Below are 57,671 nucleotides of genomic sequence, written 5' to 3' on the forward strand. Positions count from 1 at the left end.
ATTAGAATTGGTTATGTCGTGCCTGTTTTTCGCTGTACCGAAAAACAATAAAGGCTTTATCCATTATAAACCCCTTAAAATGTGTAAGGCAGCGGTTCGGTTTTTAAGGATTTTCGAGTGAGGGCTCAAGAAGACCGCGCCGAAAATCCTGTTAAGAAAACCGAAGTGATGACTTTCCGATGAAAAGCGGACTTAATTCACAATTATGGCAAAGGAATGAAGTGTTCCTTCCCAGAGAAGCGGGAAGGGTTAACGGAATGGAAAGCTAAAATTGGGGATTGTGTCCAAGACTTGTGTAGTGAAGCTTTTTTCACGGAATATAGCTTTTTGTGGAATGACGGGGAATGTGCTGAGTGGGATTAGATGGAATCGTTTGTTATATATTTAGCCATCCAGTTTGAGGTACCGGATGAACCAATATTAATGCTATGCCATCGCATAGACTTCATCAAACAGCATTTTGTCCAACCGTTCTTGTTGTCCAAAACCTTTCTTTAATGTTTCGTGTATTGTTGAATTAAATGCATTATAACCCAACCACAAATTAGGCACTTCATCAAGCAACAGAGTTTCATAGTTTAACACTCCGATGACTTCACGGGATAACTTGGAAGGGTCATCATTCTTATTGCTACTTTCATATCTGAACAGCTTTGTTTTTTCCAGAATAGCTTTTACGAATTCCTTAGTGTCTATGATTTTAAAATCCTTCATCTTTTTGAACTTATTAGAAATCCTGTAAAATTCATTTTCCAGAAACTTATTGAATAAGTCGTTCAGCCTTGGCATTACCACCTCGCTGTAGTTGTAGTTTCTATCGTGCTTGATGGAAAATTCGACTTGCACTTCTGAAACGTGCAAACCGTTAGAGCATACCTCTCTGTAATAGCCAAAGTGGCCAGAAGTTTTTTCACTTCCGTCATACAAGTTTTTGAACCGAAGCATCGGCAACATCAAATCATTTTCATTCTTGACTGTAAACCGATTTATTGATGATAATGAATTCGGCTATGAAGGACCTATCATTTTTATTAACGGTGCGCGTGTAATAGTCCAATTGTGCTTCGACCAGCATTGCTTCAGCTTTCTTAAAGAACAACTGATTAGGAACGTGGCAGTAACTGTTAGACACTACATTCACAATTTTTCCATTTGAGATGATGGCATTTTCAAACCCCCTAAGGGATTCCACCGGGGTCAGACTTTTTAAGGATTTCATTTCTGATGGAACAAAAATGTTATCCTGTTGTAAATTTTGTAAACACATAACTTTTAAATTTAGACCTGTCTGCAGACAGGTAGGTTAAACATTATTTAATAGTACTTGGTAGTAAAGTGGATACTTTTCTCTATAGTACGGTAAATGACTTTCAGCACTATCATTCTTGTAATTTTCACGACTTGATTCATAATGTTCTTTTGCTTCTCGTAATGAAATAATAGGTTTTTCAGATATTAGTTTCATAATCCTAATTTTAGTTATACAATATTTGAGCAGCACCCAAACGGAAGCTAAAATCACAGCTCAAAAGGAAACGGAATAAATTAGTATTGACTTAGGTGGTGGCTTTATGCCGTAGTCTTTTGATGGGTGTATTTTACGAGTTTAAATTGCTGATTTATTGTATGAATATTATTTACTTTTTGGCGGACTTAATTCACAATTTTGGCGCGGGAATGGAGCCCTTCAACATCGTTCAGGATAAATGTTCCTTCCCAGCATAGCAGGAAGGGTTAGCGGAATGGAAAGCTGAAATTGGGGGATTGTGTCCAAGACCTTTGTAGTGAAGCTCTTTTCACGGAATGAAGTGGTTGCCTGCTTTTTCAGCAGGCGAGCGTGGAATGTAGGGGAATGTGCTGAGTGGATTATTAATACTTTGGTTTCCATTTCCAATTGCATTTTGGGGCAAATAACTCTGGGTTGAAAAAAATGTCACTAATTAGGTCAAGAAATTTGTTGCTTTTTAAAAGCCCACCACAATGTTCAGGTTCTGTTGCAATAGTAAACCCTTTTATCCGCTCAAAAATCCAACTTATTAGCGGATGGTCTTTATCCAACATCGTTCTTATTTCTTCTTCTTGAAGATACGTGAATTCGAACGAGCCATCACTCAGGCCGTTATTTACTGAAAAGAAATCCAAATCAATATCAAAAAATACGGACGACTTTGACGCCTTCAGAAGCGCATCTTGAAGACCTTCATAAGTTTTGAATTTTTTGATGGTGTGTTTGTTGCCATAGGTATCTGTCAATTCTTCATCTTGCCAAGTATTTCGACCCATTTCTTGTCTACAATGCACATAAATATCGCCAATCAAGTTAAGATATGCCGCACATAATATATGGCCATCATTATTGCCCGCAAGTTTTGCCCAAGAAAATAAAGACACTTCTGCATCACTCGTTAAATCTAATTTATCTAACCATTCTCTTTCTGTTTCACACGGATAGCATAGATCCTGATGCCAATCCAATGAAACCAAACAAGGTGGATTCTTAGGTTTATTGTCTTGCATCCATTTGTTCCAATAGAAAAATGCGTAACGATGTTCTTGAAAAACTGCAAGTTCAATAACTTCTGTGTCATTTGCGGGATGAGACAGAATTTGTCTCAAAACGCCTGGTGGTTCTATATGATGAGGGTTTCTGAACTCAATCATTGGTTTCCTTTTTTGGCACCAACTTCTCTATAGCAGACAGCTCATTTACGATGCCCTGTTCCTTTAATGAAGTTTCAATATTAATTTGAACTACATTAGCATTGGCTTTCCAAACAACTTCAGTAATAAAAGCTATAGTTAACTGTACTTTTAAATCGGTCGCAAAATCAATGTTTGAATTTTTCCATTTTTCTCTTTGATTCGCATTGGCATCTTGTGTTAGATCGATTAATGAACCGTAGATTTTTCTATCATCATCTAATATGCCCAATTGATGTTCTTGCTGTTCACTAACCTCAAGTTCTTTATGTTTTAAGATAGGCAAATCGGCTTTTGGCAAAACAAACAGTACATTTTTGAGCCCTGTAGATGGTACTCTGGTAATATATTCCTCAATCTTCTGGAAGTCATCAATTCCATAAACATTAAGATTCATTGCTACCATAATATCTGTGTCCGTATCAAAACCCAATTTTTCTATCCCTTTTACTAAATCTTCTTTACGAAGAAGATACCTCTTTTTCCGAGCTGATAAAAATGCGTTGGGAATATAATAATTGATGTTCTGGTAAACTATCTGCTGGGATAATATCGTGTCTGCATTTAGATGTGGAATATCTCCAGTTGTAAATGCAGATTTTTGAAATAAATTCATTGTACCGTTTACACCGAAGGAAATAGTAGGCTCTCCTTCAAAATCCTTCTCTGAATTTTGAATACTATCAAACTTTTCTAATGCTCCAACTATTGCACCTTTAGATTTTTCATAAAATTCCCATTCTTTTTCGTAGTCAATATCCGCATTTAATCTTGCATCCTCAATAGCCTCTTCAATTGATGATTCGAGAACATCAATAAATTTTGATGACTTCTTTTTTAGCTTCTTTATCTCCTTCTTTTTCATATCATATAGTATTTAAGAGATTTTTATCTTTCAACACCTTTTTTAAACAAAACCTGAAATAGTTTATGGACTCTTGCCAACGTAGTAATTCTAACACTTCGGCTTGAGGTAATGTAGGTTGTCCTGTAAAATTGTCGTAGGTATTGTGTTCTGGCAGTTTAAACTGTCTTAGAAAAAGCAACGTCAAATACTGACAGATGTAGAATGTAACACGCCTTCTGTTTCCTAAATTATCCAATCCTGGAAAAGGGTATGATAAATCAATAGGGTAATAACCTCTGCCAAACTCATCTTTAAAACTACTGAACCACGTAAAAATCTCAGTCATATTATTTGGCAGCAGAACATATTTAGGTGGCTGGTTTTGTGTGTATGTAAATAATTTTTTAAGGGCTTCATAGTTTTTCTGGTATATCAATAGGCCCCCTAATGCCAAGTGAAACTCAAAAAAACGTTTTCTCTCGATGTCCCTTTTATCTATTAACGACTGGTTCTCATATTTCTGAGTCTCAAAATCGTAATTTGTTCCATAGACTCGTTGCAATCCAAAATTAAAATATTGATGTGCCGTACCCCAGTAATTACCCACAAACTTGGCATTGTTTGATATGAGTACAACATTTCGCCAGAGTTCTTTATAGGTCTCGTTTGAGATGGGTGTTTCAAAAATACCTTGTCCCATTAGCCATACGCCACTTACAACAAAATATTCGAGACTTTGCAAGTCTTCATTTCTACCTTTGGCAACTTCTCTAATGATTTCCCTGATACCATAGTGGAACTCGTGATTAAACTCAACTTTAAAGTTTTCAAATCCATCTGGTTTTTCTTCCTCTCTTGGTCTAATGAAGTTAGCACGGTAATTATTGAATTCTTCCGTGTAGAAATTAACCAATGTTTCTTCTAAACCTTTATCCTGTGTCCTAATGGCAAATATTGCAAGTTCATTGATAATCTTAAAATGGTATTTATCATCTTGATCTTTTTTTAGCTTTCGGTATTCGGAAATTATATAGGTAAGCAAACGTGTGGACTTGCCATTGTACAGCGAAACCTTATCTAACCAAATAATAAAAATAACAACCAATGATAATGTTAAGAATAGCGTTAGAAGTTTTGCTGAGTTTTGCATTATCCAATTATCTTTCCAAAAAAGAGGTTCACGGTCTAATATTAAGAATATAAAAGAGCCGATTGTAAAGAACAAAACCCATTCAAATACTGTTATTCTTCTTGACCTTCCCGGAAAAACACCAAAAAGTTTTGTCTGCGGAAATTCATTTTCAAAAGCATTGGCCAAATAGTTTGATGAAAACTTGTGGCCTATATTGGATATTTTATCCACGATAATAGGATATGCTATACCCAAAATTGCGATGTCGATAGCGACACAGATTTCTATAATATATTTTAATTCCATTCACATTAATTTACAATAGTTCTACCGCCTTGTACCAATAATAAAATATAGATTTATCGGGTTGGCGTTTTAATCTGTTCAAAAAGGCCCAATCCGGATTTTTAATAACCAATTCCTTTGTATCCTGATTCTCATAATATTCTATTTCAACATCCTCTTTTTGTAGAATAATAGCATTCAAATAGGCTACTTTGGCCGAAGCTGCCAATGCTTCTTCAATCCTAAAGTTCCCTGTCATTAAAAATGCGCTACCAAAGCTTCGTATGCCAGAGCTTAAATCTGCAAATTTCTTTTTCTTTTCAGCAGTTGGGTTACGTTCTCGTCTTGCCATAATAGCACAGGTATTTATGGAATCCCATAGCACATCCTTTTCATTGAGTTTCCTTTTACTAAAATCCTTGTCTGAACTTCGATAGGATAGTTCTGCTTTCGCGAAAGCTGAAAAACTTTTCTTTACCATTGCTACATCAGTAATATTTTCAAAAAGTTTTCCCAAGTCGAACAATTGCTTGCAGATTTCCATAGCAAATAACTGGTCGCCTTTGTAGTATGGTATCCCTATGGTATCTGGTGCAAAAGCTGTTAGCTTATCGCCACAAATAGCGTTTACCGAAGGCGTAGTAATCGTTGTAGCAGTTCCATCGATTGACAGCCAAGGTGTTTCAATGGGCGATTCTATAAGTTCTGGATAGTGCGGACTGTCAAAAAGGATATCCAATAGAATGGTTCCAGGAACGTTTGGATTATATACCGACTCGAACTCAAAGGTGTAATGTGCCTTTGGAACACCTTCCTTATAACTTCTATGCTCATTAAGCACATGCTTTTTGAAATGTGAATTGGCTACAACTACATTCAAAATTTCTTCTAATTTATCACGCTCAACGCTGGAAATAATATCGATATCAATAGAAAATCGGTTCCCTTCTTTTAGCAAAAGCACAAGTGATGTTCCCCCTTTGAAAACAAAATCGAGTCCTGAAACTTTTAAATGTTCGAGTAATGATAGTGCGTGAACCATTTTTTCCAATATAGTTACATCGATACCCTTATGTTCCTTTTTTGCACGGAAGCCATTCAGCCATTCCTTTTCAAAACTTTTGTTGTTAATCATATTGAATATCTTCTAAAAAATTTGAAATGTGGTTGCTTATAAATTGCTTTATTTCCTGTTCCTTTTTGCGCCTTTTGGCATAGCTGAACAACTTTGTAAAATTGATGCTATATCTATCAATTATTTTTTCGTAGATGTTTACCATTTCAGAACCTTGGTAAAAATGTAGCAGATTTTCATCTGCAAACAGGTCCACCATAATCTTTTCAAGAGTTGCAATGGGCACTACCGCTTTTTTATTCTTTATTTTTTGAATGGGTGCCCTTGTCACCAAACGTTTAATGATAACTGGCACGTTACTTTCTGAAATATAGAATTGAATTTCCTTTTCATCTGGATTTAGGAAAAAATCCATTCTTAGATTATCATTTAGATAGTAATAGAGTGAGTCTACAAACTCTTTTTCTACTTCGACGACAATCATTTGATTTGACGCCTGGTGCTGAGAAAACTCATTGAGCCATTGGGTTTCCCAAATGGCATATTTTATATCTTCAAAACGCTCATTGGTTTTACGGGCTATTTTGAACACACTATCTGATAGAAGAGGTTTATATTTAGGTTTATAGGAAATAACATAAAGTCCACGACCAATGGTTTTAATTATGTCCTTTTTCTTCAGGTCATAAATTCGCCAACTAAATGTACTCTCTTTTAGATCTGGTTCGAAATCCAGATAGAAGTTATATAGCGCATCCCTATCAAAAGAACTACGGTCTTTGAAAGCTTCTATCAATTTATTTTCAATAATCTTTGGCATAGTTAAAAATCAAAACTTTGCCAAAAATACAAAAAAGTGGTGAATATTTGAAAACAAATTTTTGCCACTATATAGATTAAGTGGTAATAATTGGAAATTAAACCTATCTAAATTCAGACAAACTTAGAATATGATAATAGCAAATACATATGTTACTGTTTTGGGTTCAATATGGAAAGGAATTGCAACGATTTCAATTTTATCTCTTCAATCACAACACCATTCTTTTCAGTCTCAAGTAATGCCCAATATTTGGATTCGTTCCAAATAAATTCTCTTGTTAGACCGGAACCACGTTGGTTTATAAATCCCCAGAACCAAAGGTCGTCCCAAACTTCCATTTCTTCAGAGGAATAATTATCCTGTAGAAGTTTATTAATTTTATGGAAATTCCACTTAATAGAGGGGTCAATACTATGGAAAATTGCTTCAATTACAGCATCTACAGGCAAGAAGATTTTTTCTTCTTTGTCAATGGTTTTCGGTGCATCGTCCCATATTGGATTTTGAAATCCATACGCACCATTATGTAAATGATAAATGGTTTTGGCAAACAATGCAGACGTTTTATTACCCCAACCTTTTTGTCTCAACATACCATAGTAAAGCGATTCATAATTATGAACATCGTTTTCTTTATCTGTTAGAAAATCGATGAATGTCTTAAAACTATGAAGCTGGGTTTTATTGGAATATACTTTTTGAAAAAAAGGTGCGAGAATATCAATTTTAGGTTGGCTTTGGGTATTCGCTACGTGATGAAGAGCTGAATATAATTTATCTTCAAGAGAATCGAACGGTGCTAAAAACAGATTATAAGAATTGGATTGCACCTTCTTATTATAAGCCCTATTTTCTTTCAAGAAATGAAATAAAGAGGATAGTTTGGAATTTGTTACTGTGTTCAAAATAAATTATTTTTCAAGAGTTACTGTTCCATTAGCATTAACCCAATAATGCCGTATGCCTATCTTATTCAACTCAGGAATAATACTGGCTGTTGCTTTTCTTATTTGTTCATCCTCGGGATGAGCAATGGCAATTTTTGCATTTGGAAAAGCAACTTTGGTTTCTAAGCATTTGATAATTGCTTTACCTAAATGGGTTTTAATCTGTCCAGAGTTGAAATAATCTCGTCGTTTTGTTGGCGAATCCTTGTGTGCTTTTGCGCCTTTTACTTCAATAAGTAATTTTTCACTTTTTCTGTTCGCAACAATATCATACCCTCTCGTTTGGCCAAGACAGAAACTTTCTATTTCATAGCCTTGTTGAACCAAATGAGGCATCAGTAATTCAATGGTTCTATTTTCCGTTAGTTTTTCCATTTAAGCTAAAATTTCACACAATATAACTGAATTAAAAAACAAATAGACTTTTTGAATGTGCTGATGGGTTTAAGGTGAACTTACTACACAATTTTGGCTCTGAAATGAAGTGTTTCTTCCCAGCGCAGCGGGAAGGGTTAACCGAATGGAAAGCTGGAATTGGGATTGTGTCCAAGACTTTTGTATTGAAGCTTTTTCCCGTAATGTAGCCATTCGCGAAATGAAGGGGAATGTGCTGAGTAGTTTACGAATACTAAATGTTTTTGTTTAAATGGTGTCCCATAAATAATTATACCATTTTTAATCCCACTTCATCTTATGTAATCTAACCGCATTAAAAATAGCCAGCAACGCAACACCTACATCTGCAAAAACAGCTTCCCACATTGTTGCTAATCCACCAGCACCAAGAATTAGAACTATTACTTTTACACCGAAGGCCAAACCAATATTTTGCCATACAATTTTTCGAGTTGAACGACCAATTTGAATCGCTCTTGCAATCTTACTCGGTTGATCTGTCTGTATAATAACATCGGCAGTTTCGATTGCGACATCGCTTCCTAAACCACCCATTGCAATACCTACACCACTTGCTGCCAAAACGGGTGCATCATTGATGCCATCACCAATAAATGCTACTCTTGTATCAGGTTGTTGCTTGAGCTCTTCAACTTCGTTCAGTTTGTCTTCAGGTAACAATCCGCCTTTTGCCCAATCGATGTTCAATTCTTTTGCAACTTGTTGTGTAATAGAGTCCTTGTCGCCTGATAGCATTATGATCTTGGAAATTCCTGAATCTCGAATTTGTTTAATGGCTTGGTGAGCATCATCCTTTAGTTCATCTGCAATGGTTACATAACCTGCAAATTTCCCATCAATGGATACCATAACGATTGATTCTACAATACCATCTGTTTCTGAAGGAACTTTTATCTTGTTTGAAATCATCAAGGCTTTGTTACCTACCAAAACTGTCTTTCCGTTGACTGTTCCTTTCAATCCCTTTCCGGCAACCTCTGAAACATTAGTCGCTTCATAATCCGAACCGTCTGCTTTATATTCGAGGATAGCCTTTGCGATAGGATGGGTGGACTGTTCTTCCATTGCTATCAGGTATTTCACAAACTCGGTTTCCTCAAATGTAAAGGGTTTGATTTCCTTTATTTTAAAAACCCCTTTGGTAACGGTACCTGTTTTGTCCATCACGACCGTATTCACTTTGGTAATTGCATCCAGAAAGGATGCGCCTTTGAACAGAATACCGTTGCGTGATGCTGCACCTAATCCGCCAAAATAGCCCAAAGGAATAGAAATAACCAATGCGCAAGGGCACGAAATCACGAGGAATATCAATGCGCGATATAGCCAATCCCTAAACACGTAATCATTTACAAAGAAGTAAGGTAAGAATGTTAAGCCAATTGCTAAGAATACAACGATTGGTGTATAAATGCGCGCAAATTTTCTAATGAATAATTCTGTTTTTGATTTTCTGGCGGTCGCATTCTGTACCATATCGAGAATACGTGCGATGGAACTGTCTTTGAATTCTTTGGTGGTTTGAACCTCAATTACACCATCGAGATTAATGCTTCCGGCAAAAACAGTATCGCCTTTAGCAATAGTATCAGGTTTGCTTTCGCCTGTCAAGGCAGCAGTATTAAAAGAACCTTTTTTTGAAAGTAGAATACCGTCAAGCGGAACCTTTTCGCCTACACGAACCTGAATCTTTTCGCCAATCTCAACAGACTCGGGACTAACTGAAATATAATCACCATCACGATAAACCAATGCCTCGTTGGGACGTACATCGAGTAAGGCTTTTATGTTACCTTTCGCACGGTTAACGGCCGCATTTTGGAACAGTTCGCCTACGGCATAGAACAACATTACGGCTACCCCTTCAGGGTATTCGCCAATGGCAAATGCCCCTAAGGTAGCGATGGACATCAATAAAAACTCGGTAAAAAAATCGCCATTTTTGATACTGTACCATCCTTCAATAATCACGGGAAATCCAACTGGAATATAGGCTACTGTGTACCACAATAAGCGAATCCATCCTTTGAAAAATGGAAAAGCATCAAAGTAGTCAATGGCAATTCCTGCTATCAACATCACAAAGCTGAAAATAGCTGGTAGATAAGTTCTAAAGTTTGAAACTTCTTTAGCGCTGCTATGATCGTGACTGTGTTCGCCCTGGTGTTCTTTGGGTTCTAAGTCACGTAAGTTTACTTTTTTCTTTTTCATAATTTTTGCAATTTCTTCTTATTTTTGATGCAACGGAAGTGCATTTATTATCCACTACACTTTTCGCAAATGCCTTTAACAATCAAATTCGCATCCTCAGCTATATATCCATCGGGCAAGTTGATATGCGGAATTTTTTGTTCAGTCAGACAAACGGTTTCTTCACAGTTGTTGCAATGAAAATGCAAGTGCAGATCTTGTTCAAGTTCGCAGTTGCAACCTGGTTCACATAATGCATATTTTGAAATGTGGGTGCCATCATCTATTTGGTGCACGATTCCTTTTTCCTCAAAAGTTTTTAGAGTACGATACAACGTAGTCCTGTCCGCTTTCGCGAAAGCGTTCTCGATGTCCGTCAACGCAACGGCCACTTCTTTTTCGGCCATATACTTATAAATCAATATGCGCATTGCCGTGGGACGAACCCCATTGTCATTTAATCTTTTTTCTATTTCTTTCATTTCTTATCGATGTTGTTTTTGATTTTTTGTGCTTTAGAATAGGCTTCCAAACCTTCTTTTGCTGCGTATGGCACTATCAATAAGGCCGCAACAGGGTCAGCCCACCACCAGCCCAGCCATTTCACGAGAAATAGGCCTATCAGAACTACCACAGTTTGATATAGACAGATAAAAGTGTCTTTAGCATCTGCCAATAGAGCAGGGCTATCCAATTTGTGCCCATACTTTCGCTTGTAGTAAATCAGAATAGGGTTCACCACTAATGAAACTATCAGTATCACGATACCTAACGTGGACCAAGTGGCAGTTTCTTGACTCATTAGTTTTGATATGGAATCATAGGATATGAATACACATATGAGAGCAAAGGATATTGCAATAACGTAAAGGGTTGTCATTTTTCTTTGCTCTACGCGCCTTTCGTCCAGACCCTTGATTTCACCGTGCAATCGCCAACCCAGCGTTCCCGCACTTATGACTTCGATAGTGCTGTCTAATCCCCAGCCTATCAAAGCCGAACTATTTGCCGTGAATCCCGCTATAAGCGATACGACCACTTCGATAATGTCATAGATGACATTCCAGATTTGAAGCGTTCTTGCTTGTTTTAGATTTTGTTTTCTCTTTTTATCCATCACATTAATGTCCTTCTTCCTCGTTTTCCCCTTTTTTCATTTCCGCCATTAAATAGTAGGCGTTATTAAAGGCATATTTGGTATTCGGTTCTTGTTCGGTCAGAAAATCAATGGCAATCCAATCGCCATCGTGTGTGCCTTTTATGATTTCCACGGGCATAAACTTCCAATCTTCGCCTTCCTTTTTTGCTGTAAATACAAAGGACTTTTCGCCATCGGCTGCAATGGCACTTTCAGGAATTGCCGTGGTCATCGAATTATCTGTTTGAATACGCCCTTGAATGTACATTCCCGGTATCAGGTTGCCTTCTTTATTTTCGATTTCTGCGTGTACGTGTATTGCTTTTGGATTCTGCTCAAAAGTTTTACCCACGGAATAAATTTCCGCTGTAAGTTCCTTTCCCGGAATAGATTGGACATTGAAGGTAACTTTTTGTCCTTCCTTTACTTTATAAACATCTTTTTCAAAAACCATCAAATCGGCGTGGACGTGATGGGTGTCCACGATTTCCATTAGGTCTGTCTGAGGTTCTACATACTGTCCCGTTTTGATGGCTACTTTTTGCACAAAGCCTTCAATGGGACTTCGCAAGGCCACACGTTGATAAATAGTGCCGTTTCTCAAGCCAGATGCACTAACATTTAATTGTTGTAATTGTGCTTCCAAACCGTTCGCCATACTTCTGGATGCCTGATATTCCGCTTCTGCTTTTTGAAAATTGGCACCGCTGCCCACACCTGCGTTATATAAGGTTTTTTGTCGTTCAAATTCTTTCTTTAAAAACTGGCTGTTACTATAAGTATTGAGATAATCTGTCTGCTTTTGGATAATATTGGGATGTGATAAATAAGCGACCGTTTGACCTTTGTTGACCTTATCGCCCTCGATAACCTCGATGGAAACCACATTTGCACCTAAAACCGAAGTTATAGTGGCTTCATTCTGTGGTGGCACTTCAAGTTGGCCGTTGGCTTGCACATAACCACCCATATTGCGCTGTGCGAGCGTGTCCACTTTCATTTGCAAGGCATTATATTGTTGTGCTGTAAGCATCACTTCTTCAGCTTCGCTTTCTGAATGTGCTTCTTCTGTTTCGGGATTATCCCCTTTGTTTTCGGCGGTTTCGGATTTGGAATCCCCACAGGCTGTTAGCCCCAAAAGCATTATTGTTAGTCCGATAACCATATAATTAGATACGTTTTTCATTTTTTTATTGCTTAAAATATTGTAGTTCGAATACTGATTTTAGATAATTGTCAAGCGCGTCCAGCGCATCCATTTCGGTGTTTATAGCATCCCGTATAATCTGCGTGAATGCTGCATAGTCCACCGCACCTTCCTTATAGGCAAGCAGCGCACCCTTGCGCTGTTCCTCGGCAAGTGGCAAGGCTTTGTCTCTATAAAATTGCCAAGATGCGTTCCATTTTTGATAGACTTGCACGGCTTGTCGATATTCGGATTGTAATTGGCGCTGGGTAAAGTCTGCATTGGTCTTTGCGATTTCACTATCAACTTTTGCGGCTTTGGCTTGACTACGCTGTGTTCCGGAAAAGATTGGGATGGAAATACCTGCTTGATAGGTGTAAAAGCCGCTATTACCATTTACCTGTTGTAGCCCGCCCTGAAGGTTGAACTTGGGTAACAAGTCAGCACGAGCTGCATCATATTTTGCCTCGGCTTCGACGATGCGCCTATGCGAAAGTCTAAGCTCAGGATGTTTTCCTAAATCCGAATCCAATCCCAAAATAACTACCTCAGTTTCGTCAAGATTTCTGGGAACTGAATAGTACGTATCTGACACCAACCATAGATTTAACTTTTGAAGGGCAATGGCATAGTCGCTTTTGGCCTGTTGCAGTTTATTACTGATTTGCAACGCTTGATTTTTAGCCGATAAATATTCCAATCTGGAAATGGCTTCTACTTCGAAGTTGAGTTGAATAGCCGTTTCAAATTTTGAATAAATGGAATCCAGCTCGCGGTACAGTTCAAATTTCTGTCTTTGTTGGTAAGCCTGCGACCACGCCTTTTTCACTTCCTGTTCTACTTGCAGTCCAGAAAGGTCGAGAGCGGTTTCAGCCAAAGCAATACGTTGTTTTTGCAGACGCTTTTTTGCACCAATACCCAATAGGTCTATATTTTGTTGCCCTACACCAACTAAAGTATAAATGCCCTGACCATCCGCAATTTCTTCGCCACCCGTAAAAACTTGGGTGTTTCCAAAATCATAGGCATTTCCTTTGAGTGCATTCTGTCGTTGAATTTCTAACTGTTTCGTTTTCAATAAAGGATAGTTTTCCTTGGAAATTTCTACTGCTCTTTCCAATGAAATAATTGGTAAAGAATCTTGAGGTTGGATTTGTTGTGCTTTCCCTTCGACTGCGCTCTGGGCAGGCACGAAACCTTCCTGTGCATTCACTTCGGTAGGCAGGGCGGATGTAAACAGAAGACAAACAACAGCCGTTGTGGTAACAAATTTTGGATTGAATTTCTTCTTCCGTTCCGACCGTTTTTCGACCCATTGGTAAAAGATGGGAAGAATAAATAGCGTCAAAAGTGTTGAAGTTATCAATCCACCTATAACCACAGTTGCCAATGGTCGCTGCACTTCAGCACCTGCCGAAGCTGATATCGCCATTGGAAGAAATCCTAAAATATCGGTAAAGGCCGTTAGCATTATTGGGCGTATCCTACGTTTCGTGCCTTCCACGATACGGTCTTTCAAATTGGTCACGCCTTCTTCCTTCAATTCATTCAGTCCGCTAATCATTACCAATCCGTTTAATACTGCTACACCAAATAGCACAATAAAACCTACCCCTGCGGAAATACTGAAGGGCATATCCCTTAACCAGAGAGCGAACACGCCGCCTATGGTCGCCATTGGGATGGCCAAATAAATCATCAAGGTTTGCGGGAATGATTTTAATGCGAAATATATCAAAATGAAAATCAGCAATAAAGCAATGGGAACCACAGTCTGTAATCGCTCGCTTGCTCTTTCGAGATTTTCAAATGCACCACCATACCGGATAAAATAGCCTGGTGGTAAATCAAGGTTTGCATCCAGTTTATCCTTAATCTCGTTAACCAAGGATTCCACATCGCGTCCGCGAACATTTACACCCACATAGGTTCTTCGATTGGTATTGTCCCGACTAATCTGCATCGGACCAGGTGTATATTCAATAGTGGCCAATTCTTGAAGCGGAATCTGTGAGCCATTCGGTAAATTGATATACAGATTCCGAATGTCACTTATATCAGTACGGTTCTGCTCGTCAAGCCGAACGACCAAATCAAAACGCTTTTCGCCTTCAAAAATGACACCTGCATATCCGCCCGCAAAAGCGGACTGCACCATTGTATTCAGTTGGTCAATACTTACCCCATACTGAGCCAGTTTGTTGCGATTGTATTTAATGGTCATTTGTGGCAGTCCAGAAGTGGCTTCTGCCCTCATATCGCCTATACCTTCAGTACCTGCAATGATTTTTGTAATCTCATCGGCTTTTGAAGCAAGTACGTCAATATCCTCGCCGTAAATTTTAATGGCAACATCTTCACGGATACCCTCTAACAGTTCATTAAAGCGCATTTCGATGGGTTGGGTAAACTCATAATTAACACCAGGAATTATACTCACGGCATCCTTCATTTTATCAATAAGTTCATCCTTGTTATCGGCGGACACCCATTCGTCTTGAGGTTTTAGAATGACGAAGACATCCGCAAAATCCATCGGCATCGGGTCTGTTGGCACTTCGGCCACACCGATACGACTTACTATCTTATCCACCTCTGGAAATTCGGCTTTTACAATACGCTCTATTTTAGTTGTGGTCTCAATGGTCTCACTTAGTGAGCTTCCGGGTTTAAGTATAGCGTGAAATGCAATATCGCCTTCATCAAGTTGGGGAATGAACTCGCCACCCATTCTTGTAAACATAAAAACGGTAAGGGCAAATATGGCGACGGCAATCCCAACAATCCATTTCCCTTTGTTCAAGGTCTTGATTAATAGCGGCTCATACTTCCGCTGTACCCATAGCACAAAACGGTCGCCCCAAGATTTTTTTTCTGTCTTGGGTGGTTTTAGGAACAGGGCAGACATCATTGGTACATAGGTCAGGCAAAGAAACATAGCACCTGTCATAGCAAATATGAACGTGAGCGCCATTGGGTGAAACATTTTGCCCTCGATTCCTTCTAACGCCAGTATGGGCAAGAATACAATAAGGATTATCAACTGCCCGAAGAAGGCGGCGTTCATCATTTTTTTTGATGCGTTTGCGGCTATGTCATCGCGCTTTTCCTTGTTTAAAGACTTCTTTTTAAGGATGTAGCTTCCCATTAAGAATACGCTGGCTTCTACAATAATGACCGCGCCATCTACGATAATGCCGAAATCGATGGCACCCAAACTCATAAGGTTTGCCCATACGTCAAAAACATTCATAAGAATAAATGCGAACAATAGGGATAAGGGGATGGTAGAGGCCACAATAAGACCACCACGCCAGTTCCCTAAAAGGAAAACAAGAACAAAAATTACGATGAGTGCACCTTCAAGCAGATTGTTGCGCACCGTGCCTGTAGTTTCATTTATGAGTTTACTTCTGTCCAATAAGGGCTGAATAACGACACCTTCAGGTAGCGATTTTTGTATTTCGTCCATCCGGTCTTTCACGCGGACAATAACCTCGTTTGAGTTTGCCCCTTTGAGCATCATAACGAGACCACCAACAACCTCGCCTTCGCCATCCTGGGTTAATGCCCCATAGCGCACGGCAGAACCAAAGCCTACAACGGCAACGTCGCTTACAGTAATTGGTATGCCATTTTCATTTTTGATAACTATTTTTCTAATATCTTCAAGGCTTCGTATCAAACCTTCGCCACGAATGAAGTTGGCCTGATGGTTTTTCTCAATGTAAGCACCACCTGTGTTTTTGTTATTGGCTTCTAAAGCTTTAAAAACGTCAGTAATCGTCAACCCGATTGCCCTTAATTCATTGGGGTCAACAGCGACTTCATACTGCTTTATTTTGCCGCCGATGGCGTTAATTTCAACAACGCCGGGAACCATTGCCATTTGCCGTTGCACAATCCAATCTTGCATTGTTCGCAAATCAGACAATGAATATTTATCTTGAAATTCAGGTTTTACTTTTAGGGTATATTGATACACTTCCCCCAAGCCTGTTGAAATTGGTCCCATACTTGGCTGTCCAAAACCTTCGGGAATTTGTTCGCGTACTTCTGTCAGTTTTTCAGAAACAAGTTGACGCGGTAGATAGGTGCCCATATCATCATCAAAAACGACAGTTACCACGGAAAGCCCGAAACGGGAAACCGAGCGGATTTCCTTAACGTTGGGCAAATTGCTCATAGCCACCTCGACGGGATAGGTTACGAATTGCTCAATATCTTCCGTTCCTAAATTGGGCGATTGTGTTATGACCTGTACCTGATTATTGGTAATATCGGGTACGGCATCGATAGGAACTTGGGTCATACTGTATATGCCAGCACCAATTAGCGCTAATGTGAGCAGACCAATAATAAATTTGTTATTGATTGAGAAATCAATGATTCTGTTAATCATAGATAAGGATGTTAATTCAGTTAAAATTCTTGTTGAGCACATTGCATAAAATGCAATGAACAACTTTGACGAATCCAATAGATGGACACGTCAAAATCAGGATATAGTTATCCTATAAAAACTGAATTATACCCGAGGGGGCTGTAATAAGGAATGTGGAATGTCTTTGCCAAGATTATCGAAATGGGCAAAGAATTCGTGAGGAATAGCAGGCTGTAGCGGTTGAAATGCAACCAATCCAAAATTTATCGTGTGAACGTGGCAGCAATGACATTGGCAAAAGGGCGAGCATAACTCACAGTCTTGATCGTGGTCGCCATCAAAGTCAATTACCGCAACAACTTGGGAATCATCTTTGCTATCATTCATATCGCTACAAGGCACAGCATTGAGTGCCAAGAAATAAAAAGATAATATGATTGTTATGAGTTTCACGATGTAAAGATAAAAAGATTTTGATGCAACTGTGTTGCAAAATGATAAAGCTGAAAAAGTCCAGTTTGAGGTACTGGACAAACCTTTATTTATTTTATGCCATAGCATAGACTTCATCGAACAGCTTTTTATCCAACCGTTCTTGTTGGCCAAAGCTTTTCTTCAAAACATTATGAAGTATTGAATTAAATGCATTGTAACCTAACCATAGGTTCGGTTCTTCATTGAGCAACAAGGCTTCATAGTTTAAGATTTCGATGACCTCACGAGATTTTTTCGACGGGTCACTGTTCTTGTCGCTACATTCATACCTGAACAATTTCGTTCTGTCAAGAATCGCCTTAACAAATTCCTGTGTATCGATAATTTTAAATTCCTTCATCTTGTCGAATTTCTTGGTAATGGCATAGAATTCATTGTCCAGAAACTTATCGAATAGATTGTTCAGCCTCGGCATAATCAAGTGCGTATTGTTCTTACTATGTTTGATGGAAAACTCAATTTCTGCTTGTGAAACGTGCAGTCCGTTTGAACATACTTCTCTATAAAATCCGAAGTGTCCAGAGGTCTTTTCGCTACCGTCATAAGAGTTTTTGAACCGAAGCATCGGCAATATCAAGTCCTTATGGTTCTTGACTGTAAACTGGCTTTTGTCGTCGATAATAAAGTCAGTAATGAACGACCTATCATTTTTGTTGATGGTGCGTTTGTGGAAGTTAAGTTGTGCATCGGTCAGCATCTCTTCAGCTTTCTTGAAGAAGAGTTGATTCGGAATGTGGCCATAGCTGTTCGATACCACATTTACGATTTTGCCATTTGAGATTATGGCATTTTCAAGCCCTCTTCGGGATTCCATCTGGGTCAGAGTTTTTAAGGATTTCATTTCGGATGGCACGAAAATTTCATCCTGTTGCAAATTTTGTAAATACATAGCTTTTGAATTTTGATTAAACAATATTTGAGCAGTACCCAAACGGAAGATAAAATCTCAGCTCAAAAGGAAACGGAATAAATAAGCGTAGGATGTTGCGTTGGCTTTATGCCGTAGTCTTTTGATGGGTGTATTTTACGAGTTTACCTTTGCGCTAACTATTGATTGATAACCCTTTCCTTATGAACCCGTCTTTCAAAACACTATCATAAAAAAGAAGAAGGGCCAGCACGAATGCCGACCCTTCTTCAAACAACAAAAGCTAATCGTTGAGTTCCTGAATTTGTTTTTCAAGAACCGTGATACGCTCTTTCAAACGTGCTTCACGCTTGTCTCTCTTCTCGGCATATTCCTTTTCTATGCCGGCAATCTTGGATTTGTAATATCCTTGCATCGCATTATAGAATGAAATGTTTGTCAGATTATTGACGTGATTGCTTTCGCCAAAATGCACTTGCTTTGTGAGCATATAGCGTATCAACTTATGGAAGATTTCCTTTTTGAACTTCTTCTTAAAATTCTCGACCATTTCAACTTTGGTCATCTTTGAAGTGTCGCCCAAGAACTTTGAGAAATACTTTTGTTGGCTCATATAGTCCACATTATTTTCAAAGAGCGATATCGAGAATGCCACCATTTCGTCTGTTGAAAGTGTCTTTTTTGTATCAATGTACTTGGTCTCACGAATCATATCAACCACTACTTCAAATTGCTTGTTGTTCTCTATTTGTTTCTTCCGGATTTCCCTCTCGTTGATTTTCACGATTTGTTCTTCAGGCGTACAATCTGCCATTTTTCTGTTGGCCAATGGTGCCGAATATTCCGTAGAATCGTTCTTTGATTTTTCAATAATCTTTACAAAAATTTCCTTGTGCTGGAATGAATCGGGATGGAACAAGATGCCGATTTTAAATCCATCTTCTTTTGCTGAATTGAATTTTTCCAATGCTTCTTTATAATTCTGCATTGCTTCATCCAATTCTGCCTTTAATTCATCTTCAGAATAATCGTAATGTTGATATTCTATCTTAATACCCTCGATTGTTGGCTCTATCGGATTCTCTATAATTTCAACATCATCCAGTAGATAGACTTTCAATCCGTTCTTTTCCAATTGTGATATAATGAGCTGATTGCTTTCGTCATCTGCCCAATACTGTCGTATTTCAGGGATTAAAAGAATATTCTCTTTCTTTGACTTTTCAATCAGGTTCAAGAACGATTTACTTTTCTTAGTTTCAAAACAGGCTGATTTTGTACAGACCATTTTTCCTTCGCCGAACAGATTGCCTTGATTAGCTGCATTGAACGGACACTCAACACAAGACCCAGCTTTCGGGACCAATTTTTTGTCATTTACATCAAAAGATGCTTTTTCCAAATCGTAAGTCTGGTCTTTAATCATCCTGTTTATCTGATGTGCACTAAAATCCTCGCCCATCGTTTCCAACATCATCTGCTGTTCTTCCGGTTCAAAGAGCGCTACACCTACACCCAATGATATGGTCATTTCGCCATTGCGTACAAAGTGCTTGAAACCGTCAATCAATCCAGCCAGTTTAAGTCGCTGTCTGATGAAGTTATCCGTTCTACCCAGCCGCTTCGCAATTTCAGTAGGTGCATATTTCTCACTTAGGTAAGCAATCGCATCGGCTTCTTCGGTCGGTTCGACATCCTGTCTTTGCAGATTCTCGATAATCTGAACTTCCAGAACATCATTGTTCTCATAAGTCCTCACGATACAGGGTATCGTTTTCTTTCCTGCCAATTTACTGGCACGATACCGACGTTCGCCCATCACGATGACATATTGACCATTTAGTTGTCTTATCGTGATTGGTTGCAACACACCGTGCTTTTGGATACTCTCAGAAAGCTGCTTCAATGCATCTTCGTTAAACGTCTTTCTCGGTTGTTCAAGGTCAGGCTTGATTTTACCCAATGGTAAGTTCTGAATTTGAAGTAGGGATGATTTCTTTCCGTTTACTTCTTTCTTGGCAGTAGATTTCGCTCTACTGCGCTTCTTTGTGGTACTCGCTTTTGTTGTCATAATACTCAAATTTTTGATTAAACAATATTTGAGCAGAAACCAAACGGAAGATAAAATCTTGGCTCAAAAGGAAACGGAATAAATGAGTAGGGGAAGAAGCGTTGGCTTTATGCCGTAGTCTTTTGATGGAAGTATTTTACGAGTTTACCTTGCGTATATATTGTATGATAATAAACTTCCCTTACGAAGAAGTAGGGTGGTGATTAGATAAAATTTATTATTCTGATAGTAAATTCATAAGGTTTATAAACAAATAGAAGAACTTAACATCAATAAAAATGTTGCCTTCAAAATAGCAAAATGTTGTACCTATGTTGTACCAAGTCATAAAAAAAGCCGAGATTTTCATCTCAGCTTTTTTAGTACCGAAGGCGGGAATCGAACCCGCAAGCCTTGTGAGCAATGGATTTTGAATCCATCGTGTCTACCAATTCCACCACTTCGGCATACTATTTTTTCCTTCTCAAATCTGGATTTTGAATCCAGGATTAGCGGTTAATGAATTAATCTTTGGGCAGAGAGTACCTAAGGTCAGTTTAGAAGACAAGACATCTGACAAACCTAGGATTGAAAGATCGATTGTTCCTTGTCCTCATTGCCAGACACTTCATGATGGAAGAACATGGTCATCCAAAAATGGAACCGCATTTAAAAATTGGTTTGGGTTGTATTGTTGTAATTGTGGAGATACAATCCCTTGTTTAATTAATGTATGGAGCTATATAATTCTTGTTTTGACATATCCATTTTGGGGTTGGTTTAGAAAGAGTTTGAAAGTAAAATGGCTGGAGAGACAACCGGAACGCCACGAAAATATTGATATAAAAAATATCCCGAATCCCCTAAACAAAAAAAGTTGGATTACAATAGGATTAAATTGGGGAGCTTTTATGTTTTTAATAATGTCGGTAGGCTTTCCATATTTTGATGGACAGGATATTACATGGAAAACTTTATTGTCGGGAATCGTGATATGGACAATTGGCGGACTTGTATTTGGTTATACTATGAAGTTATTCATGAATAAGATAATCAATAAAAAAGGTAAAACTACAGCTGCAAATCATTCGTGAGTTAAAGTTTCAACCCACGATTCTTCAACGCCTTATATTACTGAAACTCCTTTAAGCTTATTAGATTTTTATCGGCGTGCCAAATGATGCTTTACCTCAAGTTTCGATTATTTTTGTAGCAGCATCCATCTTCAATTTTTAAATATGTCAAAAACTACCTACAGAAAATGCGCCAACTGTGGGGAGATTTCATTGAATCAGGATTACTGTCCTGCTTGTGGTCATATGATCAACATAAATTTAAAAAGGGAGTCGGAGCGTATAAAAACAGCCAGCGAACGAAAACAGAAATTAGAGACTACGAACAAAGAAAATCCTGTGAGCCTATTCTTTGAAAAAGTAAAGAACCACGACAATTTTATAATTAAATATGTAGCTCGCTTTTTTTATTCCATCTGGATTATTGTTGTGATTGTAGGTTCATTTTTAGCCTTGGTATTTAGTTATATAGCTGCCTAATATTATCAAACGATTTATGTTCCTAATTTATGTGAAGCGTTTTTATTTCCCTGTTTTCTTAGTTCTAGCATCAGTAGTCTATGGATTTCAATACTATTCATACCCTTTGCCTAACTTGATAAATAATTATCTGAACGATCTTTTGTGTATGCCGGTTGTTTTAAAAATTTGTCAATATACCGTTTGTCTAATTCGGAATGATAGGAATTTAAAAATCCCATTTGAAATAGCCTTTTCGCTGACCGTTTTATATGCAATTTATTTTGAATTACTTCTTCCCAAAATCAACCCACGTTACACTGCAGACTGGATTGATGTAGTACTGTACTTTACAGGTCTTCTGTTTTTTCTTTGGATCGAAAATATTAAATCAGATAAAATCACTAATTCTGATTTTGGATGTAAATCCAATCATAATGATCTAGGTAGAAATAAGGGGGAATAAGCGTAATCGTTTACCCAAGACTTCATCATCTTACTCAAATCAATCCTTCAAATAATATTTCAATCCTAAACTAAAGCTGTTGCTATAGAAGTTTTTCAGTGTGTAGAATTCTGCTCCTGCTTTGATCGTAAAGTAATCGCTCACGGGATAGGACAATGAGCCACCATATCTTTGGAAACTGTCAGAGAAGGTATCTAAAAACGCTGCTGCACTCAAGTCCGCCTGTACTTTAGTTTTGAGATTATTGTATTTATAAGAAATACCTCCACCACCGTAAAAACGTTCCTTTATAGTCCAGTATGGGAATCCACTGCGTTGATCTGTATTTCCTAACATTCCCGCAGTTTCTACAAAGGGTGTAAATGTAGAGCTGGTACTTGCTTTTAGATTGTAACCTAGTTTTGTGAGCAGTAATCCATCAATAGCGCCATCTGTATAGTAGTTTCCCTCTAATGTCGCCACAAGGTTAAAGTTATTTCTTAACTGCAGTTCTTCATACACTGATATCTGGCCACGGTAAATATTGAGCGCATAGGATGGTCCTGTAATCGCCGGTTTAAAACTGGCTTGAACACTACTGTATAAACTGTCGATCGATATGGAAGCACCAGCATCCAGTTCATAAAATAGGGTCTCATCATTCAAGGCATATTCCACTGTTCCGGCAACCGTATAATTGAATTTCTTAGGAAGCTCCTTAGTAGCAAACCCGTATCTGGCACCTATCAGCTGGAAATCAAGATTGGCTGGATCGCTTTCGTTTACCGCAATAGAGTAAGCAGCAGTTTGTGTAATGCCATAAAAATGTTTGTTGCCTTTTGAGTCTGTCGTTCCATAGAGAATTTGATTGTTCAAACCTGTAGGAGTGAGCCTGTCGGTAATCATGTTACTTTGTGATTCAATAGTATCCGCATTTTGCAAGCGTACTTCCTTCACTAGCAATTCTCTGGTTTTAGGGTCCAGATCTGAAGCATATTTATCTAGAATAATAACTTTTTCTTCTGGGGTAGCATAAATAACAGCCAGATTCAATCGTTTCAACACGTCTACTTTATCGATTGCATTTAATTGCTGAGTCAGTGCAAAAGCCTTTTCATAATTGGATTGCGCTAGATAGGTTTCAATCATGAGTTTTATAGCGGCCGTATCTTCTGGGTGTGTCGCATTGTAGGCTAGAAATTCTTGTTCTAATTTTTTATAATCACCTAATTCATAATACCACTGCAAAACATCAGTTTGAGGAATTTCAATAGAACATTTTGACCATTCTAATGCCTTCCTGTAAGCGCCTATGTTTGAAAATGCATAAGCAATATCAGCACTGGATGCTGTCAAATCAACATCTTCACAAGGAGTTTTATAAGCAAGTTCTCTCAATGCCCTTTGTGGATTATTAGCAAGTAAATAATTTACATAAGCTGGATAATCGCTACTTTTTAGAAATTCAAATTCGCCAGTTTGAATACGCCATTCCACGATATTAGATGCTGCTATAGTGCTGCATTTTGACCAATTTAGGGCTTTTTGATACAAATCTTTATCCGCATAGGACCAGGCAATACGATCAGCAATAGGAGTTAGATCTGCATCGGTACAAGCTGCTTGGCTGCTTAGATAATTATGTGCTTTGGTAACATCATTGTCCATCAAATAATTGAGCAACGTCCGTTTTACACTTGGATCGTTTTCAGTAAATAGTTGTAGAATCGCCTTATCTGGAGTCAATCCTTTAATGATTTCTTCAGCAAAATAATTTGCATAATCCTCCTGTAATTTCTCATCATCAGGATAAAGTTTCATTTGCCGCTCCATCCATGTTTTACGAATGTAGAGATAAGGATAATCACTATTTTGAGTCAGCTTTCGCGAAAGCGAAATCAATTGATCATCATTGGTTATTTGATACCTTTTTTCAAGAAACGACCATATTGCATATTCTTTATTTTGCCATCCCAAATAAGTTTTCAATGCGAGCCAGTCCTCTTCTTTATAGCTGTTGCTGGTAGAAATCTTATTTTTTAGAAGTTCCACTACCTTATCTAAATCGCCATTTGCGACATGATAGGCAATTTCTTCATTGATATTATCAAAAATCAATATCCCGCTTTTATAATCAGCAAATTCTTTTAGCAACTTTTCTTTAATACCGCCTAAGCTTTTTGAAACAGAATTTTTAGATAATTGAAAAGCCAACTTTGATTTAGGAGATTTCAACGTGTATAAAAACCCGTCAACGATGGAAGTTCTGGTGAATTTAATTTCTTGTTCTTCCAACTGTTTCTCAAAAGATGGGACGTTTTTGTTTTTAATATAAGTCATCCAGAACTCCTGATCAGACCAATTACTTTTCACCTGAATTTCTTCTCTCGAGGAATCAAAATCAACCCTAGATTTACGCCAGGCTTTAGTAATCTCAACGGCATCTTGAGTAGTTTTATAAGTGAGTGATGGATACTGGACACGGGTTTTAATCAAATATTTTTCAAATCTACCCAGCAAGCCTAAAGATCCATCTGCCGAATTTCTCCAGCCATATCCTTCTTTATTTCGGAATTCATAACTACCTCTACTTGCCGTATTCTCTCCTTGCGGAATTTGATAAACATCGTCAGGATGCAAAAAGTGATTCCAGATTCCAGTATAAAGGAACGTGGATTGATGGACAAATACAGCAACATCGTCTAAGGTAAATCCACTGGTCAACCTAGGGAAATCATAGAAATAATCATTATAGGGTTCAGGGTCAAACTCCCGGGCGCCGCCATCTTCAAATTCACCCATATAAAGACTGCTCATGATACGCAGTGAAGGCATGCCTATGGTCAAAGCATCGATTCCAGCATGGTCGATGTCATTTGAGGGCGGTACATAAGTAACTGGAAGCTCTCCAAAGTTTGAAGCCATCCATTTCTTTTCTGCACTGCGCAAGGCGATTTCCATGACCTCTTGATCGGGCCATTCTTTTATTAGTAGGGATTGATGGTTGTACCCATGAAAACCCAACTCATGTTTTTCCTTGAGTACAGATTCCATAAGAAGATCTGTTGCGCTTCTTTTGTTCCCGTTTCTATTTATTACGGTAGCGTCCCATTCTGGAAAAAGAAACGGAGGTTGTTTTTTACCACGGTAATCAAATGCTGGTACAGCTGTATATTTGAGTTGGTATTTAGTAGCTAGTTTGATCATATCAGGCCACCAGACATCTTGATAGAAAGCTGATTGTGATAGGTCCAATTCCGTCTTAATCGGTTCTAAAAAGCTGGGATAAAGAGGTGCTGGGAAATCATCTAGAAATACCGTTCCTACATTAACAATGGGGTAAGGAACGAATTCCAGCCCATTCAAAATGGAAGCGAAATACAAACCTCGATCTTGCTTCTCTGCACCTTGATAGGTATTGAAACTGATCACTTGTCCCTTGTGAATTTTATGCCTGATAATGACCGGAAATTTGGGATCGTTAACAGCCGTGGCCAGCACATCTATGGTAGGCAGAAAGTTCTCTGCCTGTAATCCAAAGTGCTGTATGTAATTGTCATAAGGTGTATTTTTTATTGCGGGAATCAACTCCTCCTTAAAAATATAACTGCGAGCGGTTGTATTTACTGAAAAACTAGAATTGCGTTTTACACCGCTTAAGAAGCCAAAGTTATCATCCTCAGACATATTCATAAAAACCAAAGTATTCCCACGAGCCACAAAAGTGATGATGCTATCCATCGCTATCTCACTAATTCCCTTCCCGTTTTTTAGAATCAGAACTTTAGTAGTTTCAGGGATTTCTGGGGCTCTATTAAATTCCCCCAATCGCAATTGCTGGTAAGGTATTTTAGTATAGTTGATGGTTTTCCTAATCTGATCATTGTAATTTTTGCTTTCGCTGTCGTTTGAATCTAGCAGGTAACTTACAAGAGGTCTTTTGCTGTCCCTGTCGTATTCAATTCTAGTGACATCTAGAACCTCTTTATCTGAAGCACAACTTAATGTGAAAAGTATGAACATCAAATACATCAACGCACTAGCCTTACTATGATATGAAGCTTTTATAGAACGGATCATATCAGTAAGTCTTTAACTTTAGTAGCATTGGGTTCGTTCACAATCTCGTAAACCGTAATTCGAGGCGTTTTATAATAAATGTTTATTTCTCGGCCTCGTTCTCTCAGAACGTTGATGATGTGGGAAGCTTTAATTTGGTCTTGGGTTTTAAGATCATTCTGTTTATTTGCAGAAGAAACACGATCATACATAAAAACAAAAGTGCTTTGTGGTAATACAACTTCTGGGTTTGACTTTAAGTAGAAGTGATCATCTTTGTAGGTTTGATATTGCTTATCCTTATCTAAGTATTCTTCATTAAAGGTATCGTAGTCCAAAAAGAAATGCTTCAACTTACTCAATTTAGCATTTTTGCTATTGTGAACTACCACATATGAAAACGGAGATAGATCAGAATTCATCTGGTCATAAACCTTTACAATGTCAGAATTCACCGGATTCTTTTTAGGGTAGTCTGTTAATGTATTTCCAGTAGTTAGTACTAAAACGAGTATGGTCGCTCCAGCTGCCACAACTAGTTTTGCATTAAAACTAAGCGGATCTGTCTTGGTAAAATATGCACCGGATATATAAATAGTGTAAACCCATCCAGCAATCAGCATGGGTACAAAAATGGAAAGCAGCTGGTTGAGCACGTCCTGATCTATAAAAAACAGCTCGAAGGATGGAAGTAAAAAGAATATGAACATCAATAGCGAGAGTATATTCAAGCCCTTATAACTTCGATTTTTTAAGTACGCAAAACTTGTTGCCAGTACGAGCAAACCAGAGGCAATCTGATATATTAAAATCAGATCTGACACAGGCACTATTAATTGAGGGGCATAAGTATAGGTGCTAATTTGATAAAGGTTCGTTTTTAGGTAATACACTAATGAATATTGCTGGACGACAGCAGCGATTCCTAAAATTACGAGAGCAATCGCAATCGCACTCAAATAAGAGAAGATAGACATCGTGACCCTTTCCTTGTTACATTTCCAGTTATGTAAAGATGTGATCAGGATAACTACCGGTAGAAAAAAGATACCTACAAATAGATTTGTGAACAGTACAGCTAGAGCGAGTACAAAGAGAGTGATAAAATGATGTTTCGATTTTGCAGGAAGTTCTGCAGGATCGACTAAATAAACTAGGAAGGGAAGTGCCAGAGACATCGCCAAAAAAACAGATTTAGGCTGCGTCATTAAATTAATATCTAACGGTAATAATATGTAAAGGAACATAAAACTCAAAGCAGCTACAATTCCTGATGCGATCGTATCGCGCATTAATTTGTTGACGCTCCAGAAAATGGAAACGGTCAATAATGCGGTCTCAATCAAACCGAATGATGTGATCGCCACAGCATCTGTAATTCCGGTAATATCACTGTAAAAATTAATGACCGCTACGTGGCCCATCATGACGCCGTCATTGAAAAACCAGTGTTGAAGGGTAATATCCTTCATGTTTTGCAGGTCTGCATACCACAAATCGCTAAGCAAATAGGTGTCAAACAGGAAAAAATAGTATCGAGATCCCATGGCTAGCAAGGCAAGAAACACAGCAATCAGCGATTGATACTGTAAGCCTTTATTTTGGAACCTATTTTCCACAGAAACATTCGAATTGATGGCTCTTTTATTCTGCTTGTTGAAATTTTTAGCTCCGATAATGCGCTGGCCATATTCCACACTTTTAATGGTATAGAGGATACTGCGCCTCCTGATTTTAGCCAATTGCCGTTGCAATGGTTTGCTAAAGTTGAGATTCATGAAACGCAATAGAGACAACGCCATGAATATGATGATGATGATAAAAAGATCGTAAGAGTCTATCTGTGTTAAAAACAAGGAAGCCAGCACCAGTGCAGTTATCAGTAAAGAACATCTTAAAATGAAATAATCCAGCCCGCGCCGTTTAGAAACCTTTCTAGAAGAAATTATATTGATATAATACGCAAGCGCCAGGAATAGGAACAACCTAATAGGTCCCCAGATCATGGAAGGCGTATAAAATAACTCTACATTTTTCACTTAAATACGGGTGGTTTTTGAAGGTCAATCTGACCTATGAATACAGGAAAATCAGTTTTAGAAAGGCGCTTTTCAATAGCAACCTTCATTTTTTTCGTTTTGGCATATTCGATCAGTAGAAAAGGAACATCGGTAGCTTTTCTTGCGGTGTCGATTTCTGTTAAACGATCTTCAAAACCTTTTTTGGTGCGCAAACGATACGTGTCATTTGTGAAATTATAATCACTAGCAACACTTTCCACCGCTACAATATCAATGTATGGACTCGTTTCCTTCAATATGAGCAACCCAGCATTTTGCATAAGTACGCTTTCGCGAAAGCGGGATTTCACATCTTGTAAAAAACTGAGAAGAGCCTCCTTTTTTTCGGGAGTAGGTCCCCAGATGGTGTAGTTATCAATATTATCCAGGAATATTCCATCAAAACCTTTAACAGCTAGGTGTTCCTCAATTAACGACATTAAAGATTCCCTAGTTTTAGGTGCGCTGATGTCCAAAACGTAACTGTTCCAAATATCATTTTTCGCTAGAGTTTCGGTTTTAATAGCAGCATAGTGGGAGGCAACCGCGCTAACTTCTCCCAAGCTTATGTAGGCAAGAACTTTTTTATTTTGTGATTTGAGAACGCTTACATCTGCCGCAGTAAATAAAATAGGTTCTACCACCACATAATCTAGCCCGCTGATCTCTTGCGGGTAAAAATCTCCATAACAAAATAGGGCAGACTGCTGTGCAGTAAGCGCTGTGCGACATGATGTGAACGCTGCTAAAAGAATCATTAGAATAATATTAATAGGCCGCATAATAGTAATAATCAAGTTTATTGAAAAAACGCCGAGTTATAATCGTAGTTAAAATAGCAAACAATAAGGAGCCTACAAGCATTCCTACTACTGCATATTCATAAGAAATCAATCGACTTAATACGGCACCTACCACAAGGTTCACTGCTGTGACCACCGTAATGACTAGCACCGGCCGTTTGTTCCTATTGAGGGTATAAAGGTAAAGTACGTTAAGCATGCCCAAGGTCAGAAAAAAGTATCCCACACCACCTACCGCACATACCCAAAGACTTAAATCAGAAAGCTGGTCTGCAAATGCTGCCTCATAGCCCCACGATTGAGTAATTAGTAAATATAACAAGACGGCACTTGCGATACCACTAGCAAAAAAGATGCCCAGCTGATTAAAATAATGCCTTGACATCTTCTTATTAAATAGTGGTGCATTTAGGAATGATGTTGTTCTCTGGTGGAAATCAAGAAAGCGGGAAAATGCAGATATATTATATTCTAATACTCCTGCCAATAAAAAGAAGATAATGATGGCGAGATCCATCCCTATCTCATAATCAGATTCATAATAAACGACATACGGTAACTCCCTACCTGTATGGCTAGACCATGCGACCAGCCGGTCCATAAATACAAATATGTAGATTAAAGTACCGTAGAAAAAGTAATTGATATTGCGATAGATTGCCAGTGTGAACTTAGGCGTCTTGTTTGCAAACCCTTTTTCAGAACGTATCAATTTTTTAAAAAAAAGATAGAGGTAAAGCAGTGCTATAAGTGCGCTTACCATAATTCCTATCCAGTGAATTATATACACATGCAGGTTGCTGTAAAAAAACAAAGATAATGAGAGCAAGGTTCCAGCGAGTATGGAAACAGAGATCATCCAGCGCTGTTTGATGGTATATAAAGGTGCTATTGCGAGAAGTAAAAACCCGATGAGCAGTGCATAAACGAATACTATAGCTATAAATAAAAATGGGTATAATCTGATAAATGAATTGATCACGGCGATTATCAGAAATACTACAAATAAGGACCTTACCCCAATGCGTAACAATTGTTTTATGGCATAATAGGTCATGGGATAATCCTGGTTGTACCAATAAAAGGAAACTTGCTTTCCTACTACTTGAACCAGACCACCGGTTCCTACTAGTCCTAAAATGACACCAAAAACAACAGCGGTACTCTGTAGGTCATTAAAGCCTACAAATGTCCAGAGCGAAAAGCCAAAAAAGATGATGGCAGCAATTTGAATAACAACAGGAAATAAGTGAAAAATCCCGGTGCTATAATCCTTTACGAATAAACCCGCCCTACCTGTGATGTAGCTGTTGATGGAAATGCGATCGTAGCTTTTTTTATCGGCGATTTGTTGATTCTTGTTCTTGAGTTGGTAGTATTCTGGGGTGCTAAGTTTTGTAAAAATATAGTCGGCAATGGCTGTGATAGATTCAAAACCATAGTCTGTGACGATATCTATGTCACGTATTCCCATGGATTCAATGGTTGCTACTACCACACGCATATTCACGGGCTTGCCGTTGCGGGCTTTTACCGTAGTAATTAATTGTTCCAGCGCAATCTTGTGGTTTTCCATCATTCTATCGATGACTTAATGGATTCCCGCGGCAATGCATGTATTTCCTGGTAAACAGTTTCATATTCCGCTATGAATTTATCAACGGTAAAGTTTTCCAGAATACGCTTTCTTCCATGATCACTCATTTTTTTACGCAAGGGCTCATCCGTTAATAATCTAATGACAGCTTCACCGATCTCTTGTGCATCTTTAGGTTTACATAAAAATCCAGAATCGGGATCGAGCGCTTCTTTTACACCACCTACATCTGTCGCTACGACAGGAACACCGCTAGCCATAGATTCTATAACAGTATACGGAAAACCTTCAGAAATGGATGTTAGGATGGATATATCACCTTCGGCAAACAATAAATGTGCATTCTCCCTAGAGCCCATTATTTTAAAGTTTTCCTTCAGACCTAACTCTGCAATTAGGTTCAGGCATTCTGTGGTGTATTCAGGTACCGCTTTATCATCACCATAAACGAGGTATTGAACGTTGGGAACTTCCTTTTTTGCGATAGCGCAACTTTGGATCATCGTAAGGATATCCTTGAGTTCAAATATTCTGGCAAGAGCCACTACTGTGGGTATCTTTTTCAGAGGTTCTGGTTTGGGTCGTGGCGTGAATTGGTCCGGATCTATACCATTGTAGATCACTTGAATCTTAGCAGGATCTGCACCGTACCACTCTTCCCATTTGCGGTTGAAATTATTGACTGAAATAATGCGATCTGCCTTATAATAGCTCAATCGGGCAATAGCTTCCGAAAATTTAATCAATAGGTTTTTAAGGAAAAATGGAAATTCAGAATTATTCAATGCCAGCAATCGCTCCCTAATAAAAACGCCGTGTTCTGTCAAGACAATTTTAGAACCATATTTATAGTGCGCTATCAAGGCAGGAATTATAGGAAACCCGCTAATGGTAACGTGGCAAATGTCCACTTTGGGAACGTCCACAATCGCTAGTGGGATCAAAAATCTATACATCCACCGCATCCCTATCGTCATATCCAGCATAGTGGCAGCTGGGTTGCGTTCTGGAACAATTTCAGACTCGATAATCTTACGGTACATCTCCCATACCAAGACATTACGCATGGTTTCCTTAAAATCATAATCCTCAAAAAACAACCACATCTTTTTAAAAATCTGGTCAAGCTTATCTAGATCTTGTTGATCGCTGTAAATAAAACGCAACAATTTCTTAAAGGAAGGAAGGAACCCGCGTTTTATGGCGCGAGTGGTAGTCCACTCCTTTTTGCCTACCGTTTTGTAATACTGTTCACCATAACTTATGTAGTCATAGGGCTCATCAGGCGTCCACAAAGGCACTTGAATAACCTCTTTTATGCTTTCTGGTAATGTATATTTAGGAACCGTTTCATACGCGGCATTGACAGAATATAATGTGAAGTCAACCCCTCGGGTCTCGCTGCATAAAATCTGTGCCCATGTAGAAACACCGCCACCATTAAATGGGTAGGTTCCTTCCGTCACAAGCATCACTTTGAGGTTTTTAGACATGGATTTAAAGATAGGGTGAGGATCCAGTTTTTAAATTTTTACAAGCTGCAATGGTACGGATTCTTTGTCAATATATAAATTAATAATTATACGACAGATAGCGGTGACAGCCCCTTTTTGTAGCAGTTTTAATTTAGTTGGTGGCAGTACAAAGCACTATTGATAAAATTCTATTCAGATATAAAATGGGTATTTCGCTTTCGCGAAAGCGAACTTGCCATCAATCTTAAGATCATCAAGAAGCCTAAAATAATGTCAAAATTAATTCACAGCAGTCCAGGCGTTACATTGTAGCCTAATTTAGTGTAAAAATAGAAAAGATGAAGACGCGTCAAATAGGAACTACAGATTTGAGAATGCCACCTATCGCTTTTGGCTGTAATGTGCTGGGATGGACGATGGATGAGAAAGAATCGTTTGAAGTCCTCGATAAATTGTTTGAAATGGGGTTCAATTACATGGATACTGCCGATGTTTATTCCAGATGGATTGACGATCATGAAGGTGGTGAAAGTGAGCGCGTGCTAGGAAAGTGGATGAAATCTCGTGGTTTGAGAGATAAGATCATTGTAGCAACTAAAGTAGGAATGGACGTGGGTCAGGGTTCTATCGACCTATCTAAAAGCCACATTAAAAAACAAATTGATGCCAGTTTAAAAAATCTGCAAACCGATTATGTTGATTTTTATTTCTCTCATAAATATGATGAAAGCACTCCGGTTGCAGAAACGCTAGAAACATACGCCCAATTACAAAAAGAAGGGAAATTACGCCATATCGCAGCTTCTAATTTCCCGATGGAAAAATTTAAAGAATCTGTGGAGTATTCGAAAGAACATAGTTTGCCTTCCTATCAAATCTACCAGCCAGAATATAGCCTTTTAAACCGCATCGATTTTGAAAAGGAGTATCAGGAATACGTAATGAAAAACGATATTTCTATCACTAATTACTGGGCACTTGCAAATGGTTTTTTAACTGGAAAATACGAGTCAAAGGAAGATATAAAAGGAACTTCAAGAGCAAATAACCTAGAGCAATATTTTACAGAACGTGGCGAGCGTATTTTACATTCCCTGAAAATCATAAGTGAACAAACCGGTATCTCGCAAGCAGGTGTAACCATTGCATGGACGATGGCGCAACCTGGGATCACCGCACCTATTGTAAGTGCAACTAAAAAGTCCCAACTCAAGGCATTTGAAGAAGCAGTGCAAACTGAATTGTCAGAGGATCAAATCACCGTTCTTAATAATGCTAGTATCAAACACGAGGAAGACGATATTTAAACCCGTACAATTTCAAAAGCAAAACCACGCCTGGAGGCGTGGTTTCTTATTTATTGATTTAACGATTGATCGTAACGGGTTACGATATGCGAGCGCCTTATTTCTTAGGAGCTTGCTTTGCAGTTTTAGCAGCAGCTTTAGGCTGTGGCTTTGACTGAGGCTTAGCAGGCGCAGCCTGCTTTTTTTGCTGTTGTGCCATGGTATATGACTTTAAGATTAGCATACTAAAGGTAGACAGATTTGATATTAGAACGAATTCTCATTAGCGATAATTTAACTAGAACCTTTATTCCAAATTTGACAGATCAAAAGTCTAAGTAATTATATACCAGCCGAATAAAATGTCGAAATATGATCAAATGAGAAGTCAAAGTAATTAATTATAAAGTTTTGTAGCGATGTGCAAACATTCTCAAAGGATCATTTAAGATATGTAAGTTCACCCAATAGGCACGGTATTCAAATTTTGCCAGTTTCAAAAAATGATTTTCTATACAGGCGATCAAGTTGAGAATACATAAACATCAGTTTTATAATCTCAAACCTATTTTATTTCTTGAATATCTAAGATGATGAAGCTTCACAAAAAAAACTGATTCGGTAAATGGTTTTAGGAAGGTTTGAAATAAACAGCTGTTCACTAGAAGAAATCTAGTAACCTAAAATTTCTGAAGATTCAAAATAAAAAAGAACCCTATTATATTTAGGACACCTCTAAATTCAAAACAGAAACAAAAAAAAGCCTGAAGATTCCTTCAGGCTTTCTAAGCTCTTAAATAATCTTAATTGGGTTAGAACCTAAAGCCAGCGGTAAACAGGATCCTGCTATCCTCATCACTCACATAGTATCCTACGTTTGCAGTGATGGCCTTGAATCCATTGATAAATATGGAACCACCATAACTGTTATGCCACTTATCAGAATTATCATTATCATTCCAAACTCTTCCATAATCAAATCCAGCGGTAACTCCTATACGAATAGGAACAAACGCAGTTCTGAACTGTGTAATACCTACACGCAGATCTGTAGACTGGTAAAACGAAGTTTGACCCAAGAACCTTTCATTTCTAAAACCTCTCAGGCTTTCATTTCCACCTACGGTTGCAGCGTGATAAAACTCATAACTATCGCCTATGATAAAGTTGGCTTGAGCTTTTGTAGCGATAGCTGCCGCTCCACTTTCATGTATCGGGTAGATAAAAGAAAGTGTAGGTTGTACATAGGAAAACTCGTTATTGAAACCATCCTCAATATTGCGTTTGTATCCAGCAATAAGTCCAGCCTCCATCCCACGACGTGGATAGCTTATCAGACCTTGTTTATTATTATAATTCAAACCTACCTCACCACCAGCATATAATTGTCTTTCAAATACACCAGATGCAGGCGTAAAGAACTGCTGTGCAAATCCATTATTTTCATCATCCACTTCATTAGACTCTAATCGTGCAGAAATATGAGCGGTAAAATCATCGTATTTCTTATACTGCAGAGAAGGCTCGATATGCCATTGTTGAATCTTAGTACGGTTGAAATCCATGTCAACAGCATCGTCATCGTAAACCGTTTCGTTTCCTATCCCAAAAAAGTTAGTTGCATAGTTATCTGTGGTGTACCTCGCATCAAAACCTAGATTCCAGTTGTAAAAGACATGAGCAAACTCTCCGTAATATTCCAATTCAATACCCTGCGTGGCAGAATAGTATTTGGCTGCAAATTTATGTTGGGTTGTAAATGGATTGCGTTTCAAACGATACGTAGTGTACGTATCAGAAACACCTACTTTAAAACCAGCATCAGGATCAAAGCCTACACTAGGAAGAATGACATTGTTAGAATAAATGCGCTTCTGTGGATCGTAGTTATTGATGTCATAGGAATCTGATAAAAACGTGCTAACGGGAGTTTTAAAGGTATTTTTTTTAGAAGCATAATCATACACTTTGACGTTTCTTCTATTTTGAATATCGTAAATATCATTCTCCTCACCACCAAAGATTTTCAACTTGATGTAGTTATTTCCATCACCGGTAACGTTGATAGAATCATCACCATCAAGTCCATATACCCATACTTCCTTAGTCAAATCCTTTGAATAGGTGTTTTTAAATAGGATGGTATCATTTTGCTTTACGGTAATATTCGTAACACCGTCTTTCTCTCTTAAAATATCAATGGTATTGTCCTTTGTAGTGGCTACAATGATTTCATACTTCTTAAAGTACTCAAAATAATTCTTCGCAATATCTACGAGATTCTCCCGGCGTAACTTTAGAACTTCTTTAATCTTATCAGTATCCTCATCAGTAGTATCAGGTAATAAGTTTGCGAAAGCATTGTCAATCACATCATCCGTTAAGTTTTGTTGAATAAACTCTGCCTGGTTTTTCCAGTCACTCCAGTCGGCTCGATTGATAAAGCTCTTATCTAAATAAAAACCAGCGTTATTGAATGTTTTTATGTTTTTTATTTCGGGCGCATAGGACTGCATATTCCTAGCAAGCGGTGCTCCTAACTTCAGGATAGCAGGAAATACTCCATCGTACTTAGGAAAGGCTTGATCACGATCTCTAGGTATAGGAGTGTACAAATTAGTACCATCTTTCTGTTCTTTCATCGCCCAACGCCATTGATCTGCATGACGGTCCCAGTCACCTATCAACATATCAAACAGACGCGCCTTTAGATATTCTGCTTCATCAACCCGTGCATTCGGATCGTTTCTAAGTTCAATAAATAAATCTGAAGTACTAATAATATCGTCCGGATCACCGAATATTTTTAGATCTATATTCTCGTCGCCTACGTGCTCTTCAATCATGTAAAGCTTATCGCCATAACTTCCATTAAATCTTCCTAAACGCTCTTGCTTAGGTAGGTAAACTACTTTAGGAGTAGCGTGAAGTAAATTAACAGCGTCCATTAAATCATTAACTGCAAACTGCGCGTACGGATGAGAAGTTGTATAGAAATCCTGTACAATATCTTCTGCAACTGTATTTCTAGCATATTCTAAGACATAATGGTCATCAATAGAAGACTGGATAAAGCGCACCGCACTTTTACGCAACTCTCTAACGGTAAATTCATTTTCATTGTCATCTATCAAACGCAAGCTTCTGGATTGATTTCCACCACCTTCGGTAATAGCTCTAACATTAAATGGAAGACTGTCTAAAAACAATACGGGAGCAGTTATCTGCTTTCCATAAGCATCTCTATAATGCTCACCCCAAAACCACTTATAAATCCCAGATTTGTCCGTCTCCTCTTTAGTATAGACAGAGGCTTCATAAGTTGGTCCAAAATCGTCGTTCTTATAATATTCAAAATCATTTGGACTCGCTTTTTTCAACTTTATAGGCGTTGTGAAAATTAGGTTTGCCTTTCCATTTTCAACTGTATAAATTTCTACTTCAGAACTACCGTCTTTAAATACATTAAGTTTAGAAAAACCATTTTCATCACTTGCATATTTTACCTTGTTAGAATTGTCTCTCGTTTTTTGAGTAGCAGCAGTGGCACCACTCATGATTTGCGGTATCCCATCATCCATCATAAACTGAAGGTTTCTATGGTTTCCAGAAACAAAAATGACATCTTCAAATCGACTAGCAATTGTTTCTAGTCTACCCGTTAAATACTGCATCTCATTGCTGAAATAAGCTTGGTTGGAAAAACCACCCAAACGTTCAAAAAAACCACGTCTGTTTGCACTTAAAATAGGGTGATGAATGGCAACTATGATAGTTTTGTTCTGTTCATCTTTAAGTTCATCTGCAAATTCAATGAAAAACTGTTCTCTAGTTTTAATCTCGCACTTACTGTTCATGTAAGGATGCTTGTCCCAATCTTCTAAATACCATTGAGAGTCAACCATGAGGAGTTCCACTTCATCACTTAAAGTTTCCCGCTCCAGCGGACACCCGTCATTTGGCCAAAATTTTGCAGTACTATTATCTTGTAAAAATGATTCAAGATCATCAAGATTATTTTGTCCACCGCTGTTCCATTCATTCTTTCCAGGAACTAAAATAACCTCACCGTTAAAATCTTTTAGTGGATCCAGTAAACTAGAAGTAAGCAGCCTTTCCTCTGCTGCGCGTTTTTGATCCTTTTTAGGGTAACCATTGGGACTGGTATTATTTCCTACCGACAGGAATACGGCTTTATTGTCTTTTTTTGATTGCTCAACAATGATTTTTAGAATTTCATCAGACTTGCTATTTTTTCGTTCTCCTATGTTTGAAGTGATGTAAACACTTTTGGAAATCTCTTTTTTCTCTTGGGCGTTAGACTTTACACTTACAAACATTAAGGTTACTAAAAGCGTGAAAGAGATGAGGTTACGAAATGAATTTTTCAGTGCAGGGTATTTTAAAGGCATGTAATTTTGTTATTTGATAAACAAGCAAAACTCCTAAAATAAACTGAATTGGGCTACAGAATTAACGTTTTACAGTGTCAATTTTAGGAAGTGCTCATAAAATAAATTTGTTTTTTATCAGTAGTAAGTCCTATTCACGGGATAAAAGTCCGCTTTCGCGAAAGTCCAATTACCTCATCATTCCTAACGTAAATTAAAAATAGTAATTTTTAGCATTATGACCGCTAGCTCTTTACTGGATGCTGAAAAGCTTATGTAAAGCTGGTCAAATAAATAGCAGTTGTTTGTAACACTGATTTGCCTTACAAGTAAAAACTCTGATATGACTGAAAATGTTGGTTAGATTATACGATTAAGCAATGTTCTCAAACCTCGCATTTTATTACAGAATTTTAGTGCGGCTTATGTTTGATATGGTTGTTGAAAATAAGTAATGAATGTATTTTTTGTAGGATTCCCAATCTTACATCAAACCTTCAATCTTTATGTATCCTACAGTTTTACGGTATAAAATTCTACAGGGAGATCAACTTAACAAAATTCGTGGTGTCAACTTTAGAATACTTTACATGGTAAATCTAATACCGATTATTTTCTTTATGGTATTACTATGTGTTGGAAAAATAGAAACAGAATGATTTTTAGGTCCTATTACTTAAGAGTTTTTACTTGCTTTATACAGCTCAATCGGTTTTACTTTTTCATCATCTTACACTATAGGTAAAGTAGCGATCGCAAGTCCGCATCCTTGCTCAAATTGTGCCTTTACTATAGTTGTTGGAATTTTTAATAGCAGCTTTCTGGATATGCTTTAAGTACCTACAATTTAACGATTATTGTCGTCAAAACTTTAGTGCAGTAGGTAATTTAATCCTTTGTTATTTATAGATTATTGATATGAATTCCATTGAACTTGATAAACGATACTCTCACCTTTCAGCATTGCTTGCAGCTGCAAAACTTGATGGAGTCATTTGTGAAAAAGAGATATCTATACTAAAGCGTATCGCTGGTAAAATGGGAATAGAAATGTCAGAGTTTGATGTTATCCTAAACAACCCAGAACAATATCCCATCATAAAATGCGCTACAGCTCCAAAGCAGTTGCACCGCCTTTTTGAGATGTTTCAAATCATTTTTATAGATAATCAGATTGATGAGGAAGAAAGAGAAATGGTCTATCATTATGCTATTGCGCTTGGAATGCCTAAGAATAGAGCGGCTAGAATAATTGACAACTCCATTGAGCTTTTCATGGGACAATTTACCTTTGAGGATTACACAAAAATTGTAGACGTGTTGTAAGTATGGACGAATGCGGATTTAACAATACAGCACAACGATTACAACGTAATTTGAGATAAAGAAATAACGAGTATTTGTCCAATTAAAATTAGTAGTGATAACTGCAAAAAAAAATGGCGCTAAACAAATTATTCAGAAAAGTGGTTTTTTATTGATGGAAATTTGAACTTAGATATCAGAATGACTAAGCGCTTTTAAGGTGCGATGATTATTCGCTCTATACTCTAACTTTATCTTCTAAATTTCTAATTGTTTCTTCATCACTTGATGATTATCGATTTTAGACTTGGGCTTTATTTCAATTATCGATTATCAAATTCAGTACGAGTTCCATCATTATGTAATCATGAAGCAAGGTTTTACCAACTTATGGAAGTAGCTAATAAAGGCATTTTTGGAAGGATATGTTATCAAAAAACTTTAACGCAGATATTGTAATGAAGTTTACAATTACTGACTTTAATAGTGCCATCCAAACGACCGATGGATGCTTGTTTTTTTTAATAAAAAGTATTAGAGCATCTAAAAAAAGTATAGTGAAGAAAATGAGTGAATTAGAAGTACCCTTAACAGATATTGAAAATTTTATTTATTGCCTCGAGGTAGTTCCTGATACAGATACTACAGAAACTACGGAAGTGGTTAAGATTCTTGAAGATATTGCTTTGAACCAAAACTTAACGAGTATTTACAAAGCCTGCGATACTATGGAAGGGCTGGAGGAAAGCCTCAACTACTTACTATATGATGATCATAACTTTAAAGATTATGAGATCATTTACCTCGTGCTACCGGGAGAAGCAAACAATATACTTATCAATAACTATTATTACAGCATGGAAGAAATAGCAGAGCTTTTTGAAGGTAAATTGAACGGTAAGGTCATCCACTTTGCAAACAAAAAGATCCTGGATCTTACTGATGAGGAGTCACAGTATTTTCTTGACGTTACTGGTGCTCGAGCCATTTCTGGTTATGGTTTTCCTTCAGAAAATATGTCCAGCGCATTTACCATAGACCGTATATTTTTTAGTCTTTTTTATGAGAATGATGATCTAAAAGAAGTTGTAGAACGCATGTTTTACAAGCATGGTAAATTGTGTACGTTGCTAGATTTTAGACTGTATTATTAAGCCATTTGTCCATCCCATGACGATTCATAGAAGCCTGTGAAAAGTTCCGCTTTCGCGAAAGCGAAATAAATTCTACATCAGGGACGCTTTTTAATATTTTAGAATCGTACAGGTTTTGTAACGGCAATTACAAGAGTGATATCTAAAATGATATCACAATATATTCCTCCTTGCTCTGGCAAAAATCCTTGACTCTGTGATTCTTTAACCAAATTCTTTCAAACTCTTAAAGTGTATGGTTCTTAATGTGTCGTGACTTCAACTGAGATTATAAGTGATTATTAGGCAAAGGTCAACTGCATAATTGTATGGAAATTAAAAATTGATCTTGAATAGGAGGGAAAGGTGTTTTGAGAAATCATAATTGCACGTCTTTCTAGGCTTAAGCTTTATGCGACGAATTTAAAACCCACTATAATTTATACTTCTAGGTAAAAGAATAACAAGTTGACCTGATCAAAACTTGATCACCTAACTGCGGTCATTTAATATCATATAAGTTGCGTTTATATGATAATCTTAAAACTATAACATCTTCCAAAGAATATGACCAGCCAGTTTCTAGCTCCGGTTAGGAGGTTTGTGAAAGGTCTCTTGTGATCAGAGATTTAAAACCTTTATGAGAATGATAAAAGTTCAAGAATATTTTTACTTTGATCTAGATATGAGAAGCGCTATTTATCTTAATTAGCAGGAATATTATTTTTAAATGTCTTTAAAACACATTAATAAAAGAATGTTTTATGTTAATATAACGTATGATCATAATGTTAAAAGGTGCTAATAATATCCTATTTGAGACTTTTTTATGAAAGTTAGATATTCTAGAAGGTAAATTCGTACAAATAACCTAATAACTATCATTATGAATCAATTGACTACTCATTACAGAAATACAAGAGATAGAATCTCACGTGTTTCCTGGGGCGCCATATTTGCTGGAGCTCTTACCGCAATCACCGTACTTATTGTACTTAATTTATTAGGTCTGGGAATAGGTTTGACTTCCATAGATCCTATGACAGACGCACAACCCCTAGATGGTGTTGGAACCTGGACAGTCATATACTGGATAGCCACAAGTCTTGCCTCCTTATTTATAGGTGGAATGGTAGCAGGAAGAATGTCTGGTCTGCCTACGGCCACAGATGGTGGTTTGCATGGCTTTATGGCTTGGGGAGTACACTTAATACTCGGAATATTCATACTTACATCAGTTGTAGGTAGCGTGCTAGGAGGAATAGGAAGCCTCGCCAGTGGAATCTTTGGTGGTGATGACCAGCAGGAAGTCTTGGTAAACATTGATAAAGCTAAGGAAGTGGCTACTGAAAATTCCAATTTTGGAATTGAACAGTTTAAAAAAGAGCTGATTGCTGTAATTGAAAATGCAGAGAATAAGGATATTCTTCCCAATGATGCTTCAGAAGAAACGAACCAAACCATTAATAATGCTTCTCAAGAAATCGAGAAGGCCTTAGATAATCTAGATCTAGATACGGTTGTTTCAGAATTTATTAATGATATTAATGTTGACCTTGATACTGATGGCAACTTAAGTGTCACTGTAGAAGGCGATAAAGATTATATCAATGAACAAGGGATTAAAGATTACCTCACAGATAACACCAGTTTAAGCGATGCTGAAATAAACGGTCTTATAGAGCGATGGAATGAAAAAATTGATACCGCCATTGAAAAAGCAAAAGCGACCTATCAAAAAGCTAAAAAAGAAGCTTTGATCGCTGCAGAGAAAATCAGTGATCGTGTAGGTACTTATTCTATTTACCTATTCTTTTTATTGTTACTGGGCGCTGGAGCTTCATTTGCTGGAGGTGCTTTAGGTTCTCCATACCTAACTGTTTCAGAAGAGCATGATGATGATCTTATTAATGACGAACGCACACATACTAAACTTTAAAACATAAACTATGTCACCATTAACTATAATACTCAATATACTTTTACCTCCACTAGCTGTTTTTATGAAACACGGTCTGGGCGGAACGTTTTTAATAAGTTTAATTCTTACCATAATAGGATGGATACCAGGAGTGATTCATGCATTTATCGTGAACGATTAAAGATTAACGTATAATTGTTTGATGAAAGATCTCTTCAAGTTCGCTTGAGGGGATTTTTTTTGTGGTTGATTCATATGGGATATTATTTCGCTTTCGCGAAAACAAAAACGTATTCGATTAGTTGTATCGCTCAAGGATAGAGCTAAAATAGGTATCCGACATTAACCGGTTCATGTCTTAAATATGCTGATAACCAACTTCCACCAAATTTATTTAAGACAAAAAATTATACTTTGATATTTTGAAGTCATTGACAATGAAGGGATATTAATTAAATTGCTGCTCTACATTAGTTGTCCTTCATTTAAAAAACCGTATGAAAAGAAATATATACGGAATTATCATCACAATATTAAGTGTTGTAAATGTCCTTTATATGATTTACTGTTACATCATTTATGAAATGGGAATCAATAACCAAATCTATATTATTGGCGGAACTATTATTTCAATTCTACTTTTGATATTGATTTTAAAAAATAAACTTTACGGTTACATTGGTACAATTATTTTTTACGGAGTTCAAATGTTGGAATCAGAGTTGATATTCGAAAACTTTAGATACGGAGTAGTTTTTCGCTCAGAATATGATTTAAGTATAAACTCAACCGAATTCCAATGGGATTTTAATTTTACATCAATACTGATTGTAATATTAGGAATATTTGGTTCATTAAGGTTGAGGTATCTGAATAAGTCAATATCGGAAAAGTAGCGCGGAATAAACTAAATGCTAACTTAAGACGTACAAAAACAATAGGTCAATTGTTGCTTAACCCAATGGACAAATCACTTTTACAAAGTTGCCAAATTTTTTAATTTGGCTAATGGAAAAGAAAAGGTAATAAGAAGATTAAAAATTCGGCTTTTGCTTAACGGAAAGGAAACTCCTTATTTTCTACCATACGTTCATATACTTTGCCGACGGTAACAAGCAAAAGAACCGAATCCAATTGGGAATATTTCAAATATGAAAATAACTATTGAGAGAAATATTATTGCTACAATTGATGAGGTTTGGAAAGCTTTCAATAATCCTGATGACATTCTTAAATGGGACTATACGGACGAATGGAAAACCACATGGGTTTCGAACGATTTAAAAGTTGGCGGTAAATTATTATTACGAATTGAAAACAGTGAAAATTGGGAGAGTGTTGACTTTTCAGCAACCTATACTAAAATCAAACTCCATAGATTGATTGAATTTCAAGACCATGAAGAACGAATGGTATGTTTGAAATTTATCGAGAATGACAATAAGGTTATTATCAGACAAACCTTTGATGCCATTTCAACACTTCCTGAAACCGAACAGCGTATAGAATGGCAATCTGTTCTTGATCGTTTTGCGCAATACGTCGAAGAGCAGTAGGATTAATGCAAGCCACATTTAGGATGAACATTAAACCGATTGGAAACGAAACGGATCGCCAAAATGGGGTTGAGCGTTCAGGTCTCTTTGATGTCAAAAAAGGAACTGATGCAGATGAAGAATTGGAAATCCTTGCAATCGTTATTGACAATTACGAAAACGATAATTTTTCAATTGGAATGGCAGACCTAATTTGAGCCTTTAATTTTAGAATGGAACAAATGGGCTCGAAACAAAAAGACTTGGTCGAGATGATTGTGCTTGAAAGTAAAGTGAGTGAAATAATGAACAAAAAGCGTAAATTGGCTTTGGAAATGATTAAAATTTGAACATCAAATTACATTTTCCAACTGAGGTTTTGATATAAGATTATTGAATAACATTGCGGTATGTCTTATACTTAACACGCATTTAAAACATAGTGCGAGTCTTTGCTAACAAGAAGGTTCGGGTGTTTTTTCTAGGTTGTCAAATTTATATTTGGCTAATTGAGACAAGAAAAACAATTAGAATATTTAAAAATTCGACTTGTGCTTAAGCGAAAGAGAACAGCTTATTTTTGGCACTAGTTTTCTTATACAGAGCTATTATGTAAAAGCTTACAATCGAATTTGAAATTAAAATTGAGCAACAATACAGACTAATCTAAAATACAAGTATCATGAAAAAAATTACACTATTATTATTTACTATAGGAATTTTTACTGCTTTTGGATTTACTGTTTTACAAGGTGGAAATGACCCAGTTCCGGGAATTGATGTTATTATAAAAGAAGCGGGAATTAAAGAAACTTTAGCCACATTTTCCGTGGATCATCGATCATTAAAAGAATTAAGTGATTTAAAAGATGAGGAGCGTTCTATTTATCTTTCAAAATACTTAACACCAATCCTTGAAAAAATAACCAAGGAAAAAGGACTGGAACAAATGATATTAAAAGGACTTTTGGAAACTAGATGTGTAGAATGTAACGATTACGAGGTATTTGATTTTAAAGTATCTTCTAAGAAGTCAAAAAAGGAATACTCAATTACTTTAAACACAAAATTTGACACAAAATGGATTACTGTAATTACAGACAGAGATAATTTTGAAAAACCTATTGCTAATCCTCATAATTTTGAAGGAATTGACCGAGTTAATGAAATTGAAAAACAATTCTTATCGACTTATCCTAACGGTCATAGTGGGACAGGAAAAACATTGACGGCTTCTTTATTAGGGAAATTTAAATCCAATTTTTATAGAATAGAAGGACACCAAGGTTTAGAATACACCTCTAAAGAAGAAGTTTTTGATAGCTATGTTGGCTTTGTTAAAAAAATAATAGAAGCTGATATATCGATGGAAAAGAACAGTTATAATGACGGTGTTTATTTAAAATATTTTTCTATTCCTAGAGCTAGAAAAGATAACTCTAACAATAAGTACAAAAGAACAAGTGAAAGACTTAAACACAAAAACAGAGCAATCTTAAAAAAAAATAAAACCGTTCTAATGAAAGAACAATAAAGCCTGCTTACAACTAAGTAGTGTAGTAAAAAACAAGTAACATCTACTTAGTTCTTAATTAAAGTGCTTCTAGTAGTGGTCGTCATAGATAAGTCTTGATTTTGCAATGGCAAATGCATCTTTCACCATCTTATTACCCACAGCTATCAATGCCAGTATTTATTCCTTCCTTTACCACTATGCATTAGATACTTTAATATTTTTTATCGCAAAAGCTCGTCAGTGGCAAGATGCTACCTGTGAGGCCCTTATTCAACCCTATTGTATATCTTCATCCTTCAAAACTAAGAAGGGTATTATAAACACTAAAGTAGAGGATACAACTCAAGCACTTTATACCTTTCTCCTTCTAGCAATTAATAAATGATTTATAAATCTTTCGAAACTGATAGGTTAATTATAAGACCAACATCTGAAGATGATTCTGAATTTATTTTTAAACTACTAAATACACCTAAATGGTTGAAATATATAGGTGACAGAAATATTAAAACAGTAGAAAATGCAAAAGAGTATATTAAAGAAAAGATGATTCCGCAACTTGAAAGACTAGGCTATTCAAATTATACTTTGATTACTAAACAAGACAACAAAAAAATTGGTACTTGTGGATTATATGACAGACAAGGCTTAGAAGGTATTGATATTGGATTTGCATTTCTTCCAGAATTTGAGAAAAAAGGATTCGCGTTTGAATCATCAAAAAAATTAAAGGAAGTTGCTTTTAGTGAATTTTGTATTAAAGCGATTAGTGCTATTACCGTTAAGGATAATATTTCTTCTCAAAAACTTTTAGAAAAACTGGGACTAAAACTCATTGGAACAACTAAAATACCGAATGACGATGAGGAGTTATTACTATATAAAATTGAAATATAAAGTTAGTGGCAACAACGTGTTTTGATAAAAAACATAAAATTTGTATTGACTTTTATGACAGTGTTTCTGTGTAAGTTATCATAGACGAGCCAATTTTTTGCCTTTTCTCATCAGCTACTATTCGCTCGTAAACCTCTTTACAGGTCTTGTTGTATTTACACGCAATAAGGCTATATCTAAACAACATGTTTCTTAGTTTTTAATTCGCTGTTTTAATACCTCTACTTCTTCCACTTTCATAGAATACCAGTGTAATAACTGAATAGACTCAAGGCTGCGTAGCTGTTTCCAGCAGTAAGAAAAAAAATGATAAATTTTAAAATTCGGCTGGTGTTTCAATAAATGGCCCGTAGGTTAATCTGCTCTGGTGTATATTTAAAAGAGTCGTAAAGATTAAAATAAGCTTGATTAATTCCGCTTTCGCGAAAGCGGAATTATATACAATTGTCTAACACGGTAATGGTTTAATATACCTCTTAATCATAATACTCAAAAAATAAATACTAAGTCAGTGACCACATTCAATTCATTTCAATTATAGCGTAAGTTTTTATAAAATATTGATCCAATGGTCATGCCTGATTTATGTAGCATAGAACTCCTTTCCAGTGCTTTGAAGTAAAGTGAATGAGCGAAATACTCCTTTGAATGTCAATTATCTTTTAGCAATTTGCCATGTTTTTAGGACAGGCATTTCATTTAGTAGGCAATCTTGAAGTTGATCACTGGATTCAAACTTTATCTTTTTTATCAGGTAGACCTCAGTGGTTAACGTAAAATCATGGGCAAACGGCCATGGTTCAACAATAATTCGATCTTCCTTTTTTGAGACAAAATATGGAATTCCTGCAATACTTTTATTGATTTCCAACTTTCTGCCACCAGATGGAACATCGTCCTGTGATATTATTAAGGACAATCTATCACAGAACCTTAGAATCTGATAGTAGTCTGCACACTGTGTTGCATTAACACTGTAAACCTTTCTTAAATCAATCTGAAGCTGGTGTAAATCATCAAAGAATTTGCGTGCTTCTTGGTTTGAATCTTTTAAATCTGCGTAAATAAATTCCAGATGCATAGCTACCAAAATGGCAATCCATCCAGATCTACTCTTGCAATGAATCATGACACGTTTACAACGTTCCAGAACATCCCTGGGATCAGATTCTACCACACGATAGTCTGCAGGAAGACCTAAATCTGTCAAATTATTGTTTTTCTCAAAATTGATTTGCTTATCGTCATGCTCTATAATAGCAGTAATAGTCTCGACCCAGTGTGGGCATTGATATTCCTTTTTTAAATTCATGGCAATTTCACCGGCTTGCAATCCATGCGCATAGTGGGTTATAATTTCTATGCAATCTGACTGAACGTTGACTATCATGGTTTCGGTTTATCCATGAAATCCAGCAAGCGGCTTTCCAGTTGCGTATCATCCTGACAATGCAAAACACTTACATCTCCTGTGCTCTCCAGTACCACGGCTCTTACATCTTCAAATCGAAGCACATTTGCTTCTCTAAGTTTTGCAATTAATTCGGATCTATGAAGATTGGTAGCTGCAAGATTTTCTTCAAGTATTTTACCATTGGACATGATTAAAACAGGGGTGTTGGTAGCTGTTTTCCGAAATACATTAGACTTTCTTTGAAAGACTGCAAAAAGAACTTGAAACAGTACGATAGCTATTAATGCTACGGTTCCATTGCCAATAGAAGTTTTAGGATTTATTGAGATAGAAGCAAGGATGCTACCGATTGCGATTGTAGTAGCAAAGTCAAAGCTTGTCATTTTGGCAAAGGTGCGCAAACCAGCAATACGAGTGATCAGAACTAAAATGCTAAATATTACAAAGACGCTTATAATAATTATGGTTGAGGTTGATAAATCAGGCAACAACCATTTTGATACATCAGTTAGTTTCATGAGGTGTTTTTTTAATTATTTCGTATCCTATTTCTTTAAATGAACCTCCATTACTATCGGGAGCACTGCACGCAGTCATACCTATTACAAGATCCATCATTGCTTGTAAAATAATGAAATCCGATTTTTGACTTTGAGGTGGCAGCACCTTCAATTTACCATTAGTATCAAATTGAACATTCATAAATGCATTAAAAGCTGTTGGAATTTCATCAGGTTCAATATTGAATTCCTTAAGATTTATAGCTAAATTATTGTAGCAGCTGGGATGAGGTTTGTTGATGTTGTACATAATTTCAAAGGTTTGCTGACTACAAGGAGCTAATAGTACGTCATTTCTCCCATTCAAATCTTCTATAATCTTCATCATCTTATTTCCTCTGTTGCTCCACAAATAATTATGGGTAGAGATAAGAATACTCTCTTCGAAATCCATCGTTTTCCCGGCGGAAAACTTTTCCCTTGTATCTGTTGCATTGAAACACACCAAGTCACTTACCTGTTGTCCAGATATATCTATTATTTTTAAAAAATCACCTTCGGAAATCTCAAATGCCACTCCAGATTGTTTTTCAATAATTTTCATAGTATTATTTATTTGAGAAAGGACAAATCCAATCTGCCTCTACTTTTCTACCGCTGTACTGGCGTGCTTCACTTTTAGTCCCGAAATCTGCCAGCATGGGGTTGACACTTCCCTGCAAGGCTTTATCTCTTCTTCTAATCAAGTCTCTTACCCGGTCATATCTATTAATTTCCCTCAGCTTTTCAAATTGGCTGTGCAAATTAAACACGATCATAGTGTAGGGTGACTTACGTGCAAACCTTGACGAACTGGGGTGCATACCTACAATATAGAAAGAGGTTCCATGAAGACTAAAGCTAAATTTGTCATCAGTAGGATCAGATGATGTTTGTGAATCCCAGGGACTGTCATCCAGCTCGTGCAAATTTGATAAGAGCTTCCACAATGCTTTCTCAAATGAAATCTCATTCTCAAACAAGTCGTTTCTAAATACAGCAATAAAGCTTTCGAAGTTCTTAGAATTTTCCTCCTGTCTTTCAATGTAAATTTTTAGTTCACCTAAGAGGATTTTATTGCTTTCATAATTATCAATACTTTCAAATTCTTGTATTTCCAGGGATTCATCTGCAACTAAACTTTGCGCCATAACACATGGGTGATCGTCTAGGATAAACTGTCGTATTCTGGATTCTGTGTACTTAGTCATGGTATCCTTTGTTTGTAAATATATGATTATGGTACTTTTAAGAAGGTCTTTAGGAGCTTAAGAGTGTTTGATTGATTTTCACAACTACTATTTTACAGTAGATTATAATAATCTAACACTTTGTTATAGTCCTATACCCGTTGAGCAACCCACTGCAATGATATTTCTAAAAAAGACTATGGATTTAGTACAAATGACTTCACTACTATTCAATTGGTCCTGCTGCTTTCATTTGACCAGACCTACTCACTATCTTTTTTGCTGGTGTCGGTACTATAATGTTGATCATTTTCTTTTTGGTAGGCTTTCGTCAATTCATCAACAGATTCATCATTTTGTTTCATGTAACCCGGCTTTTCATTCATGGATTTACCATCGGACTCCGGGTTTTTATTTTCTTTAGACATAATTGAAATTTTAGATTACTGATTATTTTATGTTTTAGCTCTATAAAAGTATTGATTCACCGTAAATTCCTACAATCAATTATTTAAATTTTAACTGATGAAGAAATTGATGTTGTATGATGAATGTTGAAATAGTTTCTTGATCTAGTAGATATTTTTCCTCAACTTACTCATATCATGATCTAACTTATGTCCTAAAACCTGAGCGTAGGATTGAACGGTAGAGATTTTAGTTTGTCTCAGTAAAAGAGAATAGTTGATGTAGAGGTTCGTTTGAACATGTTTCATGATCGTATTTTGACCCATATATTTCACATATCCATCCGGCCAATACCTAGCGAGATAATTTTCAAAATCACACAAGAATTTACAATCCATTTCTTTAAAATAGATGTCGGTGGTCTTTTTCGATTTCTTAAGAAATTTAAACAGGTAATTTTCTGTAACTGCAAAGTTCCGACTGGAGCCTATAGCAAGAGTGTTTTCAATTTTCTTAGTGTCAGTTGAACTGACGCTTTGAATTTCAATTGACGATTAGCTACCGTTTAATAGCAAATAGTTCATTTCAAATGATGGTTTATGGAGTGTCAGGGACTTCGGCTTGAGTACCTGTGGTTTTCCAGAGTGTGATCCATTTTGCAAATAACAAACCACGATGCACAAAAGAATGCTACTGGTTTTGTGCTTCATACTCCATTGTGAAAGCTTTTGCTTTCAAAACTCGCATAAAGCACAAAACCACGCTCTAAAAAGAGCGTGGTTTATGGAGTATCAGTGACCTCGACTGGAGTACCTGCGGTTTTCCAGAATGTGGTCCATGTTGCAAATAAAAAACCACGCGGCACAAGAAAGTGCTGCTGGTTTTATGCTTCACACTCCATTATGAAAGCTTTTGCTTTCAAAACTCGCATAAAACACAAAACCACGCTCTAAAAAGAGCGTGGTTTATTGAGTGTCATTGACCTTGGCTTGAGTACCTGCGGTTTTCCAGAATGTGGTCCATGTTGCAAATAACAAACCACGCTGCACAAAAAAGTGCTGCTGGTTTTGTGCTTCATACTCCATTATGAAAGCTTTTGCTTTCAAAACTCGCATAAAACACAAAACCACGCTCTAAAAAGAGCGTGGTTTATTGAGTGTCAGTGACCTCGACTGGATTCAAACCAGTAACCTCTTGAGCCGTAATCAAGTGCGCTATTCAGTTGCGCCACGAGGCCTAAATTTGCCAAAAACTAGAAGTCTTAAGCGGCTGCAAATATAAACCTATTTTAAAAATGGACAAACTAAATGTTACTTCTGATTCATAATTCTATCTAATCTTATGAATCAGTGGTTCCTTCCTAAAATAGAACTTCAAATTATCTAAAATTACATAGTGCTGTTGATGCTTATGTAAGAATTGGAACACTCTGGATTTCCTGAATAATATTTTCATTTCACTCTATAACTCCTTGTTGTTTTATGGAAAAATCGACGTTGACGGGAATCACTTCAATCAGCAGAAAATAATTGATTAATGCCTGAATTATTACTTAATTTTGAAAGACATTTTGTTTGCGAAGTTTAACTATACAGAGTCAATCAGAGACGGGAAGTCTGCGTGTGTGCTTATGAGTTAATCTCCTATTGCAATCCTGTAAAATTGATTAAAGTTATTTCAAGGATTGATCAATTTTCAAAAATCCTTAATTTTTATTACTAATCTTTTGTTTTATAATCATGATGAATAACTATTTGAAAATCAAACTAGAAACTGTTAGTGAAACAACTCAAGGTACTACAACAAATAATAAAATTGTAATTATTGCCACTGAGCAGATTTTTGACGATAGTGTTTATCCTAATTCATTGTTGGCTAAAATTAAGCAAGCCTCAAATGATAAAAACAATGCTGTAGTCACGCACTGGCAGGATGATAGACTCGTTGTATTTGCGATCGTTGTAAAGAAATCGGCAGAGCAATTACGATTGTTGGGAGCTAATGTTTTTAAAATAGTGGATCGTGAAAAGCTGGAAACTGTCACGTTAACAGAAGCAGATTCTCTAGATTCAAAAGAAATATATGCGTTTGCAGAGGGTTTGATATTGAGTAGCTATTGCTTTACAAAGTATAAAAAGGGCGTTGAAAAGACGATCACTACAATACATATAAGCAATCAATTATTAGATCCTGAAACCTTGAACGAATTAGTTCAAATATCACAGGCCACAGCTCTTACTAAAAATCTCGTCAATGAACCACTCAATAAGCTCAACGCGTTAGCATTTGCTGAAACAGCTGTTTCTTTAGGTAAAACCCATGGTTTTAAAACTACAATTCTTCACAAAGAAGAAATTGAGTCATTGAAAATGGGCGGGTTGTTAGGAGTAAATATGGGTTCAGAAACGCCTCCTACTTTTACCATTTTAGAATACAAACCAGAAAATGCTGTAAATAGCGACCCATTAGTGTTAGTGGGAAAAGGAGTCATGTTTGATACGGGCGGCTATTCTCTAAAAGTAGGCGGCTCGATGGCAGGCATGAAGTCAGACATGTCAGGAGGCGCCGCAGTACTCGGGACTTTTGCCGCTATTGCAAGTAACAAACTTCCTTATCACGTCGTGGGGTTGATTCCCGCGACAGATAACATGATTTCATCAACCGCACTAGTTGTTGATGATGTTATAACGATGATGGATGGCACCACGGTAGAAGTACTCAATACAGATGCTGAAGGCCGGCTTATATTAGCAGATGCATTGACGTATGCTAAAAGATTTAACCCAGAGCTTGTGATAGATATGGCAACTTTGACTGGTGCTGCTGCGGCGATAACGGGTCCTTATGGGATTGCAATGGCTGGAAATAATCAGGAAAGCATGACCGACTTGATGGAGCGTGGTGAGACCGTTTATGAGCGACTTTTCCAGTTACCTTTCTGGTCAGAATACGAGGATTTACTTAAATCTTCCATCGCAGATCTCAAAAACATAGGAGGAAAGGTAGGTGGCGCAACGACAGCTGCAAAATTTTTAGAACATTTTACAGATTACCCGTGGATCCATCTTGATATCGCAGGTCCAGCATTCCTAGATGATGCTAAAGGATACCGTCAAAGTGGTGGTACAGCGGTTCCCGTAAGGCTTCTTTATGAATTTATAAAACAGAAATCCATTCAAGAAAGCGCATCTAATTAATAGCAAATGATGGAGGATGGCAGTCGCATTCTCTAATTTTATTGGAAATAATCTGAACGTTCCTACGTTTAGAAACATTGATTGTTGGTTAAGCTTTATATCTTTCCAACATGAATGATATTGATCTCAATAATTACGTGCAGGATATTCCTGATTTTCCTAAAAAAGGAATTTTATTTAAGGATATTTCTCCAATTCTCGCTTCCGCGAAAGCGAGGAAACATGCGGTATCACTGCTAGCATTGAAATATAAAAATCAAAAAATTGATGTAGTAGTTGGTATTGAAGCCCGAGGATTTCTTTTTGGAACGTTACTGGCAGATGCCTTAAATGCTTCCTTTGTAATGTGTCGAAAACCCGGAAAACTTCCAGGTAAATTGGAGAAAGTTATCTATGACTTGGAATACGGATCAGATTCCATTGAGATGCAAAAAAATGCATTTTCAAAAGGGAGCAATGTCTTGTTACATGATGACGTGCTTGCCACGGGAGGAACAGCAGCAGCGGCGATACAATTGATAGATAAAGTGGGAGGTAAGCTAGTAGGGGCTAATTTTATTCTTGAAATAGATTTCCTTGAAGGAAGGAAAAAACTGGGAAATCTAAAAATTGAAAGTCTTCTTCATTACTAACCAGACAAAAAAAACCTCGTTACTGAAATGTAACGAGGTTTAATATTTTTTAAAATCAATTCTTAGTACATGGACTGCAAGGCGATAATATCGTTGTTGCCAAATTCTCCGTCCTCACCCTGACTAAAGCAAGAAAGCATGATGGATTGTGGGTCATAACCATTAGGAGTTCCAGGAACTCTTATAGCGCCTACACCACCATCACCTTCATTTGTATTTTGTCCACAGGACTGACGTGAAAAATAATCTGAATGACGGAAACCGATAGAGTGACCTATCTCATGAGTAATTACGTGCTCATTAACATTAGTGTCATAACTATCCATTCCAGCATACAATTGTACAAATTTGTTAGGTCTTCCATTAGAAGGGAATCCAGCAGATCCACCTGCACCAGAATTACTCGGGTTGCGATAGACGACCATGTCTTCATTATTAAAGTTCGTGCCGAATGTCAGTCTGAAATTGAGGCTCACACCACTCAAACGGTTATAATTATCAACAGCCCATCTCAAAGCAGTACGTTGTGTAGAAGTAAGCGCATTGGATCCGCCAGTATATCCTATGATGTCAATCGTACGATTTGCACCCGTTACCAGATTGTTAGTGCGGAATTGTTTTGCGATAGAATTCATGTCTTCTAAAGCGAAAAAATCTGCCGAAAGTAATGCGATGTCATCTTCTATAAAAATACGTTCCTCCGTGCTCCCATCGGGAAGTAGGAATTGATCGATGGTGATGTCATCTGGATGATATCCTATCTTTTTTGCATACTCTTTGGCAATAACTAAATCGGTTTTTTGATTTACCTCTTCAAAATTCTCTTCTTGTTGACAGGAAGTAAAAAGAAATGCAAAGGCAGATAAGCCTAGAACGGTTTTTTTAAACATTGTTGTTTTCATTAGGGTAATGATTAATTGGGGTTAAATTAAAGGGTTAATTGTTTTCTCGAGAATTTAAATGTAGAGCAGTTTTTTAACCAACAGGTATAAATGGATTAGGTTTTCTCTGAGAGTATATTCAGATTTTTAAGTTTTCAATGCTTCAATTGACAGTATATCTTCAATTACATACTTATTGTTAAAATTTCAATAGCCTACAAAGCCGATAGAATTTATCCGATTAAAGGTGAAATTGTTCTTTGGGAACTTATTTCCTTCTTACAAATGCATTGTTTTTCAAGGATGGATTTTATTAATTAAGTCAACAAGATTGAATTTAAAATGAACCCTAGAGTTGCTCATTATGAAAGATTCAGTCTTAATCAATAAAATAATCGCACTTTTTAAAATACTATAATTCGTTGATCCATAAAGTTTTGAATATATAACCTCACCTTTAATTAATTAGATAAATATTTAAACGTTGACAAATTCTCGTTTAAGATTTATACATCAATCTCAAATTAAGACCTGTTCATAATTGAGTAGCGGAATGGTAAACCTTGTCAAAACATTTGATTTTAACAAGCAGCTTGAATTTAAGTAACCTAGACGAGTACTAAATTTAAAGGTCTATAAAACATGCTGTTTAAAAAATTCAAGCACGGGTATTAGATAGGAGTAAATCCTTCACATCTTTTTCCAGCAGTTGTTAATTTTATAAAGTAGCAATCTATGATGGTGTTTTTTATTCCCTTAAATAAATAGCATTTCATAGAATAGATAGCTACTATTTTTATCATTAAGAAATAACGCTGCTGTAAATTCACTCATGAGTATGTTATGCTAATCGGATAGGAGTCATGTATTAAGGCCGGTAAAAGTTTGGTCAATATTATACAATCAGATTTCTTTTAATTACGAGATGATCTTTGTGATTATAGATTTTTGCGGCAGGGAAGGGGGATGTTGTTTTGAAAATGGAGCATTAAAAAAGTCCCTGATTTCTCAGGGACTTTTCGGGTGGAAGACGGGGCTCGAACCCGCGACCTCCGGCACCACAAACCAGCGCTCTAACCGACTGAGCTACAACCACCATATCGATGTGAGTTTTATTTAAGTGGATCTCAAGAATTCAACCACTCCGCCGTTAAGCGGATGCAAATTTAATGTATTTCCCAAAACGGCTAATACTTTTTTAGTGAAATTTATATCAAATCAAAAATACTATCTACCGCAGGATAACGCTCTGTAATCAAGCCCTCTGCGTGGTCTGTCCCTATCAATCTGCCTAAGTTTGCAGCACGATAGCGTATAGACTCATAGAAATTGTTGCTGCTAATAGGCGTGGCTGGCTCATTATTGTCTGGATCAAAAAACTGAGATTTATAAGCTTTAACTGACTCGATTTTTGTTTCAATAAAACCGCTGATGTCTACCACTATGTCTGGATTCATATCCTGCCACTGTATGTAATGGTACACAAATTTAGGACGCCAGGCCTCTTGACTATTGCCGTCTAATGAAGTTTCAACCTTGCGTAAACCAGATAAAAAACAGCTGATGCTAGCTAGTTCAGAACCACGGCCATGATCTGGGTGACGGTCCTTTACGGCATTGCAGATTACAATTTCTGGTCTGTATTTGCGTATAACCTCTACAATCTTGAGCTGGTGCTCCCGATCATTGATAAAAAACCCATCGGCAAACCCTAGGTTTTCACGCACTTGAACCCCTAGTATTTTGGCCGCATTTTCTGCTTCTTGATCCCGTATTTCAGGAGTGCCACGTGTTCCTAACTCTCCACGTGTTAAATCTAGTATTCCGGTTTTTTTTCCAGCAGCATTTTCTTTGGCCAAAATTCCAGCGCAACTCAGTTCAATATCATCAGGGTGTGCTGCAATGGCCAGTATGTCTAACTTCATAACTTAATTTCTAATGCGGCTTTTTTCTAGCGCTTGTTCGATGTCATCTATTAATATGTTGAGCTCTTCAATTCCTACAGAAAACCTTAATAACTGGTCTGTAATTCCTTGTTCTGCTCTTTGTTCCGGTGTCAAAAGGCTGTGTGATGTCTGTACTGGTGATAGAATAGTAGACTCTACTCCGGCTAGACTAAGAGCAGGTTTGACAACTTTTAATTGTTCTAAAAACTCATTGTGATCAACAGTACTCTTCAATTCAAACGACATCATCCCGCCGTATGCTGACATCTGTTTTTTGGCAATTTTATGTTGTGGATGGGACTTTAGACCTGGGTAATTGACCTTTTCTAGGTCTGGATGACGCTCTAAAAATTTAGCGAGTTTGAGAGCTGTTTTCGATTGCTGTTTTACCCTCAACCCTAATGTTTTGATACTGCGCTCTAACAAATGGACCGTTACATCGCTCAAACTGCCTCCATAATTCTTTGCCGTTTTCCACAATAATTCCATGTGTTTTTGAGAGCCGCTGACCGTTCCCGCACAGATATCGCTGTGACCTCCTAAATATTTAGTGGCGCTGTGTAAGATCAAATCGATCCCAAAATCTGCAGGGTTTTGATTGATGGGTGAGGCAAATGTGTTGTCTATTGCGGTTGTAAGGGAGTTCGCTTTCGCGAAAGCGGAAACCATTTCAATATCAACTAATTCTAAGAGAGGATTACTGGGAGTTTCTATGTAAATCATCTTAGTATTTTCCTGAAGATGATCTTGCAAGGATTCCGCAGTCACATGTTCTACCATTGTGTACGTAATTCCCACGCGGTCAAATTCTGCATCGGCAAAATGTGAGGTTCCACCATAAATAGCGCGTTGTAAAATGATGTGGTCACCTGTCTTCAAGAACGCCATAAAAACAGCACTGATCGCTGCCATTCCACTTCCAAAAATCAACGCAGACTCTGTATGCTCTAATGCAGCCATTTTCTGTGCCAG

The 57,671-nt window shown here is 37.1% G+C and carries 44 protein-coding genes, 2 tRNA genes and 2 pseudogenes (1 of these 48 running past the window's edge); 13 read left to right on the forward strand and 35 right to left on the reverse strand.

All coding sequences use genetic code 11. The features are described from left to right. Nucleotides 1-426: 426 nt before the first annotated feature. The 18 genes from IQ282_RS14995 to IQ282_RS11250 all read right to left on the reverse strand — a co-directional run bounded on the left by IQ282_RS14995 (nt 427) and on the right by IQ282_RS11250 (nt 21,004). A complete protein-coding gene (locus IQ282_RS14995; protein WP_262893095.1) occupies nt 427-954 on the reverse strand; it encodes a DUF945 domain-containing protein in 528 nt (175 codons plus the stop codon). 10 nt (nt 955-964) lie between these two features. Then, the gene (locus tag IQ282_RS15000; RefSeq protein ID WP_228547314.1) at nt 965-1,267 is read right to left on the reverse strand and encodes a hypothetical protein; all 303 of its coding nucleotides are present in this window, start codon (nt 1,265-1,267) and stop codon (nt 965-967) included. 602 nt (nt 1,268-1,869) lie between these two features. After that, a complete protein-coding gene (locus tag IQ282_RS11180; protein WP_194851964.1) occupies nt 1,870-2,661 on the reverse strand; it encodes a UPF0489 family protein in 792 nt (263 codons plus the stop codon). Beyond that, complete coding sequence (locus IQ282_RS11185) at nt 2,654-3,565, reverse strand: hypothetical protein (protein ID WP_194851965.1); 912 nt, start codon at nt 3,563-3,565, stop codon at nt 2,654-2,656. Before IQ282_RS11185 ends, IQ282_RS11180 begins: the two co-directional genes overlap by 8 nt. A 1-nt stretch (nt 3,566) precedes the next feature. Further along, a complete protein-coding gene (locus IQ282_RS11190) occupies nt 3,567-4,985 on the reverse strand; it encodes a hypothetical protein (RefSeq protein WP_194851966.1) in 1,419 nt (472 codons plus the stop codon). Between the two features lie 10 nt (nt 4,986-4,995). After that, nucleotides 4,996-6,099 carry a nucleotidyl transferase AbiEii/AbiGii toxin family protein gene (locus IQ282_RS11195; protein WP_194851967.1) on the reverse strand — a complete coding sequence of 368 codons (1,104 nt, stop codon included), beginning with the start codon at nt 6,097-6,099 and terminating at the stop codon, nt 4,996-4,998. Then, a complete protein-coding gene (locus tag IQ282_RS11200) occupies nt 6,092-6,859 on the reverse strand; it encodes a DUF6577 family protein (protein WP_178987079.1) in 768 nt (255 codons plus the stop codon). Before IQ282_RS11200 ends, IQ282_RS11195 begins: the two co-directional genes overlap by 8 nt. Before the next feature lie 152 nt (nt 6,860-7,011). Further along, complete coding sequence (locus IQ282_RS11205; protein ID WP_194851968.1) at nt 7,012-7,722, reverse strand: hypothetical protein; 711 nt, start codon at nt 7,720-7,722, stop codon at nt 7,012-7,014. Nucleotides 7,723-7,773: 51 nt separating this feature from the next. After that, the gene (locus IQ282_RS11210) at nt 7,774-8,184 is read right to left on the reverse strand and encodes a hypothetical protein (protein ID WP_194851969.1); all 411 of its coding nucleotides are present in this window, start codon (nt 8,182-8,184) and stop codon (nt 7,774-7,776) included. Between the two features lie 300 nt (nt 8,185-8,484). Next, nucleotides 8,485-10,437 (reverse strand): heavy metal translocating P-type ATPase, encoded by a 1,953-nt coding sequence (locus IQ282_RS11215; protein WP_194851970.1) that lies wholly within the window; start codon nt 10,435-10,437, stop codon nt 8,485-8,487. Nucleotides 10,438-10,484: 47 nt separating this feature from the next. Continuing rightward, entirely contained in the window at nt 10,485-10,898 is a 414-nt protein-coding gene (locus IQ282_RS11220; RefSeq protein ID WP_194851971.1) for a Fur family transcriptional regulator, read from the reverse strand. Further along, the gene (locus IQ282_RS11225) at nt 10,895-11,533 is read right to left on the reverse strand and encodes a cation diffusion facilitator family transporter (RefSeq protein ID WP_194851972.1); all 639 of its coding nucleotides are present in this window, start codon (nt 11,531-11,533) and stop codon (nt 10,895-10,897) included. Before IQ282_RS11225 ends, IQ282_RS11220 begins: the two co-directional genes overlap by 4 nt. Before the next feature lie 4 nt (nt 11,534-11,537). Beyond that, nucleotides 11,538-12,740, reverse strand: a complete 1,203-nt coding sequence (locus tag IQ282_RS11230; RefSeq protein WP_194851973.1) for an efflux RND transporter periplasmic adaptor subunit — start codon at nt 12,738-12,740, stop codon at nt 11,538-11,540. Between the two features lie 4 nt (nt 12,741-12,744). Continuing rightward, the gene (locus IQ282_RS11235) at nt 12,745-17,142 is read right to left on the reverse strand and encodes a CusA/CzcA family heavy metal efflux RND transporter (protein ID WP_194851974.1); all 4,398 of its coding nucleotides are present in this window, start codon (nt 17,140-17,142) and stop codon (nt 12,745-12,747) included. A gap of 126 nt (nt 17,143-17,268) precedes the next feature. Continuing rightward, complete coding sequence (locus IQ282_RS15065; protein ID WP_317174203.1) at nt 17,269-17,694, reverse strand: DUF6660 family protein; 426 nt, start codon at nt 17,692-17,694, stop codon at nt 17,269-17,271. Beyond that, nucleotides 17,672-18,508, reverse strand: coding sequence for a DUF932 domain-containing protein (locus tag IQ282_RS11240; RefSeq protein ID WP_194851975.1), 837 nt, complete (start codon nt 18,506-18,508; stop codon nt 17,672-17,674). The genes IQ282_RS15065 and IQ282_RS11240 overlap by 23 nt, the downstream gene beginning before the upstream one ends. A gap of 262 nt (nt 18,509-18,770) precedes the next feature. Continuing rightward, nucleotides 18,771-20,558 (reverse strand): ParB/RepB/Spo0J family partition protein, encoded by a 1,788-nt coding sequence (locus IQ282_RS11245; protein ID WP_194851976.1) that lies wholly within the window; start codon nt 20,556-20,558, stop codon nt 18,771-18,773. A 363-nt stretch (nt 20,559-20,921) separates the two neighbouring features. Further along, nucleotides 20,922-21,004 (reverse strand) — tRNA-Leu (locus tag IQ282_RS11250). Nucleotides 21,005-21,034: 30 nt separating this feature from the next. Here IQ282_RS11250 and IQ282_RS11255 point away from each other — a divergent pair. Both IQ282_RS11255 and IQ282_RS11260 read left to right on the forward strand, forming a co-directional pair. Continuing rightward, nucleotides 21,035-21,631, forward strand: coding sequence for a hypothetical protein (locus tag IQ282_RS11255; RefSeq protein ID WP_228547315.1), 597 nt, complete (start codon nt 21,035-21,037; stop codon nt 21,629-21,631). A 144-nt stretch (nt 21,632-21,775) separates the two neighbouring features. Further along, nucleotides 21,776-22,090: a hypothetical protein gene (locus IQ282_RS11260; protein ID WP_194851977.1), complete on the forward strand. Its 315-nt coding sequence runs from the start codon at nt 21,776-21,778 to the stop codon at nt 22,088-22,090. A 484-nt stretch (nt 22,091-22,574) separates the two neighbouring features. Here the strand turns inward: IQ282_RS11260 and IQ282_RS11265 are convergent, their stop codons facing one another. From IQ282_RS11265 to pelF, 5 genes are read right to left on the reverse strand one after another with little or no spacing between them, the layout of a single operon-like run. Beyond that, nucleotides 22,575-26,594 (reverse strand): DUF2194 domain-containing protein, encoded by a 4,020-nt coding sequence (locus tag IQ282_RS11265; RefSeq protein ID WP_194851978.1) that lies wholly within the window; start codon nt 26,592-26,594, stop codon nt 22,575-22,577. Then, entirely contained in the window at nt 26,591-28,612 is a 2,022-nt protein-coding gene (locus IQ282_RS11270) for a hypothetical protein (RefSeq protein WP_194851979.1), read from the reverse strand. The genes IQ282_RS11265 and IQ282_RS11270 overlap by 4 nt, the downstream gene beginning before the upstream one ends. Next, nucleotides 28,609-29,391 (reverse strand): endo alpha-1,4 polygalactosaminidase, encoded by a 783-nt coding sequence (locus IQ282_RS11275; protein ID WP_194851980.1) that lies wholly within the window; start codon nt 29,389-29,391, stop codon nt 28,609-28,611. The genes IQ282_RS11270 and IQ282_RS11275 overlap by 4 nt, the downstream gene beginning before the upstream one ends. Before the next feature lie 10 nt (nt 29,392-29,401). Then, nucleotides 29,402-31,015: a hypothetical protein gene (locus IQ282_RS11280; protein ID WP_194851981.1), complete on the reverse strand. Its 1,614-nt coding sequence runs from the start codon at nt 31,013-31,015 to the stop codon at nt 29,402-29,404. Then, on the reverse strand, nt 31,012-32,526 hold the full coding sequence (gene pelF / locus IQ282_RS11285; RefSeq protein ID WP_194851982.1) for a GT4 family glycosyltransferase PelF: 1,515 nt from the start codon (nt 32,524-32,526) through the stop codon (nt 31,012-31,014). Before pelF ends, IQ282_RS11280 begins: the two co-directional genes overlap by 4 nt. A 320-nt stretch (nt 32,527-32,846) precedes the next feature. Here pelF and IQ282_RS11290 point away from each other — a divergent pair, with 320 nt between their 5' ends. Continuing rightward, nucleotides 32,847-33,815 carry an aldo/keto reductase gene (locus IQ282_RS11290; RefSeq protein ID WP_194851983.1) on the forward strand — a complete coding sequence of 323 codons (969 nt, stop codon included), beginning with the start codon at nt 32,847-32,849 and terminating at the stop codon, nt 33,813-33,815. A 791-nt stretch (nt 33,816-34,606) separates the two neighbouring features. On the opposite strand, the gene IQ282_RS11295 is transcribed toward IQ282_RS11290, so the two are convergent. Continuing rightward, nucleotides 34,607-38,206, reverse strand: coding sequence for a ShlB/FhaC/HecB family hemolysin secretion/activation protein (locus IQ282_RS11295; RefSeq protein ID WP_194851984.1), 3,600 nt, complete (start codon nt 38,204-38,206; stop codon nt 34,607-34,609). 897 nt (nt 38,207-39,103) lie between these two features. Between IQ282_RS11295 and IQ282_RS11300 the strand changes: the two genes are divergently transcribed. The 7 genes and pseudogenes from IQ282_RS11300 to IQ282_RS11330 all read left to right on the forward strand — a co-directional run bounded on the left by IQ282_RS11300 (nt 39,104) and on the right by IQ282_RS11330 (nt 45,613). Further along, the gene (locus IQ282_RS11300) at nt 39,104-39,511 is read left to right on the forward strand and encodes a tellurite resistance TerB family protein (RefSeq protein WP_194851985.1); all 408 of its coding nucleotides are present in this window, start codon (nt 39,104-39,106) and stop codon (nt 39,509-39,511) included. A gap of 545 nt (nt 39,512-40,056) precedes the next feature. After that, nucleotides 40,057-40,644, forward strand: coding sequence for a DUF6642 family protein (locus IQ282_RS11305; protein WP_194851986.1), 588 nt, complete (start codon nt 40,057-40,059; stop codon nt 40,642-40,644). An 865-nt stretch (nt 40,645-41,509) separates the two neighbouring features. Next, nucleotides 41,510-42,562 carry a TIGR04086 family membrane protein gene (locus IQ282_RS11310; RefSeq protein WP_194851987.1) on the forward strand — a complete coding sequence of 351 codons (1,053 nt, stop codon included), beginning with the start codon at nt 41,510-41,512 and terminating at the stop codon, nt 42,560-42,562. A gap of 10 nt (nt 42,563-42,572) precedes the next feature. After that, nucleotides 42,573-42,725, forward strand: coding sequence for a YqaE/Pmp3 family membrane protein (locus tag IQ282_RS11315; RefSeq protein ID WP_194851988.1), 153 nt, complete (start codon nt 42,573-42,575; stop codon nt 42,723-42,725). Nucleotides 42,726-43,695: 970 nt separating this feature from the next. Further along, entirely contained in the window at nt 43,696-44,100 is a 405-nt protein-coding gene (locus IQ282_RS11320; protein WP_194851989.1) for an SRPBCC domain-containing protein, read from the forward strand. 23 nt (nt 44,101-44,123) lie between these two features. Further along, nucleotides 44,124-44,467, forward strand: a pseudogene (locus IQ282_RS11325) (helix-turn-helix domain-containing protein). A 294-nt stretch (nt 44,468-44,761) separates the two neighbouring features. After that, on the forward strand, nt 44,762-45,613 hold the full coding sequence (locus tag IQ282_RS11330) for a hypothetical protein (protein ID WP_194851990.1): 852 nt from the start codon (nt 44,762-44,764) through the stop codon (nt 45,611-45,613). Between the two features lie 47 nt (nt 45,614-45,660). On the opposite strand, the pseudogene IQ282_RS15125 reads toward IQ282_RS11330, so the two are convergent. Further along, nucleotides 45,661-45,769 (reverse strand): annotated as a pseudogene (locus IQ282_RS15125) (IS110 family transposase); the annotation flags it as partial. A gap of 207 nt (nt 45,770-45,976) precedes the next feature. On the opposite strand from IQ282_RS15125, the gene IQ282_RS11335 reads away from it, so the two are divergent. Further along, entirely contained in the window at nt 45,977-46,492 is a 516-nt protein-coding gene (locus IQ282_RS11335; RefSeq protein ID WP_194851991.1) for a GNAT family N-acetyltransferase, read from the forward strand. A 655-nt stretch (nt 46,493-47,147) separates the two neighbouring features. Here the strand turns inward: IQ282_RS11335 and IQ282_RS11340 are convergent. The 7 genes from IQ282_RS11340 to IQ282_RS11370 all read right to left on the reverse strand — a co-directional run bounded on the left by IQ282_RS11340 (nt 47,148) and on the right by IQ282_RS11370 (nt 51,280). Continuing rightward, a complete protein-coding gene (locus tag IQ282_RS11340; RefSeq protein WP_194851992.1) occupies nt 47,148-47,882 on the reverse strand; it encodes a DUF3891 family protein in 735 nt (244 codons plus the stop codon). Continuing rightward, nucleotides 47,879-48,424 (reverse strand): DUF421 domain-containing protein, encoded by a 546-nt coding sequence (locus tag IQ282_RS11345; protein ID WP_194851993.1) that lies wholly within the window; start codon nt 48,422-48,424, stop codon nt 47,879-47,881. Before IQ282_RS11345 ends, IQ282_RS11340 begins: the two co-directional genes overlap by 4 nt. After that, a complete protein-coding gene (locus tag IQ282_RS11350) occupies nt 48,411-49,010 on the reverse strand; it encodes a DUF1989 domain-containing protein (protein WP_194851994.1) in 600 nt (199 codons plus the stop codon). The genes IQ282_RS11345 and IQ282_RS11350 overlap by 14 nt, the downstream gene beginning before the upstream one ends. 4 nt (nt 49,011-49,014) lie before the next feature. Beyond that, complete coding sequence (gntA, locus tag IQ282_RS11355) at nt 49,015-49,656, reverse strand: guanitoxin biosynthesis heme-dependent pre-guanitoxin N-hydroxylase GntA (protein ID WP_194851995.1); 642 nt, start codon at nt 49,654-49,656, stop codon at nt 49,015-49,017. 242 nt (nt 49,657-49,898) lie between these two features. Then, a complete protein-coding gene (locus tag IQ282_RS11360) occupies nt 49,899-50,063 on the reverse strand; it encodes a hypothetical protein (protein ID WP_194851996.1) in 165 nt (54 codons plus the stop codon). 144 nt (nt 50,064-50,207) lie between these two features. Continuing rightward, complete coding sequence (locus IQ282_RS11365; RefSeq protein ID WP_194852661.1) at nt 50,208-50,591, reverse strand: phage integrase SAM-like domain-containing protein; 384 nt, start codon at nt 50,589-50,591, stop codon at nt 50,208-50,210. A 615-nt stretch (nt 50,592-51,206) separates the two neighbouring features. Continuing rightward, nucleotides 51,207-51,280, reverse strand: a tRNA-Arg gene (locus IQ282_RS11370). 502 nt (nt 51,281-51,782) lie between these two features. Here IQ282_RS11370 and IQ282_RS11375 point away from each other — a divergent pair. Together IQ282_RS11375 and IQ282_RS11380 are read left to right on the forward strand one after the other, a co-directional pair. Further along, on the forward strand, nt 51,783-53,240 hold the full coding sequence (locus tag IQ282_RS11375; RefSeq protein WP_194851997.1) for a leucyl aminopeptidase family protein: 1,458 nt from the start codon (nt 51,783-51,785) through the stop codon (nt 53,238-53,240). 110 nt (nt 53,241-53,350) lie between these two features. Continuing rightward, on the forward strand, nt 53,351-53,872 hold the full coding sequence (locus IQ282_RS11380; RefSeq protein ID WP_194851998.1) for an adenine phosphoribosyltransferase: 522 nt from the start codon (nt 53,351-53,353) through the stop codon (nt 53,870-53,872). 62 nt (nt 53,873-53,934) lie between these two features. Here IQ282_RS11380 and IQ282_RS11385 read toward each other — a convergent pair whose 3' ends face one another. The 3 genes from IQ282_RS11385 to IQ282_RS11395 form a co-directional block, all read right to left on the reverse strand. Then, nucleotides 53,935-54,774 carry a M57 family metalloprotease gene (locus IQ282_RS11385; RefSeq protein ID WP_194851999.1) on the reverse strand — a complete coding sequence of 280 codons (840 nt, stop codon included), beginning with the start codon at nt 54,772-54,774 and terminating at the stop codon, nt 53,935-53,937. A gap of 1,187 nt (nt 54,775-55,961) precedes the next feature. Further along, nucleotides 55,962-56,678 carry a bacillithiol biosynthesis deacetylase BshB1 gene (gene bshB1, locus IQ282_RS11390; protein ID WP_194852000.1) on the reverse strand — a complete coding sequence of 239 codons (717 nt, stop codon included), beginning with the start codon at nt 56,676-56,678 and terminating at the stop codon, nt 55,962-55,964. A gap of 3 nt (nt 56,679-56,681) precedes the next feature. Then, nucleotides 56,682-57,671: the 3' portion of a trans-sulfuration enzyme family protein gene (locus IQ282_RS11395; protein WP_194852001.1), read on the reverse strand. Its footprint extends 168 nt past the window's final position; 990 of the gene's 1,158 nt are visible here — the last part of the coding sequence; its start codon lies beyond the right edge, outside the window; the stop codon is at nt 56,682-56,684.

It is taken from the genome of Nonlabens antarcticus (genome assembly GCF_015356755.1).
Taxonomy (GTDB): Bacteria; Bacteroidota; Bacteroidia; order Flavobacteriales; family Flavobacteriaceae; genus Nonlabens; species Nonlabens antarcticus.

Excerpts from the sequence above, each read along its gene's own strand:
- IQ282_RS14995 (WP_262893095.1), bottom strand. The coding sequence starts at position 954 with ATGTTGCCGATGCTTCGGTTCAAAAACTTGTATGACGGAAGTGAAAAA.
- IQ282_RS15000 (WP_228547314.1), bottom strand. The coding sequence starts at position 1,267 with ATGTGTTTACAAAATTTACAACAGGATAACATTTTTGTTCCATCAGAA.
- IQ282_RS11180 (WP_194851964.1), bottom strand. The coding sequence starts at position 2,661 with ATGATTGAGTTCAGAAACCCTCATCATATAGAACCACCAGGCGTTTTG.
- IQ282_RS11185 (WP_194851965.1), bottom strand. The coding sequence starts at position 3,565 with ATGAAAAAGAAGGAGATAAAGAAGCTAAAAAAGAAGTCATCAAAATTT.
- IQ282_RS11190 (WP_194851966.1), bottom strand. The coding sequence starts at position 4,985 with ATGGAATTAAAATATATTATAGAAATCTGTGTCGCTATCGACATCGCA.
- IQ282_RS11195 (WP_194851967.1), bottom strand. The coding sequence starts at position 6,099 with ATGATTAACAACAAAAGTTTTGAAAAGGAATGGCTGAATGGCTTCCGT.
- IQ282_RS11200 (WP_178987079.1), bottom strand. The coding sequence starts at position 6,859 with ATGCCAAAGATTATTGAAAATAAATTGATAGAAGCTTTCAAAGACCGT.
- IQ282_RS11210 (WP_194851969.1), bottom strand. The coding sequence starts at position 8,184 with ATGGAAAAACTAACGGAAAATAGAACCATTGAATTACTGATGCCTCAT.
- IQ282_RS11215 (WP_194851970.1), bottom strand. The coding sequence starts at position 10,437 with ATGAAAAAGAAAAAAGTAAACTTACGTGACTTAGAACCCAAAGAACAC.
- IQ282_RS11220 (WP_194851971.1), bottom strand. The coding sequence starts at position 10,898 with ATGAAAGAAATAGAAAAAAGATTAAATGACAATGGGGTTCGTCCCACG.
- IQ282_RS11225 (WP_194851972.1), bottom strand. The coding sequence starts at position 11,533 with ATGGATAAAAAGAGAAAACAAAATCTAAAACAAGCAAGAACGCTTCAA.
- IQ282_RS11230 (WP_194851973.1), bottom strand. The coding sequence starts at position 12,740 with ATGAAAAACGTATCTAATTATATGGTTATCGGACTAACAATAATGCTT.
- IQ282_RS11235 (WP_194851974.1), bottom strand. The coding sequence starts at position 17,142 with ATGATTAACAGAATCATTGATTTCTCAATCAATAACAAATTTATTATT.
- IQ282_RS15065 (WP_317174203.1), bottom strand. The coding sequence starts at position 17,694 with ATGAAGTCTATGCTATGGCATAAAATAAATAAAGGTTTGTCCAGTACC.
- IQ282_RS11240 (WP_194851975.1), bottom strand. The coding sequence starts at position 18,508 with ATGTATTTACAAAATTTGCAACAGGATGAAATTTTCGTGCCATCCGAA.
- IQ282_RS11245 (WP_194851976.1), bottom strand. The coding sequence starts at position 20,558 with ATGACAACAAAAGCGAGTACCACAAAGAAGCGCAGTAGAGCGAAATCT.
- IQ282_RS11260 (WP_194851977.1), top strand. The coding sequence starts at position 21,776 with ATGTCAAAAACTACCTACAGAAAATGCGCCAACTGTGGGGAGATTTCA.
- IQ282_RS11265 (WP_194851978.1), bottom strand. The coding sequence starts at position 26,594 with ATGATCCGTTCTATAAAAGCTTCATATCATAGTAAGGCTAGTGCGTTG.
- IQ282_RS11275 (WP_194851980.1), bottom strand. The coding sequence starts at position 29,391 with ATGATTCTTTTAGCAGCGTTCACATCATGTCGCACAGCGCTTACTGCA.
- IQ282_RS11280 (WP_194851981.1), bottom strand. The coding sequence starts at position 31,015 with ATGATGGAAAACCACAAGATTGCGCTGGAACAATTAATTACTACGGTA.
- pelF (WP_194851982.1), bottom strand. The coding sequence starts at position 32,526 with ATGTCTAAAAACCTCAAAGTGATGCTTGTGACGGAAGGAACCTACCCA.
- IQ282_RS11290 (WP_194851983.1), top strand. The coding sequence starts at position 32,847 with ATGAAGACGCGTCAAATAGGAACTACAGATTTGAGAATGCCACCTATC.
- IQ282_RS11295 (WP_194851984.1), bottom strand. The coding sequence starts at position 38,206 with ATGCCTTTAAAATACCCTGCACTGAAAAATTCATTTCGTAACCTCATC.
- IQ282_RS11300 (WP_194851985.1), top strand. The coding sequence starts at position 39,104 with ATGAATTCCATTGAACTTGATAAACGATACTCTCACCTTTCAGCATTG.
- IQ282_RS11305 (WP_194851986.1), top strand. The coding sequence starts at position 40,057 with ATGAGTGAATTAGAAGTACCCTTAACAGATATTGAAAATTTTATTTAT.
- IQ282_RS11310 (WP_194851987.1), top strand. The coding sequence starts at position 41,510 with ATGAATCAATTGACTACTCATTACAGAAATACAAGAGATAGAATCTCA.
- IQ282_RS11315 (WP_194851988.1), top strand. The coding sequence starts at position 42,573 with ATGTCACCATTAACTATAATACTCAATATACTTTTACCTCCACTAGCT.
- IQ282_RS11320 (WP_194851989.1), top strand. The coding sequence starts at position 43,696 with ATGAAAATAACTATTGAGAGAAATATTATTGCTACAATTGATGAGGTT.
- IQ282_RS11330 (WP_194851990.1), top strand. The coding sequence starts at position 44,762 with ATGAAAAAAATTACACTATTATTATTTACTATAGGAATTTTTACTGCT.
- IQ282_RS11335 (WP_194851991.1), top strand. The coding sequence starts at position 45,977 with ATGATTTATAAATCTTTCGAAACTGATAGGTTAATTATAAGACCAACA.
- IQ282_RS11340 (WP_194851992.1), bottom strand. The coding sequence starts at position 47,882 with ATGATAGTCAACGTTCAGTCAGATTGCATAGAAATTATAACCCACTAT.
- IQ282_RS11345 (WP_194851993.1), bottom strand. The coding sequence starts at position 48,424 with ATGAAACTAACTGATGTATCAAAATGGTTGTTGCCTGATTTATCAACC.
- IQ282_RS11350 (WP_194851994.1), bottom strand. The coding sequence starts at position 49,010 with ATGAAAATTATTGAAAAACAATCTGGAGTGGCATTTGAGATTTCCGAA.
- gntA (WP_194851995.1), bottom strand. The coding sequence starts at position 49,656 with ATGACTAAGTACACAGAATCCAGAATACGACAGTTTATCCTAGACGAT.
- IQ282_RS11360 (WP_194851996.1), bottom strand. The coding sequence starts at position 50,063 with ATGTCTAAAGAAAATAAAAACCCGGAGTCCGATGGTAAATCCATGAAT.
- IQ282_RS11375 (WP_194851997.1), top strand. The coding sequence starts at position 51,783 with ATGATGAATAACTATTTGAAAATCAAACTAGAAACTGTTAGTGAAACA.
- IQ282_RS11380 (WP_194851998.1), top strand. The coding sequence starts at position 53,351 with ATGAATGATATTGATCTCAATAATTACGTGCAGGATATTCCTGATTTT.
- IQ282_RS11385 (WP_194851999.1), bottom strand. The coding sequence starts at position 54,774 with ATGAAAACAACAATGTTTAAAAAAACCGTTCTAGGCTTATCTGCCTTT.
- bshB1 (WP_194852000.1), bottom strand. The coding sequence starts at position 56,678 with ATGAAGTTAGACATACTGGCCATTGCAGCACACCCTGATGATATTGAA.